The organism is Aeromonas sp. s12, from assembly GCF_040907925.1.
GTDB lineage: Bacteria > Pseudomonadota > Gammaproteobacteria > Enterobacterales > Aeromonadaceae > Aeromonas > Aeromonas veronii.
Genome location: NZ_JBFOCT010000036.1, coordinates 109903 through 161939, shown reverse-complemented (window position 1 = coordinate 161939; position 52037 = coordinate 109903). Strand labels below are relative to the sequence as shown.

44 protein-coding genes and 1 rRNA gene (1 of these 45 running past the window's edge) are annotated in these 52037 nt (G+C 58.8%); 23 read left to right on the top strand and 22 right to left on the bottom strand.

Going from position 1 to position 52037, the window contains the following annotated elements:
- Positions 1–195: 195 nt before the first annotated feature.
- A 5S ribosomal RNA gene (gene rrf / locus AB5Y67_RS19085) occupies positions 196–310 on the top strand.
- Between the two features lie 193 nt (positions 311–503).
- Positions 504–1340 carry a tRNA cyclic N6-threonylcarbamoyladenosine(37) synthase TcdA gene (gene tcdA, locus AB5Y67_RS19080; protein WP_043821393.1) on the top strand — a complete coding sequence of 279 codons (837 nt, stop codon included), beginning with the start codon at positions 504–506 and terminating at the stop codon, positions 1338–1340.
- A gap of 21 nt (positions 1341–1361) precedes the next feature.
- On the opposite strand, the gene AB5Y67_RS19075 is transcribed toward tcdA, so the two are convergent.
- Together AB5Y67_RS19075 and AB5Y67_RS19070 are read right to left on the bottom strand one after the other, a co-directional pair.
- Positions 1362–1796, bottom strand: coding sequence for a SufE family protein (locus AB5Y67_RS19075; RefSeq protein WP_168769965.1), 435 nt, complete (start codon positions 1794–1796; stop codon positions 1362–1364).
- Between the two features lie 13 nt (positions 1797–1809).
- Positions 1810–3030, bottom strand: coding sequence for a SufS family cysteine desulfurase (locus AB5Y67_RS19070; protein WP_199427812.1), 1221 nt, complete (start codon positions 3028–3030; stop codon positions 1810–1812).
- Positions 3031–3210: 180 nt separating this feature from the next.
- Here AB5Y67_RS19070 and rep point away from each other — a divergent pair, with 180 nt between their 5' ends.
- Positions 3211–5229, top strand: a complete 2019-nt coding sequence (gene rep, locus AB5Y67_RS19065) for a DNA helicase Rep (protein ID WP_199427811.1) — start codon at positions 3211–3213, stop codon at positions 5227–5229.
- 129 nt (positions 5230–5358) lie between these two features.
- Here the strand turns inward: rep and AB5Y67_RS19060 are convergent, their stop codons facing one another.
- The 5 genes from AB5Y67_RS19060 to AB5Y67_RS19040 form a co-directional block, all read right to left on the bottom strand.
- Positions 5359–7635 (bottom strand): bifunctional diguanylate cyclase/phosphodiesterase, encoded by a 2277-nt coding sequence (locus tag AB5Y67_RS19060; RefSeq protein ID WP_139399871.1) that lies wholly within the window; start codon positions 7633–7635, stop codon positions 5359–5361.
- 84 nt (positions 7636–7719) lie between these two features.
- Entirely contained in the window at positions 7720–8175 is a 456-nt protein-coding gene (locus tag AB5Y67_RS19055) for a cytochrome c5 family protein (RefSeq protein ID WP_041234042.1), read from the bottom strand.
- Positions 8176–8372: 197 nt separating this feature from the next.
- Entirely contained in the window at positions 8373–9401 is a 1029-nt protein-coding gene (gene tdh / locus AB5Y67_RS19050; RefSeq protein ID WP_005340852.1) for an L-threonine 3-dehydrogenase, read from the bottom strand.
- 55 nt (positions 9402–9456) lie between these two features.
- Positions 9457–10647, bottom strand: a complete 1191-nt coding sequence (locus AB5Y67_RS19045) for a glycine C-acetyltransferase (protein WP_005342487.1) — start codon at positions 10645–10647, stop codon at positions 9457–9459.
- Positions 10648–10762: 115 nt separating this feature from the next.
- Entirely contained in the window at positions 10763–11407 is a 645-nt protein-coding gene (locus tag AB5Y67_RS19040; RefSeq protein WP_005340848.1) for a TetR/AcrR family transcriptional regulator, read from the bottom strand.
- A gap of 158 nt (positions 11408–11565) precedes the next feature.
- Between AB5Y67_RS19040 and rfaD the strand changes: the two genes are divergently transcribed.
- From rfaD to AB5Y67_RS19015, 5 genes are all read left to right on the top strand, one after another.
- Complete coding sequence (rfaD, locus tag AB5Y67_RS19035) at positions 11566–12522, top strand: ADP-glyceromanno-heptose 6-epimerase (RefSeq protein WP_005340846.1); 957 nt, start codon at positions 11566–11568, stop codon at positions 12520–12522.
- A 118-nt stretch (positions 12523–12640) separates the two neighbouring features.
- On the top strand, positions 12641–14401 hold the full coding sequence (locus AB5Y67_RS19030; RefSeq protein WP_150389994.1) for a polysaccharide deacetylase family protein: 1761 nt from the start codon (positions 12641–12643) through the stop codon (positions 14399–14401).
- A 3-nt stretch (positions 14402–14404) separates the two neighbouring features.
- Positions 14405–15649 carry an O-antigen ligase gene (locus AB5Y67_RS19025; RefSeq protein ID WP_005355655.1) on the top strand — a complete coding sequence of 415 codons (1245 nt, stop codon included), beginning with the start codon at positions 14405–14407 and terminating at the stop codon, positions 15647–15649.
- Positions 15624–16589, top strand: coding sequence for a glycosyltransferase family 2 protein (locus AB5Y67_RS19020; protein WP_150389993.1), 966 nt, complete (start codon positions 15624–15626; stop codon positions 16587–16589). Before AB5Y67_RS19025 ends, AB5Y67_RS19020 begins: the two co-directional genes overlap by 26 nt.
- Before the next feature lie 246 nt (positions 16590–16835).
- Positions 16836–18035: a 3-deoxy-D-manno-octulosonic acid transferase gene (locus AB5Y67_RS19015; protein WP_123174092.1), complete on the top strand. Its 1200-nt coding sequence runs from the start codon at positions 16836–16838 to the stop codon at positions 18033–18035.
- A gap of 41 nt (positions 18036–18076) precedes the next feature.
- Here AB5Y67_RS19015 and AB5Y67_RS19010 read toward each other — a convergent pair whose 3' ends face one another.
- On the bottom strand, positions 18077–18616 hold the full coding sequence (locus AB5Y67_RS19010; RefSeq protein ID WP_151285771.1) for a hypothetical protein: 540 nt from the start codon (positions 18614–18616) through the stop codon (positions 18077–18079).
- A 298-nt stretch (positions 18617–18914) separates the two neighbouring features.
- Between AB5Y67_RS19010 and AB5Y67_RS19005 the strand changes: the two genes are divergently transcribed.
- The 7 genes from AB5Y67_RS19005 to AB5Y67_RS18975 all read left to right on the top strand — a co-directional run bounded on the left by AB5Y67_RS19005 (position 18915) and on the right by AB5Y67_RS18975 (position 24525).
- Positions 18915–19631: a transporter substrate-binding domain-containing protein gene (locus tag AB5Y67_RS19005; protein ID WP_325794183.1), complete on the top strand. Its 717-nt coding sequence runs from the start codon at positions 18915–18917 to the stop codon at positions 19629–19631.
- A 60-nt stretch (positions 19632–19691) separates the two neighbouring features.
- Positions 19692–20513 carry an AraC family transcriptional regulator gene (locus AB5Y67_RS19000; RefSeq protein ID WP_325794184.1) on the top strand — a complete coding sequence of 274 codons (822 nt, stop codon included), beginning with the start codon at positions 19692–19694 and terminating at the stop codon, positions 20511–20513.
- Between the two features lie 40 nt (positions 20514–20553).
- Positions 20554–21189: a LysE family transporter gene (locus tag AB5Y67_RS18995; RefSeq protein WP_325794185.1), complete on the top strand. Its 636-nt coding sequence runs from the start codon at positions 20554–20556 to the stop codon at positions 21187–21189.
- A gap of 57 nt (positions 21190–21246) precedes the next feature.
- A complete protein-coding gene (locus tag AB5Y67_RS18990; protein ID WP_325794186.1) occupies positions 21247–22377 on the top strand; it encodes a PotD/PotF family extracellular solute-binding protein in 1131 nt (376 codons plus the stop codon).
- Between the two features lie 390 nt (positions 22378–22767).
- Positions 22768–23424 (top strand): DUF3313 domain-containing protein, encoded by a 657-nt coding sequence (locus tag AB5Y67_RS18985; RefSeq protein ID WP_100644777.1) that lies wholly within the window; start codon positions 22768–22770, stop codon positions 23422–23424.
- Between the two features lie 100 nt (positions 23425–23524).
- Positions 23525–23887 (top strand): cystatin domain-containing protein, encoded by a 363-nt coding sequence (locus AB5Y67_RS18980; protein ID WP_058059347.1) that lies wholly within the window; start codon positions 23525–23527, stop codon positions 23885–23887.
- A 125-nt stretch (positions 23888–24012) separates the two neighbouring features.
- A complete protein-coding gene (locus AB5Y67_RS18975) occupies positions 24013–24525 on the top strand; it encodes a cupin domain-containing protein (RefSeq protein WP_199427800.1) in 513 nt (170 codons plus the stop codon).
- A gap of 101 nt (positions 24526–24626) precedes the next feature.
- On the opposite strand, the gene AB5Y67_RS18970 is transcribed toward AB5Y67_RS18975, so the two are convergent.
- The gene (locus AB5Y67_RS18970; RefSeq protein WP_158114113.1) at positions 24627–25127 is read right to left on the bottom strand and encodes a DUF1993 domain-containing protein; all 501 of its coding nucleotides are present in this window, start codon (positions 25125–25127) and stop codon (positions 24627–24629) included.
- A gap of 311 nt (positions 25128–25438) precedes the next feature.
- Here AB5Y67_RS18970 and ydfZ point away from each other — a divergent pair, with 311 nt between their 5' ends.
- From ydfZ to AB5Y67_RS18955, 3 genes are all read left to right on the top strand, one after another.
- Positions 25439–25636, top strand: coding sequence for a putative selenium delivery protein YdfZ (gene ydfZ, locus AB5Y67_RS18965; RefSeq protein WP_005342516.1), 198 nt, complete (start codon positions 25439–25441; stop codon positions 25634–25636).
- A gap of 277 nt (positions 25637–25913) precedes the next feature.
- Positions 25914–26441 carry a transposase gene (locus tag AB5Y67_RS18960; protein WP_199427799.1) on the top strand — a complete coding sequence of 176 codons (528 nt, stop codon included), beginning with the start codon at positions 25914–25916 and terminating at the stop codon, positions 26439–26441.
- A 244-nt stretch (positions 26442–26685) separates the two neighbouring features.
- Positions 26686–27975 (top strand): hypothetical protein, encoded by a 1290-nt coding sequence (locus AB5Y67_RS18955; RefSeq protein WP_199427798.1) that lies wholly within the window; start codon positions 26686–26688, stop codon positions 27973–27975.
- A 110-nt stretch (positions 27976–28085) separates the two neighbouring features.
- On the opposite strand, the gene uvrD is transcribed toward AB5Y67_RS18955, so the two are convergent.
- Entirely contained in the window at positions 28086–30257 is a 2172-nt protein-coding gene (uvrD, locus tag AB5Y67_RS18950) for a DNA helicase II (protein WP_199427797.1), read from the bottom strand.
- 506 nt (positions 30258–30763) lie between these two features.
- On the opposite strand from uvrD, the gene AB5Y67_RS18945 reads away from it, so the two are divergent.
- From AB5Y67_RS18945 to AB5Y67_RS18930, 4 genes are all read left to right on the top strand, one after another.
- A complete protein-coding gene (locus tag AB5Y67_RS18945; protein WP_005340803.1) occupies positions 30764–31762 on the top strand; it encodes a BMP family protein in 999 nt (332 codons plus the stop codon).
- A gap of 85 nt (positions 31763–31847) precedes the next feature.
- Positions 31848–33413, top strand: a complete 1566-nt coding sequence (locus AB5Y67_RS18940) for an ABC transporter ATP-binding protein (protein ID WP_043821432.1) — start codon at positions 31848–31850, stop codon at positions 33411–33413.
- Complete coding sequence (locus tag AB5Y67_RS18935) at positions 33413–34528, top strand: ABC transporter permease (RefSeq protein ID WP_199427796.1); 1116 nt, start codon at positions 33413–33415, stop codon at positions 34526–34528. The genes AB5Y67_RS18940 and AB5Y67_RS18935 overlap by 1 nt, the downstream gene beginning before the upstream one ends.
- A 2-nt stretch (positions 34529–34530) precedes the next feature.
- Positions 34531–35496 carry an ABC transporter permease gene (locus tag AB5Y67_RS18930; protein ID WP_021230728.1) on the top strand — a complete coding sequence of 322 codons (966 nt, stop codon included), beginning with the start codon at positions 34531–34533 and terminating at the stop codon, positions 35494–35496.
- 244 nt (positions 35497–35740) lie between these two features.
- Here AB5Y67_RS18930 and AB5Y67_RS18925 read toward each other — a convergent pair whose 3' ends face one another.
- On the bottom strand, positions 35741–37732 hold the full coding sequence (locus AB5Y67_RS18925) for a bifunctional 2',3'-cyclic-nucleotide 2'-phosphodiesterase/3'-nucleotidase (protein WP_199427795.1): 1992 nt from the start codon (positions 37730–37732) through the stop codon (positions 35741–35743).
- A 358-nt stretch (positions 37733–38090) separates the two neighbouring features.
- Between AB5Y67_RS18925 and AB5Y67_RS18920 the strand changes: the two genes are divergently transcribed.
- Positions 38091–39032, top strand: a complete 942-nt coding sequence (locus AB5Y67_RS18920) for a hypothetical protein (protein WP_199427794.1) — start codon at positions 38091–38093, stop codon at positions 39030–39032.
- Between the two features lie 81 nt (positions 39033–39113).
- On the opposite strand, the gene mgtE is transcribed toward AB5Y67_RS18920, so the two are convergent.
- The 11 genes from mgtE to AB5Y67_RS18865 all read right to left on the bottom strand — a co-directional run.
- Positions 39114–40538: a magnesium transporter gene (gene mgtE / locus AB5Y67_RS18915; protein WP_199427793.1), complete on the bottom strand. Its 1425-nt coding sequence runs from the start codon at positions 40536–40538 to the stop codon at positions 39114–39116.
- Between the two features lie 146 nt (positions 40539–40684).
- Positions 40685–42085, bottom strand: coding sequence for a siroheme synthase CysG (gene cysG, locus AB5Y67_RS18910; RefSeq protein WP_199427792.1), 1401 nt, complete (start codon positions 42083–42085; stop codon positions 40685–40687).
- Between the two features lie 12 nt (positions 42086–42097).
- On the bottom strand, positions 42098–42910 hold the full coding sequence (gene nirC / locus AB5Y67_RS18905; protein WP_199427791.1) for a nitrite transporter NirC: 813 nt from the start codon (positions 42908–42910) through the stop codon (positions 42098–42100).
- 56 nt (positions 42911–42966) lie between these two features.
- Positions 42967–43284 (bottom strand): nitrite reductase small subunit NirD, encoded by a 318-nt coding sequence (nirD, locus tag AB5Y67_RS18900; protein WP_041202829.1) that lies wholly within the window; start codon positions 43282–43284, stop codon positions 42967–42969.
- Entirely contained in the window at positions 43284–45830 is a 2547-nt protein-coding gene (gene nirB / locus AB5Y67_RS18895) for a nitrite reductase large subunit NirB (RefSeq protein ID WP_325794103.1), read from the bottom strand. Before nirB ends, nirD begins: the two co-directional genes overlap by 1 nt.
- Positions 45831–46124: 294 nt before the next feature.
- On the bottom strand, positions 46125–47213 hold the full coding sequence (locus AB5Y67_RS18890) for an ABC transporter permease (protein ID WP_199427789.1): 1089 nt from the start codon (positions 47211–47213) through the stop codon (positions 46125–46127).
- 3 nt (positions 47214–47216) lie between these two features.
- Positions 47217–48326, bottom strand: a complete 1110-nt coding sequence (locus AB5Y67_RS18885) for an ABC transporter permease (RefSeq protein WP_103250847.1) — start codon at positions 48324–48326, stop codon at positions 47217–47219.
- On the bottom strand, positions 48323–50077 hold the full coding sequence (locus AB5Y67_RS18880; protein WP_103250846.1) for an ATP-binding cassette domain-containing protein: 1755 nt from the start codon (positions 50075–50077) through the stop codon (positions 48323–48325). The genes AB5Y67_RS18885 and AB5Y67_RS18880 overlap by 4 nt, the downstream gene beginning before the upstream one ends.
- Positions 50074–51042 (bottom strand): secretion protein HlyD, encoded by a 969-nt coding sequence (gene hlyD / locus AB5Y67_RS18875; RefSeq protein ID WP_199427788.1) that lies wholly within the window; start codon positions 51040–51042, stop codon positions 50074–50076. The genes AB5Y67_RS18880 and hlyD overlap by 4 nt, the downstream gene beginning before the upstream one ends.
- A complete protein-coding gene (locus AB5Y67_RS18870; RefSeq protein WP_005342550.1) occupies positions 51039–51680 on the bottom strand; it encodes a TetR/AcrR family transcriptional regulator in 642 nt (213 codons plus the stop codon). Before AB5Y67_RS18870 ends, hlyD begins: the two co-directional genes overlap by 4 nt.
- Before the next feature lie 145 nt (positions 51681–51825).
- A protein-coding gene (locus AB5Y67_RS18865; protein ID WP_058059575.1) for a hypothetical protein crosses the window boundary here: on the bottom strand, positions 51826–52037 show its 3' portion. It continues 133 nt past the right edge of the window; the window shows 212 of its 345 coding nt (coding positions 134–345); the start codon falls outside the window, past its right edge; it ends in the stop codon at positions 51826–51828.

Here is a 52037-nt window from a genome sequence, read left to right as displayed (position 1 = left end):
GTTGATAGGTGGGGTGTGTAAGCGCAGTGATGTGTTGAGCTAACCCATACTAATTACCCGTGAGGCTTAACCATACAACACCCAAGAAGTGTTTCTGGCCTTGTAGCGAATGAACGAACTACTCAAATTCAGTGGTAATGACAAAGCAAACTAGCCAAGTCGTTATTCACGTCAGCTTTCTAGATTAAGAATTTGCCTGGCGGCCATAGCGCCGTGGAACCACCTGATCCCATGCCGAACTCAGAAGTGAAACGCGGTAGCGCCGATGGTAGTGTGGCATTCGCCATGCGAGAGTAGGACACTGCCAGGCACCCAATTTAAGAACCCCGCTCATCGAGCGGGGTTTTTTATTGCCTGCAATTCAGAAAATCGTCAGATAACTGACCTTTTATTCCCTCTTCCCTGCCGTTTTCTCCATTTTTCCTCCTCGATTTTCTTCGGTTCTGTCATCGCCGCTGGCGGTGGTTGTCGTTATAATGGCCGCCCTCAAGCAAGGTGGGTGTATGAAAGCAGAATATCTACAGCGATTCGGGGGCATTGCCCGTCTTTATGGTCAGAACGCCCTGCGTTCCTTTAGCCAGGCCAAGGTCTGTGTGGTGGGGATCGGCGGCGTTGGCTCCTGGGCTGCCGAGGCGCTGGCCCGCGCCGGCATCAACCAGATCACCCTGATCGACATGGATGATATCTGCATCACCAACACCAATCGCCAGATCCACGCCATGCAGGGTACGGTTGGTCGCCTCAAAACCGAGGTGATGGCCGAGCGTATTCGCGCCATCAATCCGGATTGCGAAGTGATCGAGGTGGACGATTTCGTCACCGCCGATAACTTGGCCGAGCACATCAAGCGGGAGTTTGACTATGTGGTGGACGCCATCGATTCGGTCAAGGCCAAGGTTGCGCTGATCGCCTTCTGCAAGCGCAACAAGATCCCGGTGATTGTGGCCGGTGGTGCTGGCGGGCAGATGGATCCGACCCAGATCACTGTGGCCGATCTGGCCAAGACTATTCAAGACCCGTTGGCGGCCAAGGTGCGCTCCGACCTGCGCCGATTGCACAACTTCAGCAAGAATCCGGCGCGCAAATTCGGGGTGGAGTGTGTCTTCTCAACCGAGCAGTTGAGTTATCCGGATGGCAATGGCGGTACCTGTCAGGCCAAGGCGGCCAGCGATGGCACCATGAAGATGGATTGCGCCTCCGGCTTTGGCGCTGTGACGCCGGTGACGGCAACCTTCGGGCTGGTTGCCGCATCCCGGGTATTAAAGAAGATTGCCGAACGGGGCGCCCGAGCCGAGAAAGAGGCAGGGAATGAAAACGCGGGCTCGATTGGCGAAGCCTAATCGACCACTGAACAAGGCGGGTTAGACCGCTTGCTCCCGGATCGCCAGCGCGATCGCTCTGAGCCCGTTACCTCGTGACGGGCTCAAGTGTTTCTCAAGTCCCAGTTCGGTGAAATACCCTTCCATATCAAAAGCCTGGATCGCCGTAGACGATTGGTGGTTGAGTGCCGCCAGCACGATGACGATAAGGCCACGCACGATGCGGGCATCGGAATCACAGGCAAAGTGCCAGCAGCCATCCTCGCTTTGTTCTCCCTTCAGCCAAGCCTGGCTTTCACACCCCTTGAGGCGGAACTCCTCCTGCTGCCATTCGCCGGGTAGCACCGGCAACTGCTTGCCGAGCTGGATGATGAGCCGGTACTGGTTCTCCCAGCCGTGGGCGGCGGCAAACAGTTGGCGGATTTTGTCGGCGTTGGGCTCAAGGCCAATCTGGGTATAGCTTGCGAGGTCACTCATTCGGTTATCTGCCTTAGAAGAAGTCACTGAGTTTGTGCAGGGCGGCCAGCAGGGCGTCGACATCATCCCGATTGTTGTAGCAAGCCAGCGAGGCACGCATGGTGCCGCCGATCCCGAGCGATTCCATCAGCGGCATGGCGCAGTGATGGCCGACTCGCAGGGCGATCCCCTGCATGTCGAGCAGGGTAGCAGCATCTTGCGGGTGGATGTCGTCGAGCAAGAAAGAGACAGCACCGGCGCGTTGGCTGGGTTCGCCGACCAGACGCAGCCCCGGCACCTGTTGCAGGCCAGCGACCAGATAGTCGGTCAGTGTCTGCTCATGGCTGGCGAGCCATTGCCGATCTTGCGCCATCACAAAGTCGATGGCGGCGGCGAGGCCGATTGCGCCAGCGATATGGGGGGTGCCCGCCTCGAATTTGAAGGGCAGGGTATTGAAGGTGGTGCCGCTGAAACTGACCCGGTCGATCATTTCACCACCTGCTTGCCAGGGCGGCATCAGCTCCAACAGCTCGGTGCGGCCCCATAACACGCCGATGCCGGTCGGGCCATAGAGTTTATGACCGGAGAAGGCGTAGAAGTCGCAGCCGATGGCTTGCACATCCACCTCGAGATGAGCCACCGCCTGGGCGCCATCGATCAGCGTCACGGCACCCACTGCTTTGGCAGCTGCTACTATCCGGTCGACCGGATTGACGGTACCGAGGGCATTGGAGACGTGGGCTACGCTCACCAGCCGGGTACGTGGCCCCAGCATGGCGTGATAGGCGGCCAGATCGAGATCGCCCCGTTCATCGAGGGGGATGACCCGGATCACCGCTCCTGTGCGTTGGGCGACCAGCTGCCACGGGACGATGTTGGCGTGGTGCTCCAGCGTGCTGAGGATGATCTCGTCCCCCGCTTGGAGCTCGCTCACCCCCCAGCTCTGGGCCACCAGATTGATCGCCTCTGTGGTGCCGCGGGTCCAGATCACCTCGTGGCTGCGGGGTGCATTGATAAAGCGGGCGACCGTCTCGCGGGCATCTTCGAAGGCGAGGGTGGCGCGGCCACTCAGGGCGTGGGCGGCACGGTGCACGTTGGCGTTGTCGGCCCGATAGTAGTGAGCGATGGCATCCAGTACCGCGCGCGGTTTCTGGGTGGTGGCGGCGTTGTCCAGATAGACCAGAGGGTGGCCGTTTACCTCCTGCGCCAAGGCCGGAAACTGGCTGCGCAGTTGGTTGTGCTGTTGCTGATTCATGCTCCCCTCACTATCTGGAAAAAGTCATCATTTCGAAGGTCGGCCATGATCCTGAAAATAGCGCCCGAACACAAGGTGCGATAAGTCGGAATGGCGGTTGCTTGCCGTGCAGCAGGTACGGCTCATCGGGTGATTTCTGGTACAATGCCGCCCCTCATCATAAGCCAAGAGATCCGGCCCATGAAGCTCAACCCCAATCAGAACGAAGCGGTCAAGTATGTCTCCGGCCCTTGCCTGGTGCTGGCGGGTGCCGGATCGGGCAAGACCCGCGTCATCACCAACAAGATTGCCTATCTGGTGCAGCAGTGCGGCTACAGTGCGCGCAATATCGCCGCCGTCACCTTTACCAACAAGGCGGCGCGGGAGATGAAGGAGCGGGTCGGCCAGACTTTGGGTCGCAAGGAGGCGCGGGGGTTGATGGTCTCCACCTTCCATACCCTGGGTCTCGATATCATTCGTCGTGAGCACAAGAGTCTGAATCTCAAGGCGAACTTTTCCCTGTTCGATGACACCGACCAGCTGGCGCTGCTGAAAGAATTGACTGAAGACGAGCTCGACAACGACAAGGACAAGCTCTCGGCCCTTATCAGCCAAATCTCCAACTGGAAGAACGACCTTATCCTGCCCGCCCGTGCCATGCGCATCGCCCGCGGGCCGGAAGAGGTGCTGATGGCCCAGCTCTACGAACGTTATCACCGCCAGATGGTGGCCTATAACGCGCTGGATTTTGACGACCTCATCGTGATGCCGACCCTGCTGCTCAAGAGCAATCAGGAGGTGCGTGAGCGCTGGCAGAACAAGATCCGCTATCTGCTGGTCGATGAGTATCAGGACACCAACACCAGCCAATATGAGCTGGTGAAGCAGATCGTCGGCGAGCGGGCCCGTTTTACCGTGGTAGGGGATGATGACCAGTCCATCTACTCCTGGCGCGGTGCCAAGCCGCAGAATCTGGTGCTGCTGAGCGAGGATTTCCCCAGCCTCAAGCTGATCAAGCTGGAGCAGAACTACCGCTCCAAGCGGCGGATCCTCAAGTGCGCCAACATCCTGATCGCCAACAACCCGCACGTCTATGACAAGGCGCTCTTCTCCGAGTTGGATGAAGGGGTGAAGCTCAAGGTGCTGTTCGCCAAGAACGAGGAGCACGAGGCGGAGCGGATCGCCGCCGAGATGATGGGCCACAAGTTTATGAACCGCACCCGGTTCAAGGATTACGCCATCCTCTATCGGGGCAACCATCAGTCGCGCATCTTCGAGAAGGCGCTGATGACCAACCGGATTCCTTATCGTATCTCCGGCGGTACCTCGTTTTTCTCCCGCACCGAGATCAAGGACATCATGGCTTACCTCAAGCTGCTGGTGAATCCGGATGAGGACACCGCCTTCCTGAGGGTGGTCAACCTGCCGCGCCGCGAGATTGGCCCCACCACCCTCGAAAAACTGGGTCAGTATGCCAACCAGCGCGGCAAGAGCCTGTTTGCCGCCAGCTTCGAGCTGGGGCTGGAGCAGCACCTCTCTGGCCGTGGCCTCACTGCATTACAGGCCTTCACCAACTGGTTGGTACGCCTTGGCGATCAGGCGTTGCGCGGCAATCCGGTAGAAGCGGTGCGGGACATGATCAAGGAGATCCACTACGAAGAGTGGCTCTACGAGACCTCCCCCAGCCCGAAAGCGGCCGAAATGCGGATGCAGAACGTCTCCACCCTCTATCGCTGGATCACCGAGATGCTGGAGGGGGATGAGCTGGAGGAGTCGATGACGCTGGCTCAGGTGGTCACTCGCCTCACCCTGCGCGACATGATGGAGCGCAACGAAGGGGAGGATGATGCGGATCAGGTGCAGTTGATGACCCTGCATGCCTCCAAGGGGTTGGAGTTCCCCTATGTCTACATGGTGGGGATGGAGGAGGGCTTGCTGCCCCACCAGACCAGCATAGATGAAGACAACGTGGAGGAGGAGCGGCGTCTCGCCTACGTGGGGATCACCCGGGCTCAGACCGAACTGACCTTCACCCTCTGCAAGGAGCGGCGTCAGTTTGGCGAGTCGGTACGGCCAGAGCCGAGCCGCTTCCTGCTGGAGCTGCCGCAGGATGATCTGGATTGGGAGAATAAAAAAGTAGTCAGCCCTGAAGAGCGTCAGCAAAGAGGTTTGGATGCTCTTGCTCAGATAAGAGCACAACATAATTTGAAAAAGGGGTAGGGCGATTCTTCTCTACTTCTTGAGTTATCCCCAAGGGGAAAACCAGAAGAAGGTGACCGCCAAGGAGCGCCAGCAGAAGGGGCAGGTCGGTGTTGCCAACCTGCGGGCGTTGTTCAAGAAGGATTAACCCTAAGGATTGGCCGGGGTCAGTAGCGGTACTATGTCTGCTCCCGGCATGGGCGGTGAGATATAGCGCCCTTGCCCCATCCGGCAGCCGATATCAATCAGCTTCTGCAATTGCTGCTGGTTCTCGATCCCCTCGACTACCAGGGTGTAATCGAGATCCTGACAGATATCCCGCATGGCGCGGATCAGCGCCAAATCTTTGGGCGATTGCAGCATCCTCTGGGTAAAGCTGTCATCCACCTTGATGTAATCCACCGGGAAGTGGAACAAGGCGTTGAGGGAGGAGAAGCCGGTGCCGAAATCATCGAGGCTGATCTGGATACCCTTAGCCCTCAGGTCATGCAGGGATGCCAGCGCATCGGAATCTTGCCGCGACAGCTCCCGCTCGTTGAATTCAAAAATCAGATAGCCGGGGGCGACCCCTTCCTCTTCGATAATTCCCATCAGCCGCATGATGTGGTCATGGTTGACCAGATGCTTGCCCGACAGATTGATGGCGACCTTGAACTTGCTCTGCCCGGAGATTGGCAGCCAGTTCTTCAGTTGCTGACAGGTGTGGCGCAGGATCTGGTAATCCAGCTCCAGAATCAGGCCGCACTGCTCTGCCAGCGGAATAAAGTCGAACGCATCCTTCAGAATCCCCTCCTCGGTCAGCCAGCGCGCCATCACCTCCAGTCCGGTCAGGCGGCTATCCTGCAGCCGGATCACAGGCTGGAAGTAGGGGACGATACGCCCCTCCCGCAGGGCTCTGGCCAGCATCTCTTCCGGCGAATTCCAGTTCTGGTTGATGCAATCATCCGAGTAGCTGACGATGCGACTGCGACCATTGCGTTTGGCCTGATACATGGCCAGATCGGCCTGATGGAGCAGCTGGCTGATATCTGAGGTTTGCTCGGATACGCTCGATACCCCAAGGCTGACGGTAATGCTCAGCTCGTTGCCGAGTAGCCGGAACGGGTAGGAGAGACGGCTGATAATGCGGTTGAGCACCGGGCTGATGTCATCGTCGCTCTTGCTGCTGTCCAGATAGATGACGAACTCATCGCCCCCCAGTCTGGCCACCAGATCGTTTTGCCGGATGCAGGTCTGCAGGCGGCGGCTGACTTCCTTGAGCAGCTGATCGCCAGCACTGTGGCCCAGGGTGTCATTGATCTGCTTGAAATGATCCACATCGATAAAAATTACCGCGAATCCCGGCGACTTGTAGCGGTTGTAGTGGGTCATGGCGTGGTTGAGGTGGTTCATCAACAGCGCGCGGTTGGGCAGCTGGGTCAGTGGGTCGTGAAGCGCATCGAATTGCAGCCGCCGTTCCAGCTCCTGATGCTGCTTGAGCTGCTTTTGCAGCCTGAGGTTGGTCTGACGCAGCTGTTGCAGCCGCTGGTTGATGGAGTCTTCGGTATTGATGTCGTTGAGCTGCTGGCGGATCCGTCTCAGCTCCAGCAGCAGGGTGAGCTGACCACGCAGGAAGTCGAGAAACAGCTTGTCGTCGGTCTCCAGCGGTTGAGCCGTGCTGATGATGAAGTGGGCGAAGTACTGTTGTTGCAGCCGCAGCGGCATGCTGTGCCAGTAGCGTGACTCCCTGCTCACCTCGATATTGCTGGTGCTGTGGCACAAGCCGCTGATGAACTCGTCTCCCTGATGGGGATGGGCAGGGTAGATCTTTTCCAGCTTCTGACTGGTTAGCCTGACCAGCAGCATGTCCTCGATGGTGAGCATCTGGCGCAGTACCGCTTCCAGTTGGGAGAAGAGCGCCTGGGCCGGCAGGGTATTGGCGAGCCGCATGATGCGGCTGATGCTCTCGATTTTCTTTTTCCAGTTCGGGTCTTTGCGGATCAGCGGTGAAGGGAGCTCGGTGAGATGGGATCCCGCCTGGGTTTCGGTCAGCCGTTTGGCCAGACACTCCAGCAGCAGACGCAGGGTCGGCAGGTCGGCTGGTGTGCCACGCGCCAGCAACCACTGTATCTGGCCATGCTCGATGGGGAAGACGCACCACCCTTCGGCTTCATCCAGCTGGGTGAGTTGATCGGTGATGCGGGACTGCTCACGGCCCAGCTGTTGCTTGAAGATGTCGCTGACCTTGTAGGCGTAAAGCCAGTTCAGACCGGTATCGGAGAGGCCCAGCATGCCGAAATGTTGCAGCGGGCAGAGTTGGTCAATCTGCTGGATCAGGGCATCGTAATCGTCAGACGTGGCGGTTTGTGGCGCCGGGAAGTCCATAATGGCAGAGACCAACGCCAACAGAGGAGTTGAGTAGTGGGGTTCGATGGATTGGGACGACATGTGCAACTCCCGATATGTCTACCTTACAAGAGTAGTCGGAAGCCGATAGATTGAAAGGGCCGCAATTGCGGCCCTTTCAAATACTTACAGCTTGTCGATCATGTAGTGGATGGCGTTTTCAATCTCTTCATCACTACAGTTCGCACAAGTGCCGCGCGGAGGCATCATGCCGGACTTGCCAGTAAAGCCTTCAATGGCATGTTTCTTGAGAGTATCAATGCCCTGGGCGATGCGAGGATCCCAGGCTGCCTTGTCACCCCGTTTGGGGGCACCAGCGGCGCCGGTGTCGTGACAGGCAAAGCAGGCGCCCTTGTATACCGTTTCGCCATCGCGGGGACCGGAAGAGGCGGCCGCCGTCGGTGCAGCACTCGCGCCGGCAATACCTTCCAGATCCTTGGCGGTATAGACCTGACCGATTGGTTTGATCCGCTCGGCAATGGCCTCCGGTGACATCTCATCGGCAGCAAGCACTGCCCCAGACAAGCTGGCGGCCGTCATCCCGACAGCCAGCAAATAGCTCAGTTTTTTCAACACGCTCATATACTCCCAGCAGTCTTTTATTATCCATGTAAACGACGGGATTATAACCGAATAGTTACAGCCATTTAAACGCTTGTGTGTGAAGTGTTAAACAGTCTGCGTACAAAGTTTTGGCCGATATCACGGCAATTTGGGTGGTGGAGATAAAAAGAAACCCGGCATTCGCCGGGTTTCGGGTACCCAAGGGGTGAAACGGCCTATTTATCCCAGCTCAGGATCACCTTGCCGGAGTGGCCGGAGCGCATCGCATCGAACCCCTGCTGGAATTCGTCGATGTGGAATCTGTGGGTGATGATGGGGGAGAGATCCAGCCCGGACTGGATCAGGCTGGCCATTTTGTACCAGGTCTCGAACATCTCGCGGCCATAGATCCCTTTGATAAACAGCCCCTTGAAGATCACCTTGTTCCAGTCGATGGCCATGGTGGAGGGGGGGATGCCAAGCATGGCGATCTTGCCGCCGTGGTTCATCTTGTCGAGCATCTCCTGGAAGGCGCTCGGGACGCCGGACATCTCCAGCCCCACATCGAAGCCTTCGGTCATGCCCAGCTCGCTCATCACGTCGGCCAGCTTCTCCTTGGCTACGTTGACCGCGCGGGTGGCGCCCATCTTGCGGGCCAGCTCCAGCCGGTATTCGTTGACGTCGGTGATCACCACGTGGCGCGCACCCACATGGCGGCAGACGGCGGCTGCCATGATGCCGATGGGGCCTGCCCCGGTGATGAGCACATCTTCACCCACCAGATCGAATGAGAGGGCGGTGTGCACCGCATTGCCGAACGGGTCGAAGATGGCGGCCAGCTCGTCCGGGATGTTGTCCGGCAGCTTGAAGGCGTTGAATGCGGGGATCACCAGATACTCGGCAAAGGCACCCGGGCGGTTGACGCCAACACCAATGGTGTTGCGGCAGAGGTGAGTGCGGCCAGCGCGGCAGTTACGGCAGTGACCGCAGGTGATATGCCCTTCACCGGAGACCCGATCGCCGATGGCGAAGCCGCGCACCTCCTGACCGATGGCGACCACTTCCCCAACATATTCATGGCCGACCACCATGGGTACCGGAATGGTCTTCTGGGACCACTCATCCCAGTTGTAGATATGGATATCGGTGCCGCAGATGGCGGTTTTGCGGATCTTGATCAGCAGGTCGTTGTGGCCGAGCTCGGGGGCTGGCACATCCGTCATCCAGATGCCGACCTCTTTGTGCAGTTTGGAGAGTGCTTTCATGGCTGTTCCTTCAATATGAATGCAGAAAAAAGGGGCTGCAGCCCCTTGATTCAAATCAGATAACGCCGAGTTCACGGCCGATGCGGATAAAGGCGTCGATCGCCTTGTCCAGCTGCTCGCGGGTGTGGGCGGCAGACATCTGGGTGCGAATACGCGCCTGGCCCTTGGGCACGACTGGGAAGGAGAAGCCCACTACATAGATGCCGGCTGCCAGCATGCGGCTCGCCATTTCGGAGGCCAGTTTGGCATCCCCCAGCATCACCGGAATGATGGCGTGGTCGGCGCCAGCCAGAGTGAAGCCGGCGGCGCTCATCCGCTCGCGGAAGTAACGGCTGTTCTCTTTCAGACGTGCGCGCAGGTCGTGACCTTCCGCCAGCATGTCGATCACCTTGATGGTGGCGGCAACGATGGAGGGGGCCAGCGAGTTGGAGAAGAGGTAAGGGCGGGAGCGCTGACGCAGCCAGTCGATCACCTCTTTCTTGCCGGAGGTATAGCCGCCGGATGCGCCGCCGAGCGCCTTGCCCAAGGTGCCGGTGATGATGTCGACCCGATCCATCACGCCACAATATTCGTGGGTGCCGCGACCATTCTCGCCGATAAAGCCGACGGCGTGGGAGTCATCCACCATCACCAGCGCATCGTATTTGTCGGCCAGATCGCAGATGGATTTGAGGTCGGCGATGACCCCATCCATGGAGAAGACGCCGTCGGTGGCGATCAGCTTGAAGCGGGCGCCATCGGCGTCAGCCTGCTTGAGCTGGGCTTCCAGCTCGGCCATGTCGTTGTTGGCGTAGCGATAGCGCTTGGCCTTGCACAGCCGCACGCCGTCGATGATGGAGGCGTGGTTGAGGGCATCGGAGATGATGGCATCTTCGGCACCGAAAAGGGTCTCGAACAGGCCGCCATTGGCGTCGAAGCAGGAGGAGTAGAGGATGGTGTCTTCAGTGCCGAGGAAGGCAGACATCTTTTGCTCCAGCGCTTTGTGCTGATCCTGGGTGCCGCAGATGAAGCGCACAGAAGCCATGCCGAAGCCGTGGCTGTCGAGCCCCTGATGGGCGGCGGCAATCAGATCCGGGTGGTTGGCCAGCCCCAGATAGTTGTTGGCACAGAAGTTCAGTACCTGCTCACCGCCGACGGCGATGCTGGCCTGCTGGGCGGAGGTGATGATGCGCTCCTGCTTATACAACCCTTCAGCTTGCACCTGATTCAGTTGCTCGGTCAGGTGACGATAGAATCCGTTAGACATCCTCGATCCTTAGTGGCTATTTCAGCTGCATATCAACAGAGGGCGACATTTTACTGCAATCTGTTGCGGTAAATTCAAATGATTGTGCTGATATTCAACAAATGTGAAACAGATCTCACCCAGCTGGTTGGGCCAGCTGGCGGTAGTGCTGCTCCAGCTGCTGGATCTGTCCGGCTACCTGGGGTTGCACATAGGGGCGCAGCAGGAACAGCACCTTCAACACACCCTGATAGAGCAGCGGTTTGGTGATGCGGGTGTTGGGAGCCTGGGCAATCTGGAACGGGATCCAGCAGGTCACCACCATCTTGATGGTCTGGCCCAGATCCGGCAGGTCTTCATCGCTGACATCGATAATGCCCCCTTCGCGCAGGCTCCGGAGCAGCGCGACCACGGAGGAGCGCATCTGCTCTTGGGCCTTGAGGTACTTCTGTTGCAGCGGCTCGTCACGGCTCAGGATGTCCGGCAGGTTGGCGTAGAAGAAGCGGAACTGCCACATCAGATAGAAGATGGCATCGAGATAGCCCATCAGATCCTGCAGGGTGATTTCACGGTTGCGGGTCGGCACGAAGCTCTCGCTCAGGTGGCGGGCATACTGGTCGAAGATGGAGTGGATGATGTCTTCTTTATTGCGGAAGTGGTAGTAGAGGTTGCCCGGGCTGATGCCCATGTGCGCCGCAATATGGTTAGTGGTGATGTTGCGTTCACCCTGATCGTTGAACAGCTCGGTCGCGCTGTGAATGATCCTGTCTCTGGTTTTCATCACTCATTCCTCCAACAGGTTCCGCCCGGGGCAGTTTTGAACAAGGTCGAATCCCCGGACGGCCCGTGATAAACTTTTCGGCAATTTCAAATTGGCTCACTATACACAGCTTTAACAAGCAGTCACATGTAGCCATCAACGTACGAGAGGCAAACTCCATGATCGTAGTAACTGGCGGTGCTGGCTTTATCGGCAGCAATCTGGTCAAGCAGCTGAACGCTCAAGGACGGACCGATATCGTGGTCATTGATGACCTGACCGACGGCACCAAATTCGTCAACCTGGTCGATCTGACCATCGCTGACTACATGGACAAAGACGAGTTTCAGGCGCGCATCGTCTCCGGCGACGAGTTTGAAGAGTGGGACAACGGCATCGAGGTGATCTTCCACGAAGGTGCCTGCTCTGCCACCACCGAGTGGAATGGCAAGTTCATCATGGAGGTCAACTACGAGTACTCCAAGGATCTGTTCCACTACTGCATCGAGCGTGAAATCCCGTTTATTTACGCCTCTTCTGCCGCGACCTACGGTGGCCGCAATGACAACTTCATCGAAGATCCCAAGTTCGAACAGCCGCTCAACGTCTACGGCTACTCCAAGCAGCTGTTTGACCAGTACGTGCGCCGCTGGATGCCGGAGATCAACTCTCAGGTCGTTGGCCTCAAGTACTTCAACGTCTACGGCCCGCGCGAGCAGCATAAAGGCTCCATGGCCTCCGTTGCCTTCCACCTCAATACCCAGGTGAAGAAGGGCGAGAATCCCAAGCTGTTCGAAGGTTGCGATGGCTTCCCGAACGGTGGCCAGATGCGTGACTTCATCTATATTGACGACGTCTGCAAGGTAAACCTGTGGTTCTGGCAGAACCCGCAGCACTCCGGCATCTTCAACTGCGGTACCGGCCGTGCCGAGCCGTTCCAGAACGTGGCCGAAGCGGTGATCAAGCATCATCAGAAGGGAGCCATTGAGTACATTCCCTTCCCGGATCACCTCAAGGGCCGCTACCAGAGCTTCACCCAGGCTGATATGACCAAGCTGCGCAGTGTGGGTTATGACGCCGAGTTCAAAACCGTTGCCGAAGGGGTAGCGGATTACATGGCCTGGCTCAACCGCTAACGGGTGAGCACAACGCGGCAGTTTGAGCGCAAAACCGGAAGTGGGCACTCGCCTGCTTCCGGTTTCTGGTCTCTGTGGCTGCTTGCTGTTCCTCTCTTCTCTACCGGGTAACCGCGCGATGAATATATTGATGGCACTCTCCCAGCTCGAGGTAACGGGAGCTGAGGTCTATGCCACCACGGTCGGTAACGAACTGACCCGGCGTGGTCACCACGTCTTTTATGTGTCAGATACCCTGACCAAGCCGACCCTTGGCCCCGTCTTCAAGCTGAGATTCAACAAGCGCAGCATTCTGCGCCGCTTCTGGCACGTCTTTTACCTCATCTATCTCATCAAGAAGCATCATATTCAGTTGGTGCATGCTCACTCCCGCGCCTCCGGCTGGAGCAGTTATGTGGCCTGCAAGTTGACTGGCACCCCGATGATCACCACGGTGCATGGTCGCCAGCCGGTGCACGCTTCGCGCAAGGCCTTCCATGCACTCGGCTATCGGGCGGTTGCCGTTTGTGAAGATATTGCCCATCAGATAGTCGACAATCTGGGGGTGGATCCCGCGATCGTGCAGGTGCTGCGCAACGGTATCGAAACCGACAAATTCCAGCCTGTGCCTGCGCCGGATAATCCAAAGCCGGTGATCGCCATCATTGGCCGTTTGAGCGGCCCCAAAGGGGAGCTCTGTTACCGTCTGCTCGACGAGGTACTCGATCTGGATGCCTGCAAGGTGCGGATTGTCAGCGGTACCAAGGTACCGGAGCGCTTTGCCCGTTTCGAAGGCCGTGCCGAGTTTGTTGGTTATGTCGATGATGTGCCCGCTCTGCTGGCGAGTTGCGATCTGGTGATCGGCGCCGGTCGGGTGGCGATGGAAGCACTGCTCTGTGGTCGGCCCGCCTTTGCCATTGGTGAAGCCAAGGCAGTTGGTCTGGTGACCGAACAGAATCTGGATGATGCTCTGGCGAGTAATTTTGGCGATATCGGCCCCAAGGATCTGGCTATCGATTTTGCTGCCCTTAAGGGAGAAATCGAGACCGCTTTGACCAGCAAGACGGTGCCGGAAGTCATTCGGCAGCGCATTCAGGATGAGTATGGCTTGCAGGGGGTAGTATCCGGCCTCGAAACCATCTATCAGGATGCCGTAGTCGAAACCCTGCGCCGCGAGATGCCCGTCATCATGTACCACCGTTTTATCGAGCAGGATAGCGAGAAGGGGGTGCATGGCACCTGGATGCCGATCACCATGTTCGAGAAGCATCTGCGCCTGATGAAGTGGCTAGGCTATGAAACCCTGACTTTCCGCGATTTGGCGGACAAAGGCTTTATCCACCGTCTGCAATACGGCAAGAAGTATCTGATGATCACCGCCGATGACGGCTATCAGGACAACCTGACCCGCATGCTGCCACTGCTGGAAAAATATGGTTACAAAGCTGTGGTGTACGTAGTCACCGGCGAAGGTTATAACCGTTGGGATGTGGAGCATCCGACCAATCCGGATACCAAGGTCTCATTGATGAGTGGTGAGCAGGTCAAGGCGTTGGCCGCCAGCGGTCATGTGGAAATTGGTGGGCATACCCTGACCCATCCCCGCTTGAGCAAGCTCACACCCGAACAACAAGCCCATGAAATTCAGGAGAATAAACGCCAACTGGAGGCCCTGCTTGGCCATCCGTTGCTCTCGTTTGCCTACCCTTACGGAGATATGAACGAGAGTGCCAAGGAGCAGGCTATCACCGCCGGGTATCGTTTTGCCGTTGCTACCAATAGCGGCCCCAAAGCAATGCACCAGGACCCTTTCCAGATCCGCCGGATTGCCATCTTCCCCCGTACCGATGTGTTCGGATTGTGGCGCAAGATTCGCGGGAATTATGTATTCAGGAAGTAATGAATGGCCATCTGCTCACCACTGATCATGCCTTTTCGCAGCCATCTGACTCATAACTTAGTACAAACATCAGCATTTTTTTTTGGTGCTCTTTGCTTGGCTATTCCTAGTGGTTATTCATATGGTCCAGTTTTATTATCAATAATGAGCCTGTTTGTTTTTTGGCGAGCTGATTATTGGTTAGCCATGTCACGAGAGGCGAAGATCCTTTTCTGGATATTTATTTTTTATTTTATGGTTCAGGCCATATCGATTTCCTTGGATAATGGTGCACTCAAAGAGCTAGACCGACCCAGTAGAGCCTTAATGGCGGCCATAATTTTACCGTTATTATCCAAACATCGTGTGCACCTCGTTTCCATCATGTCCGGATTCGCTTTGGGTGCTGTCATATCCGGTTTCATTGCAATATATGACAAGATATATATTGGCATGGAGCGTGCATTTGGTGATGGAATGCCTATTCAATCAGGAAATATAAGTATGACACTCGGTCTGTTTTGTCTGTGTGCATATTTTTGGCATAGAGAAAATAATGAGTACGTTTTTTCTAAAATTATGCTTGCGGCATGTCTGATGGGGATGTTGGGGAGTTTTCTATCTGGCACTAGAGGAGGATGGGTGCTGCTTCCGGTCATTATCACCACAATAGTTATGCATTATCAAAGATCAGGTCGTCGTTATTTTTTATGGGTGTTTACATGCATTGTTATTGGTGGTTTTGGTATTATTTCAACTCCTCAGACCGGAGTGTTAGACAGAATTAAAACAGCAAAAAGTGATATAGTTCAGTTCATTGATGGTGAGAATCCGGATACATCTTTAGGTATTAGATTTCAATTGTGGTCAAGTGCTTGGGATGCTTTTCAAAAAAAGCCAATATTTGGCTGGGGTAATAATGGTATTCGGCAGATACACAAGCAACAGTTAGAGCAGGGTAAAATTTCTGAGTTTATATATAACTTCAACTATCATGCTCACAATCAGTTTTTGGATGAGATGGCGAAACGTGGCATAATTGGATTGTTTGCACTTTGTTTAGTATATTTTTATCCGATATCAGTTTTTTATAAGTATAAAAAAAGTTTATCGATGAAGTATATTTTAATGGCTGTGGCATCGCTAACACTCATAGATTACAGTCTTTCCCAAGCATTTATTAGCCATAATTCTGGGATTGTATTTTTCTTTGTGTGTTTTTCATTATTAATTACTTCACTAAATGAAACAAATAAAGAAGAAGTGTAACAAGCTGGAAAGTCTTTTACTTGGGGGAGATATGATTTCAATAGTTTTATTGAACTACAACTCATCAATATACACTATTAAATGTATTGAGAGCCTATTGCAAAGTGATTATCAAGATTTTGAAATTATTGTTGTTGATAATAGTTCATTATCTGCAGACGTTGAACTGTTAGCAGCAGGCTTAAATAAAATAAATTGCAATCATATTCGGCTCATAAAGAATAAAATAAATCATGGTTTCGCTATGGGGAATGTTATTGGCGCAAATAATGCTGTTGGTGACTATATTTTATTTTTAAATAATGATACAACAGTAGAAAAAAACGCTCTGAAAGAGTTGGTTTCCTACATGGAAAAAAATAATCAAGTGTCTCTTTCGATTCCTTCTATTTATGAAGTTGATGGTAGACGAACGGCATCATTTGCTTATCTACCAGGAATAATAAATTCTATTTTTGGTGATAAAGTATATTGTGCTTTTAAAGGGCGTAGATTTCCTGATCGTAAGAAAGAGTACTGTGAGCCTATTTATGTCGAGATGGGCTCTGGGGCTGCAATGTGTTTTAGAAAAAGTGATTACTTTAAAGTCGGCGGCTTCGATAGCAACTATTTCTTATATTGTGAAGAAGAGGATATTTGTTTGAGGTTGCAGCGTGAGAATATGAAGGTGAGTTATGTACCATCTTCTAAAATAGTGCATCTTGGTGGTGGAAGTACGACAAGAAATATTAATATAGAAAAAGAATTTTACATATCGTTATTTTATTTTTTAAGCAAGAATTATTCTTGGCTTAGCGCATCAGTCATTAAGTTCAAGTTTATTTTAAAAGAACTGATACGTTGTGTCAGGTTCAGGGGCCGCTGGAGAGTACTTTTTTTTATGATCTGCTCGGCAAAGCTGGGGAATTCTATGAGGCATCACCAGAGGAACGTATGTTAATGTGGTAACTAGGTTGGTAAATGGCATGGCAAGATAGCTGTGTTAGTATTATAGACATGGAAAACTTGGTGGGTTATATATCCATTTTAAGTGGTTTTAATAAGCGTGTTGGAGATGTCCGTGTTAAGAAATAATTATAATTCAAAATCAAGTCACGGAGTTTTATGGGGGGGGGGGTTATTATTAGGTCTATTTTGTAGCGCATTGTTCTTATGCCACCAACTCCTCACCGGCGATCAGACCCAGATGCTCTACAAGGGTTACCTTGGGGCCTATGAGGGGGTCTGGCTCAGCTATGGCAATGCGGCGAGTGCGGTGGGCAATGTGCCGGGCAGCTTGTCGGCCTGGCTGATTGGCGGGCCGCTGTTGCTGTGGGATTCTCCCTATGCTCCCATGGTGTTGCTGCTGGCGATGCGGTTGGTCGGATTCCTGCTGTTTGATGCAGTGATCCGTCAGGTGTTTGATGACAGGGTACGTCTGCTGTTTCTGGTGCTCTGCTGGCTCAACCCCTGGTTCCAGTACGAGAGTCTGCTCTACAACCCCTCCTATCTGTTCCTTTTCTCGGCCATGCACTGCTGGTCTGCCTGGCATATGCGCGAGCGGGCCTCCTTCTGGCACATGATCGTTCACCTGCTGGCCATCGGCATGGCGATGCAGCTGCACTACTCCTGGCCGCTGCTGGCGGTAATGTCCACCTATCTGTTCTGGCGCCGCATTCTCAAGGTGAGCTGGAGCGGGGTGGTGGTGGCTACCCTGCTGATTGGTGCCTCCCTGATCCCTTACGCCATGGAAGTGATGAGCAACAGCCACATCACCCAGAACGTCGATCCCGAGGCGCGCCAGCGCTATATCGGCTGGGGGCTGGTGCATGTCTATCCGGTGCTGAAATCAGTGCTCTACTGGCTGCGCTACGGCTCCTGGCTGTTTGCCAGCAAGCTGGTCAATGACACCCAGTTCATCTGGCTGGCGGGGCACGAATATCTGCAGATGGCGGCAGTCTGGCTTTGGCGGGTGGTGATCTACGGAGTAGGCTCGGCGACTGTGCTGCTGGCGGCAAAGGCCAACTGGCAGCTGTGGCGCGAACTCAAGCCGCGTCTGTTGCGTAGCGACCGTGCTCCAGTGGATGGTGAAAGCTGGCTCGGCCTCTATGCGCTGGCGGCGGTGCTGGCGGTGCTGGTGAGTGCGGCGCTCTCGCCCATCATCTTCAACTATTGGCACCTGATGCTGATCTTCCCCTACGCCCTGTTCCCGATCCTGCTGTTGCTGGTGCGCTGGAGCCGCCGTTATCCGCAGTGGGTTGGCAAGGGGCTGCTGGCGGCAACCCTGTTCTGCACCGCTGTGAACCTGATCGCGGCGTGCGACAGCACCAAGTTCTCTTATCAGGCGGACTACAAAACCCAGGTGCTGGAGTATCTGCAAGAGGTGAAGTTGCAACCCAAGCAGTGAGTCATTCACGGCCAGCCCCGATCTCGGGGGGCTGGCTGTCACTATTCGAAACGGTCCATATGGGCGAAGTTTTTGGCTTCGGCAACCCAACCCTCACGTCCCTGCTTGTCCCGAATTTTTACCCACCACTGGTTCTGCGGTGACCGGCCGTATCTGATCTCTTTGCGCGCATAGTCATAATCGAGAATGTAGGTTTTGCCCTTGTACCAGAACAGGCTATTGCCTTCGCCCAGTCCGCCGAGGATATAAAGCGTTTCCCCTGCCTTCATATTCAACAGCGGCCCTTTGCCCTCTTTGCTGTAGCCCAGCTTGACCGATCTGAGTATTTCGACGATCCCCGGTTGTTCGGTAATGACGACCCCGGTCAGTCCTTCCACCTGCTGGCCGCGGGGTAGCCGGAACAGCGTTTTGGCAGTCATGGATGGCTCGGCTCTGACGATCACCTCTTGCTTGGTGGTCCACGCCTGATAGGTACAACCCTCAAACGGGCAGCGACCCCAGTCGTAATAGGGCAGGCGCGGCTTTTCATCAGAACTTACAGTCGCAGCAAACAACGACAACAACAGCAAAAACAGTCTCATGAATCTACCTGTCCGGCTGGGCGCTCACCCGCCGGTTTGATGAATGGGGCCGCACTATATCTCAAGAGACCAAAATCCATCAAAGCAGCGGAATTATTGATTTTCACCGCAATAAAACGGGGCTCATTGGTCATGGGAGTCGGTGGCGCAAGAGGCCGAAGCTCGGCGGGAGCGGATAGCCCGCCCCTTTGCCTTGTGCCATGCTGATGGCTATCAGGGCATCGGGTCGGCACTTATGGGCATCTCTCGTTCGGGCACGCGTTTGGTATTACTGCTATCGGCACTTCTTCTCCCTCTTATGACCATCAGCCAGGCTGTGGCGATCAACGCGCCACTGCGGGGATGCGTCTTTCAGCTGGCGCCGCTGGTCACCATTGATCAGCAGGGCAAGGTCTCCGGGCCGGTGATCGACTACTTTCGCCGTCATATCGAACCCGCGATCGGGCGTACCATCGAGTGGCAGGGGCTCAATGTGGCGCGGCTGCTCAGCAATCTTGAGAGCGGTGAGTGCGATCTGACCCCGTTGCTGAGCTACAGTCCCGAGCGTGCCCGTCACTTTCGCTATATCGACCCCCACCTGTTGCTGCTACGGCCGGTGCTGGTGGTACTGGTGCCATCGCGACTTCACGCGGTCGAGCGGCAGGAAGATCTCTACGGCACCACCATCGGCTGGTCGAGTCAGGCGATCGTGCCGCCGCTGTTGCAGCATCCGCAGATCCATATCGACACCCTCTCCCAGCTCAGCTGGGAGCATGGCAACATGCAGAAGTTGCTGCGCAGGCGGATTGATGCCGCGCTCTTCTCCAACGATATCTCCGCCAACCATTTTCGCGCCAAGCTCCCTGCGGCGACCCGCCTCATCTACCTGCCGGTCACCCCGCTGCAGGTGCATATCGTGCTGAACAAGTCGTTGGGGGATGGCAATCCCGAGCTGGTGCAACATATGCGTCAGATGGTGGAGCGGGTGCCGCTCGCCTCGCTGGTAGAGCCAACCCCGCGGCTGTGGGGGCGTTGAGAGGGGGTTGCGTGCAATAATCTACAAGCCCAAGGCCCGCTTCTGGTGTATCTATAACCCATGAATACCACCGATTCCCATATCCGCTACTGGCAATCCCCGCACCTGCCGGGGATCGAGCTGTCACACTCCCACCACAGGGCGTTCAGCTATGGCCGCCATGTCCATCTCGACTACCATATCGGGCTGGTGCAGCGGGGTGGCCAGAAGTTTATCCACAAGGGAAACAGCCACCATCTGGTGCGCGGGGTGCTCTCTACCGTCAACCCGGATGAGGTGCACGACGGCCTCAGCCTGCTGCCGGAAGGGTATGAGGTACGGGTCTTCGCCATCGATCCCCAGCAGCTGGCGCTCTGGCTGCCGGAGCAGCCGGAACCCTTCTTCGACAAGGGATTGCAGAGCCGCCCCGACCTCTATCAGGGCTTTGCCCAGCTACACGGCTATCTCGACAACCCCAAGGCCGATGGCCTGCTGATCGAGAGCCAGCTGCTCGCCCTGCTGGGGGAGCTGCTGCATCTGGCCCCCGAGGTACACCAGCTGGCGGATCCTCAGTTGCGATTCCTGCGCGACTACCTGATGGCCGCCCTCGACGAGCCTCACTCGCTGGAAGAGCTGGCGGGGCTGCTTGGGCTCGACCGTTTCGCCTTCCTGCGCCAGTTCAAGAAGCGCAGCGGCATGACCCCCTACGCCTGGCTGAAACGGCTGCGGCTGGAGCAGGGCAAACGGCTGCTGGCGAGCGGCATGGCGGTGAGCGAGGTGGCGCTGGCGGTCGGCTTCTTCGATCAGAGTCACTTCCACCACGGTTTTCGCCAGGCATTCGGTCTGACGCCCGCCGAATTTCGTGCCCAGATGCAATCTTTTACAAGCCGCGCCCCCCGCTGATCCGCCATGCTGGCTCTCCGTCGTTAAAGCGAGAGTTGTTATGCTGACCAGTCTGTTCGTTACCCTTGGCCTGATGCACCTGATTGCACTGGCCAGCCCCGGCCCCGATTTCGCCCTGATCCTGCGTACCAGCCTGCACCGGCCGACCGCCCTTGGCGCGGCGCTGGGCATCTCGCTGGCGATCATGGTGCACGCTACCCTGAGCCTGACCGGGATCAGCATGCTGATCGCCAGTCACCCGCTGCTGTTTATGGTGATCAAGTGCTGCGGCGCCCTCTATCTGGGCTGGTTGGGGTGGGGCGCCCTGATGGCGGCTCGGCAGCAGAGCAGTACAGTGATGGCCAGCGCCGCCAACGAGCTGCGCGGTTGGGGCAGGGGCTTGCGCACTGGCCTTGCCACCAATCTGCTTAACCCCAAGGCGCTAGTGTTCTTTATCGGTCTGCTGGCTGCCATGGTGACGCCAGAGGTGGATGGAATGACCCGTAGCCTGCTGGTGGGCGAGCTGTTCATCATCTCCCTCTGCTGGTTCGGGCTGCTGGCGTGGAGCCTCTCCACCGATCGCGCCCAGCGCCTGCTGTTGCGGGTGCAGCGGCCGCTCAATCTGGTGACCGGCGTGCTGTTTGCGGTGGTCAGCCTCTCCATTCTGGCGAGCATGGGCGCCGAGCTGATGGTCTGACGAGTCGGCGCATGGGCCTATACTCCAACAAGGTTTACCTGTCAGGAGTACCCGGCCATGCGTCTACTGCCTCTTTGCTGGTTGCTGGGGATGACCCCGGCGCTGGCGGCCCCGGTTCAGCTCAAATTGCTGGAGTGGGGCTATCTGCCTGCGGGTTATGAACAACAGTTTGCCGACTACGCCAAAGCCCATGGGGTGGAGGCGACGGTCAGCCGGATCGAGCCGCTGCTGACCGATTTCGATAGCGTCTACCGCGCCCTGCGCACCCGCAGCGCCGATGTGGTGCTGCCGACCAGCTACTTCTACAAGGCCCATCACCAGCCGCTGTTCAAACTGCTGCTCCCCATCGATTTCAGCCGCCTGCAGCACTACCCCGAGGTGAAGCCCGCCCTCAAGAACACCGAGTATGACAAGCAGGGAGAGCGCAACTACTCGGTGCCCTTCTCCTACGCCATGTTCAGCCTCGCCTATGACAGCAAGCAGGTGTCGCAAGCGCCAACCAGTTGGCAGGTGCTTGCCAACAGCTCGCTGTCGGGTCAGTTTGCCGAGTTTTGCGACCAGTTCGAGCCGCTGCTCTTTTCGGTGCTGCTCTCGCTGGGCAAGTCGCCCGCCCTGTTTGCCAGCGGCGAGATGCTGGCCGACAAGACCTTGCAGCAAGAGGTGGAGCAGCAGCTCTCGCAGCGGCTGCGAGCCAGTCGCGGTTTCTGGTTCAATCAGGCCAACCGCTGCGAGGATCTGCGCCAGCAGACCTTTGCCACCACCTGGGGGCTGGAGCTGGTGGAGTGCAACAAGCAGAACGATCAGCAGTGGCGGATCGCCATGGTGCAGGAGGGGGCCATCTATGCCCTCGATGCGATCTCTATCGCCCGCCATGTCGGGGATGATCCTGCACGGCTCAAGGCGGCTTACCTGCTGGTGGATTTTCTGCTGAGCGCGCCGCTGCAACGCCAGATGCTGGTGGGCACGCCCACCATCTCGGCCAGCAATATTGCCTCCCGGCCGCCCCTCAGCCCGCAGGAGCAGACGGTGCTGCCGGATCGCCCGCTGCCGGAGTTTGACGAGCGACTGTTGGTGCCCGCGTTGCCCGCCCATATCAAGAATCGCTACAAACGGATGGTGCAGCAGGCGATCGTCGCCAGCGGCAAAGAGGGGCTGGTCAAGCAGTGCCCCTGGGATCTCGATAACTGATGAATGAGCCTGCCGCTTCTCCGGCGGCAGGCAAGTTTGCGCAAGATGGCTGATGATCGGTCATCGCGCGTTCCAGGGCATTCCCCCGTTCAACCCACGCCGCTCGTTGGCCCCCATCGTTTGAAAAAACTGAGCGCTTTCCGCCGCCCCATTTAGCCGGATTAAACAACCTAACCCTCGCCAGATTGCCGTTCATACCCTGGCTGACCCTGTACAAAAGTGCCTCAATTGTGACAACTTGGATGTGAGCTGAACAATCGTGATCTGTTGCTTGTGGGAAGGTGATGAATAGGTTATTTCTCTGTGACATTGGCGGCATCCGGCACGGGTTCTCCAGCCATGTGGTGCGAAATCCACAGCAAAAACAAACAGTAAAATGCAGGAGCAAATATGAAAAAGGTCGTGATGGTTGCCGTGGCTGCGGCCCTGCTGGGTGGCTGCGCCGTCAAGAATCAGGTATCCCACAGCTTGCAGGCGATCCCGTTGACAGCCTTCCAGCAGAGCGAGAGCAACCCCAATCAGCGCGTCTACAAGGAGCCGGGCGTTGACCTGCGCCAATACAATGAGGTGCTGCTCGATCCGCTGCAGTTTATCCGGCAGGAGAATGGTCAGTGGTATCTGCTGACCGCCAATGAACAGAACCAGATTGGCCGCTATTACCACGACAAGTTCCAGAGCGAGCTGATCAAGCAGGGCGTCAAGATCGCCACCGCCCCAGGCCCGAAAGTGATGCGGATCCAGGCCGCCGTCACCAACTTCGACCTGACCCGCCCCGACCCCAAGCTGCGTGACCTGCTGCCGGCCAAGATCGCCATCAACGTCACCCGCGAAGTGATCGGCAAGGAGCCCTACCTGCTCAAGGTGGGCAGCATGGCCCAGCTGCTCGACTCCCGGAGCGGCAAGCTGCTGGTGCGGGTGATGGATGCCCGCGAGAGCACGGATACCACCCACAAGGATGAGCCCATCACCGCCGAGGAGATGGAGAAGATGATCGACCAGTGGGCGGCCAGCCGCGCCAAACAGCTGGCGGACAATCTGGGGCGCTGATCGAGTGGCGCGTCCAAGCGGGACGCTGCGGGAGCCTTTTGGGCTGCAATAATGACAAGATGTTGATAAGGTGGTCATTTTGCAGGCAGGAGAAAATGATATGAAACGCGTGTTGTTACCCATCCTTGTTGCTGGCCTGTTGAGTGCCTGCAGTATCTCGTCACCCACGCCTGAGTGTGCGCCGATGGCGGGTGGCTGGCAGAGTCAGCCGTTGCCCAATGCTGAAGGAGAGGCTGCGTTGGCCAGCGTGCTGGCTCGCATGAACACGGCCGCCAAACTGCAGAGCATCCGCGAGGTGCGCAGCCAGGTGGTCTCCGGGGTCAACTACGACATCGAGTTCCAGCTCGACAATGGAGAGGTGTGGAACACCCGTGTCTATCGGGATCTTGCCGGCAACTACCAGATGACCCGCACGGCTGCACAGGGCGAGCTTCCTCCCTTGCCTTGCGTCAAGGCCAAGTAATTCCTGCTTGTTGAGCCCCTCGTCAGAGGGGCTCATCTGACCAGAAAATTTCTGCTTTTCTCCCCGCATTCTGACAGTCAGGATGACCCTTCCCGTGACTGCATCCTCATAGAAAAGGAACCGCTATGAATCGCCACCCCTGCATCAAACACTGGAGCGAGCTGCAAGAGCAGACGCCGCGATACTACTCCGGCAGTCAGGAGCCCCTTTCTCGCGGCTGCGCCCTCGGCAAGCACTTCGGCTTTAGCCGCATCGGCATTCACCATGAGATTGTTGAACCCGGCCACCGCACCAGCTGGCCCCACGCCGAAAAGACCGAGGACGAGTTCGTTCACGTGCTGGAAGGGACGCCGGATGTCTGGCTCGATGGGGTGCTTTATCGGCTGCAACCGGGTGACTCGGTCGGCTTCAAGGCCGGTGACGGGCTGTCCCACGCCTTTATCAACAACACCGAAGAGACTGTCCGCCTGCTCTGCATTGGCGATACCGATCGGGAGGACAACCGCATCCACTATGCCGTGCACCCCGAGCGCAATATCACCCTCGGCAAGCTGCACTGGGACGACGTGCCCGCGCGCGAGCTGGGGGATCACGACGGCCTGCCCGACAAGCTGCGCGAGCGCAACGGCCCCTTCTAGGGCGCAGCCTTTCTTCGCACCAGCCCCGTACCACCCGATATAAAAAAGCCTGCCGCTTGGCAGGCTTTTGCTATCTGTTTGCCGCCTGTGGCGAGCGGCGCTTATTGCAGGTTGAGCCCGCCCAGATAGTCGCGCTTGCCGAGATCGACCCCGGCGCGGCGCAGCAGGGCGTAGGCCATGGTGAGGTGGAAGTAGAAGTTGGGAATGCCGTACTCATGGACGCAGGTATGGCCATCCATCCCCTTGCCGCCCGCCCAGTGGGGCACGTAACGGCCGCTGGCGTACTGGCTGTAGTCCGCGTCCAGCTTGCCTTGCAGATAGGTGATGGTCTTGCCGATATGGGCGCGCAGATCGGCGATGGTTTTGGGATCATCGCCCATGGCCGGCAGTTCGCTGTGGCTGGCGGTGGCCACCACGGCGCGGGCCGAATCGCAGCAGATCAGCACCTGCTTGGACAGCGGCAGCATATCGACGATCAGCCGATCGCCGAAGAAGTTCTCCACGTTGAACTGCTTCGCCGCGGCGTGGGCCTCGGCCTTGGCCAGACAGTGATCCAGATTGGTCAGCATCTTGATGAACTGGGCGGTGATATCGCGATTCATGAGCACTCTCCATCTTGTTGAAACAGCGGCCCGCGTGCGCGGCCACAGTGAATGAGACTGGCTAATCGGCCACCAATATACCCCAACCGCTGCCGGGTTCGAGCCCGCCGCGACGAAAAGGGTAGGGCTGCGCTACTTCGCGCGACAGCCGTTGGCCAAGGGGCCATGCTCGCTTTCTGAACCTGCGAGTCCCTTATCGCCCCTTTTTTGATCTGTGACATAAATCACCTTTTTTCAGGGGCGTAGGCTGAATGCCGTTGTCCTGGACAGACGCCTGCGCATCCGCCAGGACCCAAGAAAAGGAGAATGAGATGAAGATCTATGACCGTAACCGCAATGTGCTGAACCTGGGTCAGCGCGTCATGATTGCCGCCACTGGCGCAGTCGATTTTCTGAAAGAGGCCCACACCGACAATATGACCCCCTATCAGGCGGAGCATGAGAAGTGCGTGCTGCTGGCAAACTCCGGTGAGCGCTACGCCCCCATCGAGTTGATTAGACTAGGCTGATCCCTTTCCCTGTCACCCTACTCTTTACAATTCACCCGGCCGCCGCGCCCCATCTGGCGGCCGGGTTTCTAAGTTTCCCTTTCTGTTTTACCCACCTTTCTATTGCAATGCTTCAAGCCGCTTTGAGTTGCCATGTAGGTTCGATTAGCGAAGCGTAATCGGACGATCGCGTAATCGAACAATCTCGTAATGGAACATCCGCACCATCACGACCCGCAAGCAGATCGAAGTGAGGCAAGGCTATGCTTGGCTTTTCGGTCTCGATGAGGGGAAAAGGATGGCCAATTGGCGGCGGGCATGGTGGCCAGGAGGAACCTGGTTCTTTACCGTCAACCTGCTGGAGCGGTGCAACAACCGGTTGCTGGTGGAGCAGATCGACCTGCTGCGCCATAGCGTTGCCAAGGTGCAACAGGCTCACCCCTTCGCCATTCACGCATGGGTGGTGTTGCCCGACCATCTCCACTGCATTCTCTCATTGCCGGAAGGGGACACCGATTTCCCCCTGCGTTGGCGGCTGATCAAAAGCCACTTTTCCCGCGCCTTGCCGGTAAACGAGCGGCGCAGCCAGACCCGGTTACGCCACGGCGAGCGGGGCATCTGGCAGCGCCATTATTGGGAACATCTGATCCGGGATGAGCAGGATTACCGCCACCATATGGATTACGTCCATATCAACCCGCTCAAGCATGGTCATGTCACCCGGGTGGCCGATTGGCCGTATTCCACCTTCCATCGTTACGTGGCGAGCGGCGTCTATCCGCCGGATTGGTGTGGGTCGGTGGATGGGGTGGGGGGATTGGAGTAAACCCCTAAAGGGTTGTTCCGTTGTAAGCGACCGATTACGCGAACGTCTTACGCGATCGTCCGATTACGCTTCGCTAATCGAACCTACGGCCCTTTAATTAAAGAAAACGGCGTAGCTTCACCAGCTACGTCATCTACTAAAAGATCGATGTCACAGATTTTATGTAAATATATCATAAGATTAGGCGTATTTTTGTTACATTAACAATCAGAAATTAAAACTTATTTTGCCGATGGGAGTGAGAGTGGGAATATTAGAGGATATATGGAGTTCCATTAAAGGTAATGCCAGAATAAGGGTTAAAGACCCTATAATTGGCACCTTTATTTTCTCTTGGTGTATATGTAACTGGGATAAGTTGGCAACCCTTTTTTTAGGAACAGCCTCAATTGATGAAAGAATAAAATACATGGTTGATACCATGCACATCACAAATCTACTTTATGATGTGGATCTGATAATCCTTCCATTAATGCTGACGGTATTATATCTGTTTGTATTTCCACATTTATCACTATGGGTAAAACAAAAACAGAATGCCGTTATTCTATCACAGCACAAACAAGCTATAGAATTGGATATTAACCAGGCAAAGGCTCAGAAACAACTTAACAAAGTCAGGCTTAGAGCAAATCCTGAAAAAGAGTTTCTTACTCAAGAAATTGAAATGGATCTTCAAGAGGAGATGCGGAAAAGTGAACGACGTAACAAGATAATGGAATATATAGATTTAAAGACAAAAAACAAACGTGCAGAGTTGGAAATAAAAAGTTCTCAGGCAGAGAAGTTACGTGTCGAGCTTGAAGTGAAAAAACGACAAGAGGACACAGAAAAAATGAAATTTGAAAGGCAAGCCGCAATTCATAGGGCAACGTTAGCTTCAAATCGCTTTCCTATCTTGTATCAATGGATGAATTTGCTTTCAAATAGCATCCAACAAGATGGCGTGACCATGAGCCTTAGTGGATTAACTAACACTATCGCTGCCATGTTTGGGTATGACACCATAGATATGCTGATCAATGATAAAAATTTCAACAACTCAAAGTTAGATGAAATAAAATTCATCTATCACGATTCAGTATATTTGGCTGATAAGCTTAGCAATATAGCAAGTGCTGAAAATGACAATGAAGAAATAATATCTGGAGAGTTACTTTTTGATCATGTTCAGATGATATTGGAGGGTTTCAACATAGATTTGTTATCTGCTGATGAATTAGCGGAAAAGATATGTGATATGGTCAATGAAACAAGTTATGACATTCTTAATAGTGAGGAGTTATCAGGCCCAATGGCTGAGACTGACACTATATTTGATGACCTAGAGATAGCCGTCGATAGTTTTAAATTTAATGACGGATTTGAAGTCTTAATGAGTGGTTATGCTAGCGGTCATCATCGAAAAGAAGATGATGTTATCGGTCGAGAATTGTCAGTTAATATAATCGCTAGTTGTACACCACAGATAGGTAGATTCGGTTTGTCAGATTACAAATTAACTATTAGTGGTTCGCCTAGAGATTATGAGTGAGTTAGCTACTTTGGATTTTTCTTATAAATAAAAATTCTTGCATAAGAAAGCTATGATATATAAACCAACCCGGCCTAAGCCGGGTTGGTTATTTCAAAAGGCGGGAAAAATCAAAGCGCTTCCAATCTGGCATACGCCGTCACCAGCCACTTGGCGCCGACGTCGTCGAACTGGATCTGCACCCGACTCTGCTGGCCGACCCCTTCGAAGTTGAGTACCACCCCTTCGCCGAATTTCGGATGGAGCACCCGCTGGCCGAGCTTGATGCCGCTGGCATCGAAGCTCTGTTGCACCTCGTTCTGGCTAAAGCGGCCGTACTGGGTGGGGCGGCTGACCTGAGTGCGCAGGCGGATCTCTTCCAGACACTCGGCGGGCATCTCGCGGATAAAGCGGCTCGGCTTGTGGAACATCTCGCGGCCGTAGATGCGGCGGCTCTCGGCATAACAGATGTAGAGCTTCTCCATGGCGCGGGTCATGCCGACGTAACAGAGGCGGCGCTCCTCCTCCAGCCGGCCCGACTCCTCGGTGGATTGCTGGCTGGGGAACATCCCTTCCTCGACGCCGACCAGCAGCACCAGCGGGAACTCCAAGCCCTTGGCGCTGTGCAATGTCATCAGCTGCACCGCGTCGGCATATTCGTCTGCCTGATTCTCGCCGGACTCCAGCGCCGCGTGGGCGAGGAAGGCGGAGAGATCGCTCATATCCTCCAACTCGTCCGGGCGCTGGTACTGGCGGCAGGCGGTGACCAGTTCGTCCAGGTTCTCTACCCGCGCCTGGGATTTCTCGCCTTTTTCCGCCAGATACATCGCCTTGAGGCCGGAGTTCTGGATGGCGATATCGGCCTGCTGGTGCAGCGGCAGCAGGGAGACCTGTTCTTCCAGCGCGTCGATCAGTTCGACAAAGCCGCGCACCGCGTTTCCGGCGCGACCGGTCAGCACCTTGTCATTGAGCAGCGCCTTGGCCGATTGCCACAGGTTCTGGCCCTGATCGCGGGCGTTGCTCCGCAATATCTCCAGGGTGCGATCGCCGATGCCGCGGGTCGGGGTGTTGACCACCCGCTCGAAGCTGGCGTCGTCGCCACGGTTGTTGATCAGCCGCAGGTAGGCCATGGCGTCTTTAATCTCTTGCCGCTCGAAGAAGCGCAGGCCGCCGTAGATGCGGTAGGGCATGGCGTCCTGCATCAGCGCCTCTTCCAGCACCCGTGACTGGGCGTTGGAGCGATAGAGGATGGCGCAGTCGGCCAACAGGCCGCCCTTTTCCTTCCAATCCTTGAGGCGGCCGACCACGAAGCGCGCTTCGTCCACCTCGTTGAAGGCGGCGTAGAGGGAAATCGGGTCGCCCTCGGCCCCTTCGGTCCACAGCTCCTTGCCAAGGCGTTCGGCGTTGTTGGCGATGACGCTGTTGGCGGCCTTGAGGATATTGGCGGTGGAGCGGTAGTTCTGCTCGAGGCGGATGGTCTCGGCCCCCTGATAGTCGGTCAGGAAGCGCTGGATGTTCTCGATCTTGGCGCCGCGCCAGCCGTAGATGGACTGATCATCGTCGCCGACGATCATCACCTTGCCGCTGTTGCCCGCCAGCATCCGCAGCCAGGCGTACTGGATGCCGTTGGTATCCTGAAACTCGTCCACCAGGATGTTCTGGAAGCGGTCGCGGTAGTGCTCGAGGATGTGCGGTTTGTTGAGCCACAGCTCGTGGGCGCGCAGCAGCAGCTCGGCGAAGTCCACCAGACCGGAGCGATCGCAGGTCTCCTGATAGGTCTTGTAGATCTGCTGATAGGTGCGGGTGACGGGGTCACCGTAGAGGTCGATGTCGCCGGGGCGCAGCCCTTCGTCCTTCTTGCCGTTGATGTAACCCATCACGGCGCGCGGGGCCCAGTGCTTCTCGTCGAGGTTGAGCGCCTTGAGCACCCGGCGGATCAGCCGGTACTGGTCGTCGGAGTCGAGGATCTGGAAATCCTGCGGCAAGCCCGCATCCAGATGGTGGGCCCGCAGCAGGCGGTGGGCGATGCCGTGGAAGGTGCCGATCCACATGCCGCGCACGCCGTCGCCGATCACTTTTTCGACCCGGCCGCGCATCTCGGCCGCCGCCTTGTTGGTAAAGGTGACCGCGATGATGGAGAAGGGTGAACAGCGTTCCACCTGCATCAGCCAGGCGATACGGTGCACCAGTACCCGGGTCTTGCCCGAACCGGCACCGGCCAGCACCAGCAGGTTGCTGCGGGGCGCCGCAACGGCATCTCTTTGCTTGTCGTTGAGCCCGTCGAGCAGGGTTGAAACGTCCATCACCACTCCTGTTTATTTATACAGGCGGGGATTATACGGCCATCCCCCTGCCAGACCAAATCCAAACTCGGGGGGAGGGGTGAGATGGGGTCCTGCAAGGGCGCCGGTGCGGCCATTTTTGGCTGGCGCAGAGAGAACGGGGCGGGGAGGTCTCCAGCTGTAGCCAATCCTTGCTCGCGCGGTTTGTGGGGATTTTGCGAGCCGGATCACGGGCTTGCCGGGGGGCTGGATGAATAACAGGGGAAAACGGTTTACAGTAACTTGCTGAACAATAAGAGAAATGTCGTTTGGGTCTTTTGGTTGTTAGCATAAAAAACTGAAAAGTAGCTAAAAAACAACTGCTTATAAGGTTGTTTGCTTAGAATTCAAACCGTTAACGCAAACGTTTTTCCCTTATCATTTGCTTGACCCGCATCGGGGCTGACTTAGAGTAAGCCTGCGTGCTAGATAGCCTGTTCTGACAGGCAAGCAAGTTCCCTCACTTAATAACAATCAAGGATACGATCGTGACTAAAGTGCTCAAGCTGGCCACCGTGGCCTCCCTCACTCTCGCTGCTCTCTCTGCTCAGGCTGCTTCCGAGCCAGCCGTCATTTATGACACCGCGGGCAAGTATGACAAATCATTCAACGAAGCCGTGTTCCGTAACGGCGTCGAGCTCTACAACAAGGACAAGGGCGTCAAGGTCAAAGAGTTTGAACCCCAGAACGAAGCCCAGCGCGAGCAGGGTCTGCGTCGTCTGGCCAGCCGTGGCAACGGCCCGATCGTGGCGGTCGGTTTCAACATGGGTTCTGCCGTTGAGAAAGTAGCGACCGAATTCCCGAAAACCCAGTTCACCATCATCGACATGGTGGTCGACAAGCCGAACGTCCAGTCCGTCATCTTCAAGGAGCATGAAGGTTCCTTCCTGGTGGGCGCACTGGCTGCCATCGCTTCCAAGAGCGGCAAGGTCGGCTTCGTGGGCGGCATGGATATCCCGCTGATCCGCAAATTCCAGTGCGGTTACGAGCAGGGTGCCAAGTTCGTCAATCCGAAGATCGAAGTGTTCCAGAACATGGCGGGCTCTACCCCGGCCGCGTTTGCTGACCCGGCCAAAGGTGCCGAGCTGGCCAAGTCCCAGTTCGCCAAGGGCGCTGACGTGGTTTACGCCGCAGCTGGCGGTACCGGTATTGGTGTCTATCAGGCAGCCAAGGACAGCGGCAAGTTCGCCATCGGGGTGGACTCCAACCAGAACCACCTGCAACCGGGCACCATGCTGACCTCCATGGTCAAGTCTGTGGGTCTGGCCGCTTACCAGACCTGGGATGACGCTGCCAAAGGCGAGTGGAAGCCGGGTATCAAGAACCTGGGTCTGGCCGAAGGTGGTGTGGATTGGGCACTCGACAAGGACAACGAGAAGCTGATCACCCCGGAAATGAAAGCCAAGGTGGATGCCATCAAGGCTGAAATCATCGCTGGCAAGGTCAAGGTTCATGACTACATGAGCGATAACACCTGCAAATACTAATTAGATAGTTGCTACGACTCTCAACGCACCACCGGCCCGCACGGGCCGGTTTTTAGTCTTATTTCATGAAACGCAGGGCTGCATCATGGACCAGACAGATCGCTATGCCATCGAATTAAGAGGTATCGATAAGCGGTTCGGCGAAGTGTACGCCAACAAGCTGATCGACCTTAAGGTTCGCAAAGGCAGTATCCACGGCATTGTCGGCGAAAATGGCGCCGGTAAGTCCACCCTGATGAGCATCATTTATGGTTTCTACCATGCCGACAAAGGCGAGATGCTGATAGACGGGAATCCTTTCAAACCCCATGGCTCACAAGATGCGATTGCCGCAGGGGTGGGCATGGTTCACCAGCACTTCATGCTGGTCAATAACTTCACCGTATTGGAAAACGTCATCCTCGGCGCTGAGAACGGCTGGCACCTTCAGCAGAGCGTGGCGTCAGCCGAAAAGCTGCTGGGCGAACTGGCGCGAGACTATGGCCTCGACGTGCCGCTGCACGAGAAGGTCGAAGATCTGCCGGTTGGCTTGCAACAGCGGGTCGAAATTCTCAAGGCGCTCTATCGCGGCGCCCGCATCCTGATCCTCGACGAGCCGACCGGGGTGCTGACCCCGCAAGAGGCGGATCACCTGTTCGAGGTGCTGAAAAAACTGCGGGATCAGGGGGCGACCATCATCCTTATCACCCACAAGCTGCGGGAGATCCTGGCTATTACCGATCAGGTCTCCATCATGCGCCGTGGCGAGATGGTGGCACACGTCGCCACCAAGGATACCGACAAGGAGCAGCTGGCCGAACTGATGGTGGGCCGCAAGGTGCGCCTCAAGGTCGACAAGGGGCCAACCCAGCCCGGTGAAGCCAAGCTGAAGATCGAAGGGCTCAGCTACGTCGACGCCAGCAAGGTGGAGCGGGTCAAATCGGTCAGCTTCGAGGTGCGGGCCGGTGAAGTGGTCGGCATCGCCGGGGTCTCCGGCAACGGTCAGTCCGAACTGCTCAGCCTGCTTGGCGGCATTCTCAAGCCGAGCAAGGGTGGCTTTACCATCAGCAGCCGCAGCGGCGTGCACAAGGTGAGCGCGGAGCACCCGGCCGATCCGGAGCTGGTGCGCAACTACGGCCTCGGTCATGTGCCGGAAGATCGCCACAAGATGGGGCTGATCAACCGCTTCGAGGCGAAAGAGGCCTTTATTCTCGGTTATCACCGTCGCCCGCAATACAACAAGGGGTGGCTGCAGAACAAGGAGGCGATCCAGCAGGATTGTCAGGCCAAGATGGAGAAGTGGGATGTGCGCCCGCCTCATCCTGATCACAAGACCGCTAACTTCTCCGGTGGCAACCAGCAGAAGCTGGTGATTGCCCGTGAAGTGGAGCAGGACCCGGATGTGCTGTTGATCGGCCAGCCGACCCGCGGGGTCGACATCGGCGCCATCGAGTATATCCATCAGCAGATCATCGCCATGCGCGACAAGGGTAAGGCTGTGCTGCTGGTCTCGGTGGAGCTGGACGAGATCATGAGCCTCGCTGACCGGATTCTGGTCATTGCCGACGGTCGCATCGTCGGCGAGCTGGATGGTGCCAAGGCGGACGAGCGCACCATTGGTCTGATGATGGCGAACATAGTGCCGGACGAAGTTGCCAAGGAGGCCCACTGATGAGCCAAGTACGTATTCCTGCCTGGGTCTCCGTGGGCGTCTTGTCTGCGGTCAACATTCTGCTGGCCTTCCTGGTGTCGGCCATTCTGTTCTACTACCTCGACATCAACCCGGTCGATGCCGCCAAGATCATGTGGTACGGCGCGTTCGGTACCGGTGAAGGGGTCGGCTTCACCCTCTACTACGCAACCGGCTTTATCTTTACCGGTCTGTCGGTGGCGGTCGCCTTCCACGCCGGTCTGTTCAACATCGGTGGTGAAGGTCAGGCCTATATCGGCGGTCTCGGTGTCGGTCTGGTCTGTCTGATGCTCGGCGATGTGCTGCCGTTTGCCCTGCTGTTGCCGCTCTCCATCATTGCCGGTGGTCTGTTCGGTGCGGCCTGGGCCTTTATTCCGGCCTGGCTGCAAGCCAAGCGCGGCAGCCATATTGTTATCACCACCATCATGTTCAACTTCATCGCCGCCTCGCTGATGGCTTATCTGCTGGTGGAGGTGTTCAAACCGCCCGGTTCGATGGCGACCGAGAGCAAGGTGTTTGCCGAAGCAAGCTGGCTGCCCAAGATGAGTGGGCTGGCGAACCTGTTCGGGATGGAGGTCCCCAACAGCCCCCTTAACATCAGCTTCTTCTGGGCGCTGATCTGTGCGGCGCTGGTGTGGGTCTTTATCTGGCACACCCGCTGGGGTTACGAGATCCGCTCGGTCGGCGCCAGCCAAAGCGCCTCCGCCTATGCCGGTATCTCCTATCCCAAGGTGGTGATCCTGGCCATGGTCATCTCCGGCATGCTGTCGGGCTTCTTCGCCCTCAACGTGCTGCAGGGTGAACTGCACCAGATCAAGCTCAACTTCGTGGAAGGGTTCGGCTTCACCGGTATCGCGGTGGCGCTGATGGGGCGCAACCATCCGGTCGGCGTCATCATCGCCAGCCTGCTGTTCGGTTTCCTCTATCAGGGGGGCGCCGAGCTCAGCTTCGAGTTCGGTGTCGACCGCAACATCGTGGTGGTGTTGCAGGGTCTGGTGATCCTGTTCTGTGGCGCCCTTGAGCACATGATGCGTCCGCGCATCGAGCAGCTCTATCTGGCGTTTGCCAACCGCTCTGCGCAAGTCAAGGGGGCCTGATCATGTTTGAAATTCTGATCCTGATGCTGGATGCCACCATCCGTACCGCGCCGCCCCTCATTCTGGCCGCCATGGCCGGCATGTTCTGCGAGCGCTCCGGGGTGGTCAACATCGCGCTGGAAGGCAAACTGCTGGCGGCGGCGTTCGCCAGTGGTGCGGCGGCAGCGGTCTCCGGTTCTGCCTGGATAGGTCTGGGTGCCGGGGTGGGTGTCTCCATCCTGTTCGCCCTGATGCACGGCTTTGCCACCATCACCCACCGCGGTGATCAGGTGGTGAGCGGCATGGCCATCAACATTCTGGCGGCCGGTTTGACCGTTACCCTGGGCCGTTACTGGTTCGATCAGGGGGGCCAGACTCCGGCGCTCTCCGGTGATGCCCGTTTCGCCCCCATCGATCTGCCCTATGCCAAGGAGCTGTGGGATGTGCCGGTGATCGGCCAGCTCTACAGCGAGCTGCTGAGTGGCCACTCCCTGCTGGAGTACGTGGCATTTGCCTGTGTGCCGCTGGCCTGGTGGGTGATGTTCCGTACCCGCTTCGGTCTGCGGCTGCGGGCGGTGGGTGAGGCGCCCGCAGCGGTCGATACCGCCGGTATCTCTGTGGTGCGGATGCGCTACACCGCGCTCCTCATCGGCGGCCTGCTGGCCGGTATCGGTGGCACCTATCTGGCGGTGGCCCAGACGGCCCAGTTCATCCCCAACATGAGTGCGGGCAAGGGCTTTATGGCGCTGGCGGCGCTGGTGTTCGGCAAGTGGCGTCCCTGGAATGCCATGGCAGCCTGCCTGCTGTTCGGCTTCCTAGATGCGGTTGCCATCCGCCTGCAAGGGGTCAGCATCGGCGGCTTCGCCATTCCGGTGCAGGCCATCGAGGCACTGCCCTACATCCTGACCGTGTTCCTGCTGGCCGGCTTTATCGGCCGCGCGGTGGCACCCAAGGCGCTTGGTACACCTTATGTGAAGGAGCGGGAGTAGCGCCCTCTATCGCGATACTCCCACCCACGCAAATAACTGCAGGCCCACTTCGGTGGGCCTGTTTTTTTATGGGCGGGATGGGGCAGACCAGCCGGGATCTGGATGGCGTGAAGGGATAAACGGGCTGCGTGAGTTGCTGCGGGTAGCGGCTGGCTTACAGGTGCATATCCCGCTGCCAGTACCATTAAAAACCCCCTCGTATCAGGAGGGGGTTGCAGAGGTTATTGCGGATTAACCCTGAGGCTCAGGGTGCCAGCACCAGCTTGTAGACACCAAAGCCGGGGTGTTTGGCATCGGTGGGTGGCAGGGTCTCCACATAGTTCAGCTTGCCACCGGTCAGGGCTTGCGCCTCGCTGCGTGGCGAGCTGTAGATGCGCAGATCCAGATTGGCGGGCAGGGGGGCCAACTGCCAGTTGTTGTCTGCCGGTGGCTCGAAACCGGCCGGATTCTTCTCTGCCAGATCCTTGAGGTATTCGGAGAGCACTTCGCGGGTTTCGAACTGATCTTCATGGACGATCACCTTGGCGTTGATGCCCGGGAAGTTGCCACCACCGCTGGCGCGGTAGTTGTTGGTCACCACGTAGAACATCTGGGCCGGGTCGATTGCCTTGCCCTGATAGGTGAGGTTGGTGATGCGATAGCTGTCGCTCACCTTGTTGCCATCCACATCGTAACGGGCAGGTTTGGTCACATCGACCTGATAGTTTACCCCGTCGATCACGTCGAAGTTGTAGGTGCGGTACTTCTCGTTCACCAGCCACTGGGTCGCGGTGCTGGCGGCATCGATCTTGTTGAACTGGACGGCGCTCTTCTCCAGCCACTCCTGTACGGCCGCGCCATTGATGGCGACCACCTGCAGGGTGTTGGGGTAGACATAGAGGTCGGCCACGTTGCGCAGGGAGATATCGCCAGCCGGTACATAGGTGAAGTCGGTCGGACCGTTGCGACCGCCACGGAATGGCGCGGCGGCGGAGAGGATGGGCCATTTCTCCTTGAGCTGACCATCCTGTTGCAGTTTCTTGGCGTGCCACAGCTGGGCGTCGCTGACGATCTGGATGGAGGGGTCATCCTGCACCAGCGCGAAGAAGCTGTGGATCGGCTTGGTGATCTTGCTGAGGGGCTCGTCCAGCCACTGGTTGGCCTGCTCGTGCTCGGCAATGACCTGATCGACCACCGCCTGATCTTCGGTGCTGCTGGCGCTACTGTCGATCTTGCGCAGCTGGGACTGGCTGGAGGCCACTTCCCAGCGACCCTCTTTCCAGGTCATGTGCAGGTCGATGATGCCGAGGTGGTTGCCCCAGACGCCCGGCATCACGGTCGGTACGCCCGCCAGGGTGCCTTTCTCGTTGTCCACGTCGGTCATGTTGGGGTAGTCACCCGGGAAGGTACGGTGGGCGTGGCCCAGCAGCAGGGCATCAACCCCTTTCACCTTGGCCAGCGGCAGGGCGGCGTTCTCCATCATGGGTTCGCGCGGGTCACCTATGATGCCGGTGTGGGCCACGACCACGACGATGTCTGCGCCCTTGGCGCGGATTTCGGGTACATAGTGCTCGGCGGTCTCGACCATATCGGCCACCACCACCTTGCCTTCCAGATTGCGCTTGTCCCACTGGGTGATCTGGGGCGGGGTCAGGCCCAGCACACCGACCTTGATGGTCTGGGTATTGCCGTTGGCATCCTTCACCTGACGATCCAGCACCACATAGGGTTTGAACTTCTGCTTGCTCCAGTCGATGGTGCCCTTGCCATCACGGCTGAAGGCATCGGCCTGGAAGACGTTGGCGTTGATGTAGGGGTAGTTGGCCCCTTTCAGGGTCTCTGAGAGGAAGTCGAGACCGAAGTTGAACTCGTGGTTGCCCAGGTTGCCGACATCATAGCTCATGGTGTTGAGCGCCTTGATGGCGGGGTGGGTCTGCCTGCTCAGCCACTGCTGTTTGACCTGCTGGTCGTGGATATAGTCGGCCAGCGGGGTGCCCTGGATCAGGTCGCCGTTGTCGATCAGCAAGTTGTTGGCGTTCTCTTCGCGGGCCTTGCGGATCAGCACAGCGGTGCGGGCGAAGCCCAGCGAGGCATCCGGCTTGTTCTGGTAGTAGTCGTAACTCAGCAGGTTGGAGTGGATATCAGAGGTTTCGATCAGCCGCAGGGTGAGATCACCGGGGGCCTGAGAGTTGTTGTCGTCACAGCCGGACAGCAAAAAGATAACTGCCACCGCGCTCAGTTTGAGGGTGGTTTTCATTGTTGGATTCTCTTGTTATGGGTATGCCAGCGTGGTGCATTCTATCGACAGCAAAAGAATCCTATTGTGAGCAGGCTGGCAATTCGGGCTAATTACCCTCCTGTTAATAGAGTTATGACTCTGATTTGCATCTGTTTTTTGTCTTTATTCAGGGCCGCTACTTTCGCTGCTTTCCGCCGTGAGTCACCCTGTCGTCACCGCAGTGCGGTCGGGGCAAGCGGCGCGGCCTGCCGTTCCTGCGAGGCTGTAATGGTTGGTTACAGATCTCCATTCGACTGATAGATGACCTTTCCCTTAAATTCAGCGGCGATTGATTGCATCTAAAAAATTACAAAGCGACAGCAAGGAATAAAAACTCATGAAAATGCACAACAAAGCGCTGCTGGCCATCGCCTGCGCTGCGGCCCTGTCTGCCTGTGACAGCGAAAAAGCTGCCAACAGCATCGCCAAGCGGGTGCCACTGGCTCTGCCGGAGGCGGGTCTTTACCAAGCGAATCTGATGAGCCGCGACGGCGACAAGGCGACGCCGCGCATGATCAAGGGTCTGGATGGTCTGGCGCTGGTCTACCCGAAGGGTGAAACCGTGCAGCACTGGGGTGTCTGGGTGGATCATCAGGTGGGCAAGGTCGAGACCAACAGCCAGTGGCTGGGTCAGGCTGACCAGAAAGCCGACAAAGACGGGATCTACCCGGTGCAGTTGATCCGCAACAGCGAGCGACTCGGCACCAGCACGGCGCTCAGCTCGGTGACCAACGACCACAACCTCATCACCTTCCAGGATCAGCCGGTCATCGATCTGCAGGGCAAGGAGATCAAGCGCTGGGTTTTTGATTTCACTCGGACCGGCACCAAGTTCTCCGACAATTCCCCCATCTATTCCGGTTTCAGCGGTCATGTGGCGGTGACGGCCCTGACCACCAAAGCGGTGACCACGGCCAGCTGGAGTGCCACGGACAGCGATGGCTTCAGCAGCGACATGGTGGGCAAGGTGGATACCACCAACAACGGCGGCAAGCTGACGGTGGCGATCGAGTTTCCGGCGGCAGGTTGTACGCTGGTGGGCGAGGGGGGTGCCACTGCCGGGTTGAGCAAGCTGACCATGACCGGATTTGGCAAGTGCAACTTCAAGCAATCCGCTGCAGCCACGCCGATCGAAAACCTCTGGAATGCTGCTCTGGCTCGGGCGATGGATAACAGCGTTGCCTATGTCACCACCTTTACCACGGATGCCAAAAAAGAGGCGCTGGTCATCGGTTTCCCCGACACCAATGGCTTGCTGATCACCGCTGACAAGCGATAAGCAGCCCAACGGCAGGGGCGGGCAAACGCGCCTGAAACAACAAGGGAGCCAGTGGCTCCCTTGTTGTTTTCAACGCACGGTTTACAGCAGGAACAGGGTCGCCAGCCCGAGGAAGATAAAGAAGCCACCGGTGTCGGTGATGGCGGTGATCATCACGCTGGCCCCCACCGCCGGGTCGCGGCCTAGTCGGTTCATGGTCATGGGGATAATGACCCCCATCAGCGCCGCTACCAGCAGGTTGAGCATCATGGCCAGGGTCATCACGGTGCCGAGCGCCGCATCCTGATAGAGCAGATAGGTGGCGATGCCCATGGTGCCGCCCCACACCAGCCCGTTGATGAAGGCGACCCCGAGTTCCCGCAGCAGCAGGAAGGAGAGGTTGCCAGCCTGAATGTGCTGCAGCGCCAGCGCCCGCACTATCATGGTGATGGTCTGGTTACCGGTGTTGCCGCCGATCCCGGCGACGATGGGCATCAGGGCCGCCAGCGCCACCAGTTGGGAGATGGTGTGCTCGAACAGGCCGATCACCCGCGAGGCGACAAAGGCGGTGCAGAGGTTGATGGCGAGCCAGGCCCAGCGGGTCTTGACCGCCTTGGAGACCGGGGCGAACACGTCTTCATCCTCGCTGATACCCCCCATCCGGCGCAGGTCGGTGTCGCTCTCCTCATAGACCAGATCCACCACCTCTTCGACGGTGAGGCGGCCCATCAGCTTGCCCTTGCCATCCACCACGGCGGCGGAGAGCAGGTCATCCCGCTCGAAGGTGCGGGCCGCCGCTTCGTCGTTATCCTCCGGATCGAAGGTGACCGGATCCCGCTCCATCACGTCGCTCACCAGGGTGGCGGGTTTGTGCAGCAGCACTGTGGTGAGGGCCAGCTCCCCCAGCAGGTGGTTGCGCCGATCGATGACGAACAGCTTGTCGGTGTTGGCGGGGATCTTGCCGCGCAGACGCAGATAGCGCTGCACCGTGGCCAGACTCACCTCGGGGCGGATGGTGATGATCTCGAAGTCCATCATGGCGCCGACGGTGTGCTTGCCGTAGCGGATCACCTCCCGCACCCGATCCCGGTCGGCGGGGGCCATATAGGTGAGCAGCCGCCCCATCAGGTTGCGTGGCAGGTACTGGCCCAGATAGATCTGGTCGTCGATATCCAGGGTGCGCAGGGCGTGCAGCAGCTCCTTGTCGCTCATCCCGCTGATTAGGCTGTCCCACACCGTCTCCGACGCTTCGACCAGGATCTGGCCGCGCTTCTCCTCCTCCACCAGCGCCCACAGGGCATGACGCTCATCGGGCGGCAGCGACTCCAGCGCATCGGCGACGTCGGCGGCGGGCAACCCGTTGACCAGCGAGGTGAGTTCGCTGGTCTGATCGCGTTGCTCGGCATCCTGCACCACCTGCGGATCGAGCAGGCTGTCGGTGAGGGCGTCATCGCGTAGCAGCAGGGTGAGAATGCGGGATCTGTCATCCGCGCGCTGCCGGGCGCTGTTCTTGATGGGAAGAGACATGGGATGAATTCCTGAGATGGTAGCCAAGGGCTCAATGCCCATAGGATACCAGACTTAAAACAACAGGTTATGACCGTGATGGGAGAAGAGGGAGGTAAAAGTGAGGCCACCTGCTGGTGGCCTCATGGTGAGTTGCCGAGGATCCCTTAGGCGAGGGCTTGCTGAACCTGCGGTGCCTCGCCAAACCAGGCGAGCCGGTCGGCAAGGGTCACCACGGATCCCACCATGATGAGCGCCGGGCTTTCGACCCCCACCGCCAGCGCGGGTAGCTCATCGAGAGTGCCGCGAATGACCCGCTGGCAGGGCTGGGTGCCGCGCTCGATCAGCGCTACCGGCGTATTGCTTGCCTTGCCGTGGGCCAGCAACTGCTCGCGAATGGTGGCGCAGGATGAGAGCCCCATATAGAACACCAGCGTCTGCCGATCTTTGGACAGCAGCGGCCAGTCGAGATCCCGGGCGCCCCCCTTGCCGTGAGCAGTGACGAAGCGCACGCTCTGGGCATGATCGCGGTGGGTCAGCGGAATACCGGCGTAGGCGGCGCAGCCGCTGGCCGCAGTGATCCCCGGCACCACCTGAAAGCCAATCCCAGTACCAACGAGCGTCTCCAGCTCTTCGCCGCCACGGCCGAAGATAAAGGGGTCGCCCCCCTTGAGCCGAACCACCCGTTGCCCCTTCTGCGCCTCCTCCAGCAAGAGCTGGTTGATCCCCTCCTGCGGCACACAGTGGTTGCCCGCCTGCTTGCCGACGAAGATGCGCTTGGCATCCCGGCGCACCAGCGCCATCACCTCATCCGAGACCAGCCTGTCATAGACCACCACGTCGGCTTGCTGCATCTGGCGCAGGGCGTGCAGGGTGAGCAGACCCGGATCGCCGGGGCCGGCTCCCACCAGCACCACTTCGCCTCCGGTCAGGCTTTCGTCGGCAAACAGGTTGTCGGCCAGCTGATGGGCAGAGGCGCTATCGCCCCGCGCCAGCGCCTGCCCGAGTCGGTCTGCCCCGAGTAGCCGCTCCCAGAAGCGGCGCCGCTCCCCCATGCTGGCAAAGCGGGCCTTGACCCGCTCCCGCAGGCTGCCGGCAAAGGTCGCCACTGCCCCCAGATGTTGCGGCAGCAGGGCTTCCAGTTTTTCCCGCAGCAGCCGGGCCAGCACCGGCGCCTTGCCGCCGGAGGAGATGGCCACCATCAGCGGCGAGCGATCGATGATCGACGGCATGATGAAGCTGGATCGTTTCGGGTCATCCACCACGTTGGCAAAGATCCGCGCCCGGTTGGCGCTTTGGTAAACCAGCGCATTCACCTCGCGCCGATCGGTGGCGGCCACCACCAGCCACTTGCCCGCTAGTTGTTCCGGCATAAATTCACCGGCCAGCCACTCGATGCTGCCGTTGGCCGCCAGTTCCGCCAGCTCGGGGTCGAGCTTGGGCGCTACGACTGTGAGGTGGGCACCGGCATCCAGCAGCAGACGCGCCTTGCGCTCTGCCACCTCGCCGCCGCCGACCAGCAGCACGGGTTTGTTGTCGAGTCGGCAAAAGATGGGCAAGTAGTCCATGGGGCCTCCGGATCAGGCGGTTCGGGTCTGGTTGGCGGTGCTGGTGGTCTCGCTCACTGCGACCGGGCGCTCAGCCTTGGGGGTGGCATACCAGTAGCCGAGGCCCATAAAGAGGACGCCGGAGACGGTGTTGCCCAGGGTCACCCACAGCAGGTTGTGGCCGATGCCGCCCAGGGTGTAGGCCTCGGAGTGGGCGCCAAACCAGGAGAGGGCGAACAGGGTCATGTTGGCGATGGAGTGCTCGTAGCCGGAAGCGATAAAGGCCAGCAGACACCACCAGATGGCGATGAAGCGGGCCGCCCCTTCGGTGCGCAGCGCCATCCAGATGGCGAGGCAGACCAGCCAGTTGCAGAGGATCCCCTTCATAAACAGGGTCAGCGCCGGGGCCTGGGTCTTGGCCAGCGCCACCTTGTGGGCCAGGCTGCCTGCGTCCGGCAGCAGGCTGCCGCCGTAGGAGTAGATGAGCGCCACCACGATGGAGCCAATCAGGTTGCCAGCCCAGGTCTGCGGCAGGATGCGCAGCAGGTCGGCCATGGTGATCTTGCCGCTCTTCACCCCAAAGGTGAGGAACATGGTGTGGCCGGTAAACAGCTCGGAGCCAGCAATGATCACCAGCGTCAGGGCGATGCCGAAGGTGGCTCCCATCACCAGCGGCCGGATGGCGGGATCCACCAGATTGCCGAGGGTGAAGATGAGGATGATGCCGAGGCCCACATAGGCCCCCGCCATGGCGGAGCTGAGCCAGAAGCCGAGCTTGTCGCTGCGCTCGAAGCGGTTGATGCGGGCCGCGTTGGCGGCGCACTTGTTAATGGTTTCCGTGTACATCTTGTGAGTCCTTGAGAGGGCTGCCCACAGGCAGCCCGAAAGAGAGTGAAATCGGCTTAGACGGCGACCCAGACCTGCTGGTCGCGCACTTCAACGGGGTAGCTTTGAACCGACATGGCGGGATTGTCGAAACAGTGGCCATCGCTCAGGCGAAAGCGCTGCTTCTTGAGCGGGCTGGCGACCCAGAGCTCGCCGTCGTGTTCGCAGATCAGGCCCCGTGACAGCACGTTGGCAGCGAAGAAGGGATCCCGGTTGTCGATGGCGAACACCTCGGCGGCCGCGCTCGGGCGGAACAGGGCGATCTGGCGACCCTCAATGAGTGCGCAGACGCCGGTTCCCGGCAGGATGTCGTTGAGTTGGCAGGCAAGTTTCATCATTTGGTTTCCACCTCGATCTGGTAGACGGGGATGCGCTCGGCCGGGGTCGCCGGTCGGTGCTGGTCGCGCTCGCTGACGAACTGAACGTCCGGATCGCGCTTGTCGCTGTTGATGAAGTGGCTGAATCGCTTGAGTGCCTCCTCTTCATTGAGGGTGCGCGACCATTCGCACTCGTAGCTGTCGATGAGGGTCTGGATATCGCGCTCGAGCGTGTCGGCCAGCCCCAGCTTGTCGTCGACGATCACCTCGCGCAGGTAGTCGACCCCCCCTTCCAGATTGCCGAGCCAGACCGAGGTGCGCTGCAGTTTGTCGGCGCTGGTGACGTAGAACATCATAAAGCGGTCGATCAGCTTGATGAGGGTCTCGCGGTCGAGATCGGAGGCCAGCAGATCGGCGTGGCGCGGCTTCATGCCGCCGTTGCCGCCCACATAGAGGTTCCAACCCGCATCGGTGGCGATGATGCCGACATCCTTGCCCTGGGCTTCCGCACATTCGCGGGTACAGCCGGAGACGCCAAACTTCATCTTGTGCGGGGTGCGAATGCCCTTGTAGCGGTTTTCGAGGAAGACCCCGAGGCCGACGCTGTCCTGCACGCCGAAGCGGCACCAGGTGCTGCCGACGCAGGTCTTGGCCATGCGCAGCGCCTTGGCGTAGGCCTGACCGGTCTCGAATCCGGCCGCCAGCAGCTTGCGCCAGATGGCCGGCAGATCATCCTTCTGGGCCCCGAACAGGCCGATGCGCTGGGCGCCGGTGATCTTGGTGTAGAGCTTGTAGTCGCGGGCCACTTCGGCCACCGCCAGCAGCCCTTCCGGGGTCACTTCGCCGCCGGCCATGCGCGGGATGACGGAGTAGCTGCCGTCCTTCTGCATGTTGCCGAGGAAGATGTCGTTGGTGTCCTGCAGCGGGATGTTGCGCGGGCTCAGCACATGCTCGTTCCAGCAGGAGGCGAGGATGGAGCCGACGGTTGGTTTGCACACCTCGCAGCCATAGCCCTGGCCATGTTTGGCCAGCAGCTCGTCGAAGCTCTTGATCCCCTCCACCTTGGCCAGATGGAACAGCTCCTGACGGGAGTGGGGGAAGTGGGCGCAGAGGTGGTTGTTGACCTCGATGCCCTGCTTCACCAGTTCGGCGTTGAGCACCTGACTGATGAGCGGCACGCAGCCGCCGCAGCCGGTACCGGCCTTGGTGTGCTGCTTGATGGCTGCCAGGGTGGTGTGACCCTCGGCGACGGCCTGGGCGATGTCGCCCTTGGAGACGTCGAAGCAGGAGCAGATCTGGGCGCTTTCCGGCAGGGCATCCACCCCCAGGGTCGGTTTGGCACCGGCGTAGGCGGGCAGGATCAGGGTATCCGGGTGGCTCGGCAGCGGCAGGGCGTTGAGCATCATCTGCAGCAGGTTGCCGTAATCTTCCACGTCACCCACCAGCACGGCGCCGAGCAATCGGCTGTTGTCTTCGCTCACCACGATCTTCTTGTAGACGCCAGCCTGATCGTCCTGAAACACATAGCTGTGGCTGCCCGGGGTGCGGCCGTGGGCATCACCGATGGAGCCGACGGAGACACCGAGCAGTTTGAGCTTGGCGCTCATGTCCGCCCCCTCGAAGCGGCTGTCGCCGCCGAGCAGATGGTCGACGGTGATCTGGGCCATCTTGTAGCCCGGTGCCACCAGTCCGAAGAAGCGGCCCTGCCAGGCGGCGCACTCGCCGATGGCGTAGATGTCGGGGTCGGAGGTGAGGCAGTGATCGTCGATGACGATGCCGCCGCGCTCGGCGATGGCCAGATCACCGTAGCGGCCCAACGTATCTTGCGGACGAATGCCGGTGGAGAAGACCACCACGTCTACTTCAAGCTGGCTGCCATCGGCGAAGGCGAGGCGGTGTTTCGCCTGTTCACCGCCATGCATCAGGATCTCGCTGGTGCTCTTGCTGGTGTGTACCTGCACGCCCATGGATTCAATCTTGCGGCGCAGCAGCTGGCCGCCCTGACCGTCGAGCTGCTCGGCCATCAGCACCGGAGCAAATTCCACCACATGGGTCTCTAGACCCAGTGCCTTGAGGGCACCGGCGGCTTCCAGGCCAAGCAGGCCGCCCCCGATCACCACCCCGCTCTTGCCGCTCCTGGCGGCGCTGCGGATGGCTTTCAGATCCTCGATGGTGCGATAGACGAAGCACTCGTGGTGCTGGCTGCCCGCAATGGGCGGCACCCAGGGGTAGGAGCCGGTGGCCAGCACCAGCTTGTCGTACCCGACCACAGTGCCCTTGTTGGAGTGCACTTCGCGGTTGGCCCTGTCGATTTTTTTCACCGCTTCGCCGAGCAGCAGGCGGATGCCGTGCTTGTCGTAGAAGCCGGGTTTGACGAGGGAGAGATCTTCGCTGGTGTGATGGGAGAAGTAGGAGGAGAGATGGACGCGATCGTAGGCGGGACGGGGTTCTGCACCGAAGACGGTGATCTCGTAGCGGCCCGGGTCGGCCCGCTCGATCAACTCTTCGATGAAGCGGTGCCCCACCATGCCGTTGCCCACAACGACCAGTCTGACTTTGCTCATGATTGCCTCTAGTTTGGAGTAATAAAACATCATTCTGGGGCTAGGCTACCCAGTCAGTCGGGGCGGGCAATTGATGCAAATCAAGTGTCTATTTATATATCTCGTCAGGGGTAATTCGATAAAATTCAAAGATATACAAAAATAGGTATACCAGTTGATGATTTCCGCACTGGTTTTGGGTGAGGGATGGTGGAGAGCAAGAGCGCTTTAGCAACAGCCGGGAGTGAAAACTGCTGTCGGAAAAAGCCGATCTCGCACTGGGCGAGACCGGCATCAGCGGAGCAAGGCGGCGCGTCAGGCGATATGGTGGCGGAACATGGCGAGCGCTAGCGACAGGGTGACGCCGGCGATGGCGAGCAGTGGCCAGAGCAGGGGCCAGGCGGCCGACCAGTCGAACCCCTTGAGGAAGACCCCCTTGAGTAACACGATGAAGTGGGTGAGGGGGTCGATGGCCGCCAGCCACTGGAACACCTGCGGGATGTTCTCCACCGGCGAGATGTAGCCCGAGAGGATCACCGCCGGGACGGTGAAGGAGAAGACCCCGAGAAATGCCTGTTGCTGGGTTGAGCAGAACGAGGAGATGAAGAGCCCGATCCCGGCCAGTGCCAGCCCGTAGCAGACCATGCCCGCCATCAGCAGGCTGAGGCTGCCGGCAAAGGGGAGGTGAAAGACGAAGCGGGCGGCCAGCGCGACTATGCACCCTTGCCCCACCGCCACCATGATGCCGGGCACCGCCTTGCCCGCCATGATCCAGCCTGCGGTGAGGGGGGAGACCAGCAGCTGATCGAAGGTGCCCTCTTCCCGCTCCCGCGCGACCGAGAGGGCGGTGACGATAAGACAACCGGTGGTGGTGATGATGGCCACCAACGCTGGCAGGATATGCCAGTGGAACTCGACGTTGGGGTTGTAGAGGTTGCGCACCGCCAGCTCGGGTTGCCCCTTGCCCTCACTTTGCCAGCGGGCAATCACCTGACTGATGTAGCCAGCCGCCACCTGACCGCCGTTGGAGCGACGGCCATCGATGATCAGCTGCACCTTGGCCGGTTCGCCGCGCGCCAGCCGACGCGAGAAATCCCCCGGAATAATCAGCCCGAGCAGTGCCTGCTGCCCGGTGATGGCCTCGGTCATGCCCGCCTCGCCTTGCACCGGGATGATGGTGGTGAAGGCGGGCATATGGGTGAGGCGCTCCAGCAGCTCGCGGCTCTGGGCACCGCCATCCTGGTTGTAGATGGCCAGCGTGTTGCCGGTCACCTCCAGAGTGGCGGCGAACGGGAAGAGGGCGGTTTGCAGCAGCACCGGCATGATGAGCAGAAAGCGCCCCTGAGTATTGCCCATCAGGGCCTGCAGCTCTTTTCGGATCAGCCACCAGAGTCGGATCAGCATGGGTTACTCCAGAGTGCGCCGCGTCTTGCGGGCGGTCAGGGCCAGCCAGAAACCGGCCAGCAGCAGCAGACAGAAACCGTTGACCAGCAGGATCGAGAAGACGCTGCCCGCCTGATAGAGGGTCTGCAGGGAGCTCGCGAAGTAGCGGGCCGGAATGAGGTGGGTGATGGCTCGCAGCAGCGGTGGCATGCTGGCGATCTCGAACACGAAGCCCGACAGCATCACCGCGGGCAGAAACGCAGCGATCAGCGCCGCCTGTGCGGCATTGAACTGGCTGCGCATCACGGTGGAGAGGAACAGGCCGAGTCCGAGGGCGCTGCCGAGAAAGACGCTGGTGACCAGAAAGAGCAGCAGCAGGGAGCCGCGCCATGGCACGCCCATTACCGCCACCGAGAAGAGCAGGCAGAGCAGCATGGCGATGATGCCGAGGCCATAGTAGGGCAACAGCTTGGAGAGCAGCAGCTCCCCCTTGGTGACCGGGGTGGCGAGCAGCGCCTCCATGGTGCCGCGCTCCCACTCCCGCGCCACCACCAGCGAGGTGAGCAGGGCGCCGATGATGGTCATCACCACCGCAATGGAGCCCGGCACCAGAAAGTTGCGGCTCACCAGCGCCGGATTGAACCAGGCGCGGCTCTCTATCGATACCGGCATGGCGACCCCCTCGCCAGCGAGCCATCCCTGCCAGATCCCCTGCACATAGTTGGTGACGAAGTTGGCTGTGTTGGGCTCGGAGCCGTCGGTCAGCAGCAGTGCCTGCGGCGTGCCATTGCCCTGACCGGCTAGCGCGCGGGAGAATCCGTCATCGATCACCAGCAGGCCGCGGATCTCGCCACGGGCAAGACTGGCGAGCAGGGACGCCTTGCTCGGGCCGCTGTGGATCTCCAGCGCGGTAGAGCCGCGCAGGGCCTGCTCCAGCCGCACCGCCGGGGCACCGCTGTCGGTACGCCAGATGCCGAGGCGCAGATGGTCCACATCCAGATTGATGGCGTAACCCATCACTACCAGCAGTACCACCGGCATGATGAAGGCGATGAGGATGCTGCTCGGGTCACGGACGATTTGCAGCGTCTCCTTGCGGCAGAGGGCCAGCAGTCGCCGACGGTTGATGCTCATGCGTCCTCCTCGCTGGCCCGCTCGACCAGGGTGATAAAGGCCTCTTCCATGGTCGGCAAGGAGCCGGTTGGCAGAGAAGTCGCCGCCTCTTTGGCGGCCAGCTCCTTGAGATCGTCCGGGGTGCCGAGCGCCAGCAGCTTGCCGCGATAGATGAGGGCGATGCGGTCGCAATACTCCGCCTCATCCATAAAGTGGGTGGTGACCAGCACGGTGACGCCGTGGTCGGCCAGCGCGTTGATGTGCGACCAGAACTCGCGCCGGGTCACCGGATCGACCCCGGAGGTGGGCTCGTCGAGAAACAGCAGCGGCGGCTCGTGCAGCAGGGCGCAGGCGAGTGAAAGACGCTGGCGCAGGCCGAGCGGTAGGGATTCCGCCTTCTGATCGAGCCAGGGGGTGAGGGCAAAAGCGGTCACCATGGCGTCGATCCGCGTCTGCTGGTGGCGGCCGAACAGGCCGTAAATACCGGCGAAGAAGGAGAGGTTCTGCGCCACGGTGAGCTGCTTGTAGAGGGAGAATTTCTGCGCCATGTAGCCGAGGCGCTGGCGCGCAGCCGACGGACTGTGGGCCAGATCGATGCCGGTCACCAGTGCCTGCCCCTCGCTCGGGCGCAGCAGGCCGCACTCCATCTTGAAGGTGGTGGACTTGCCCGCCCCGTTGGGGCCGAGCAGGCCGAAGATCTCGCCGCGGCGCACCGCAAAGCTGACATCATCGGTGGCGGCAAAATCGCCGAAGCGCTTGGTGAGGTGGCGCGCCTCGATCACCGCCTCGGGGGAGACCCCCTGCGGCAGTTCGGCTTCCCGCATCCCGGCCGCCAGACTCGACTCCCCGCCGGGGCCGCCGCCGAGCAGGTCGATAAAGGCATCCTCCAGCCGGGGCTGAGCAGGTTGAAAGGCGCCGTTGGTCAATTGCAGCTCCGCCAGCGGCGGGGGCGTCATGCCCGGGTGCAGCAGCAGGCGAACCCGCTCCCCCGCCACCGCGCCATCCATCACCGCTGGGTGAGCCAGTGCCCGGCGCAGCAGGGCGCGCCGCTCGCGGCCATCCAGCTGCCCCGCCTCCAGCAGCCAGCAGCGGCTGGCCATGGCCCCCATCAGATTGGCCGGTGTGCCGCTGGTGCGCACCTCGCCATCCGCCATCAGCAGCACGTGGTCGCACAGCTCCGCCTCATCGAGATAGGCGGTACTCCAGAGAACCGTCATCCCTCCCTTGGCCAGCTCGCGCACCATCTGCCAGAGGGCGCGGCGGGAGATGGGATCGACCCCGACCCCCGGTTCGTCGAGCAGCAGCACATCCGGGGTGCCGAGCAGGGCGCAGGCCAGCCCGAGTTTCTGCTTCATCCCGCCAGAGAGCTTGCCCGCAGGCCGCGCGGTGAAGCGGGCAAGATCGGTGAAGGCGAGCAGCCGCGCGAAGGTGGGTGTGCGTTCGGGCTCCAGTACGCCGCGCAAGTCAGCGTAGAGGGTGAGGTTCTCCAGCACGCTGAGATCCTCGTAGAGGCCGAACTGCTGGGGCATATAGCCGAGGCGCTGACGCAGCAGGTCTCCCTCGCTCACCGGATCCAGCCCCAGCACCCGGATGGTGCCCGCTTCGGGGATCAGCAGACCGGCCAGCAGGCGCAGCAAAGTGCTCTTGCCCGCGCCGTCGGGGCCCACCAGCCCGGTGATGCCGCCAGTCGGAATGGTGGCCGAGATGGCGTTGAGGGCGACCCGCTCGCCAAAGCGTTTGGTGAGTCCCTCAAGGGAGATAGCGCTGTTCATGGCGCCAGCCTGACGGTGACCGGCATCCCTTGGCGCAGGGCCGGGTCGGGATCCTGCACCACGATACGCAGCCGGTAGACGAGGTGAGTGCGCAAGTCAGGCGTCTCCACCGATTTCGGGGTGAACTCGGCGGTCGGCGAGACAAATCCCACCACCCCGTGATAGGGCTGATCCGGCCGCGAGTCGGTGGTGAGGGTTACCTTAGCGCCGCTCGGGAAGTGGCCGAGCCAGGGCTCCTCCACATAGGCGCGCACCCAGACCGGCGCGGTCAGGGAGAGGTTGAAGGCGGTTGCTCCGCTCTGCACCATGCTGCCATTCTCGACGGCGCGGCTGATGATGATGCCGTCGCTGGGGGCGGTCAGGCTGGCATCCGCCAGCGCCAGTTCGGCACTGGCGAGCGCCGCTTTGGCCCCTTCCAGCTGGGCATCGGACTGGGCAATCTCTTCCGGGCGGTAGCCGGTTTCGAGCTGGGCGAGCTGCTCGCGAGCCGAGCGTACCTGCGCCTGGGTCTGATCCCGCTGGGAGCGGGCGGTATCGAGCTGACCGCGGGAGATGGCGCCGGTGGCGGCCAATGCGCTCTGGCGGCGCCACTGCTGGTCAGCTTCCAGCGCTGCGGCTTCGGCGGCGGCCAGTGCAGCCCGGGCGCGGTCGGTCTCTTCGCTGCGATAGCCTTTGTGGATCAAGGCGTTGGCGGCAGTGAGCGCAGCCAGATTGGCGCGGGCACTGTCGCGGCTGTGGGTGAGGGGCGCCGGATCGAGGCGGGCCAGCAGTTGGCCGGTTTTTACCCTATCCCCCTCATCGACCAGTACCTGATCGACGCGACCGCCGACCCGAAAGGCCAGATTGACGTCGCGAATATCGACATTGCCGTAGAGGATGGAGCCGTCGGTGGGGCGCCCCTGCCACCAGAGGTAGCCGCCGATAACGGTTAGCAGCAGGGCTACGATTGCAATGCGTTGTTTCATGCCGCTTCTCCTTCCTTCATGTCGGTGGGGCGCAGGCCGCGCAGGGCCCATACCAGCCGCTGTCTGGCGGCCTCGGGGTTGTCTATCTGGCTGAGAAAGGGGGCGGCCTGTTCGGGCAGCCAGCCGAGCTGGCGACCGCTGCCGGCGATCACCAGCGGCAGGCCGACCGACCCCATGATGAAGATCATCAGCTGGAGCGGGTGACCCGCGACCAACGAACCTTCCGCCTGTGCCATCCGTACCTGTTCGATCAGCAGCAGGGGATGGCGGCGCGGCAGGCTGAGCAGAAAACGCTGGGCCGCCCCTTCGCCCGCCAGCGCATCGCCAAACAGGTGGTTGATAAAGCCGCGCTGGCGCGCCACCAGACCGATCAGCGCCTCCATGGTCGCCTCGAACATGGCGATGGCAGAGGGGTAGGAGCCTTTGGCTGCCACCGCCTTAAGCTCGTCATATAGGGGGGCGTACCAGAGCTCGACCAGCTCGTCGATAAAGGCGTCGCGGTTGCCGAAGTGGTAGACGAAGGAGCCGAGGTTCACCTCTGCCGCCGCCGCCAGCTCGCGCACCGTCAGGCCGCGCAGCCCCTTCTCGGTGGCGATGGCGAGGCCGGTATCGAGCAGTTTCTGCCGGGTTGGATTCATCTTTCTGGTTCCTGTTGCACAGATTGCGATCTGATTTATACGTATGTATAAATCAATTGCACAGAAGTAGACAGATCTTTTTTTGAGCGAATTTCAGCGGAGATGAAAAGGACGCCTCCACATAGGGAGGCGTCCATGATGTCGCTTATTGGCTGGTGTCCCAGTCAGGAAACTCGAGATACCAAGTGTCGTGGGTATTGCCGACAATAGAACCACGTTTACCGATCTTTTTTCTTAATGTAGCGATGCAAGCAGATTCAAAATCCAAGCTGTATCTTCTTTGCCGAGATATTGAGTCAAGCCATTGCCAATCGCTGCTGCCTGGATTGATGCTCAGGCGAATTTTTTGTCCTGAGC

Excerpts from the sequence above, each read along its gene's own strand:
- nirD (WP_041202829.1), bottom strand. The coding sequence starts at position 43,284 with ATGAAACTTGCCTGCCAACTCAACGACATCCTGCCGGGAACCGGCGTC.
- AB5Y67_RS18935 (WP_199427796.1), top strand. The coding sequence starts at position 33,413 with ATGAGCCAAGTACGTATTCCTGCCTGGGTCTCCGTGGGCGTCTTGTCT.
- AB5Y67_RS19025 (WP_005355655.1), top strand. The coding sequence starts at position 14,405 with ATGGCCATCTGCTCACCACTGATCATGCCTTTTCGCAGCCATCTGACT.
- AB5Y67_RS19045 (WP_005342487.1), bottom strand. The coding sequence starts at position 10,647 with ATGTCTAACGGATTCTATCGTCACCTGACCGAGCAACTGAATCAGGTG.
- AB5Y67_RS18975 (WP_199427800.1), top strand. The coding sequence starts at position 24,013 with ATGAATCGCCACCCCTGCATCAAACACTGGAGCGAGCTGCAAGAGCAG.
- mgtE (WP_199427793.1), bottom strand. The coding sequence starts at position 40,538 with ATGTCTCTTCCCATCAAGAACAGCGCCCGGCAGCGCGCGGATGACAGA.
- AB5Y67_RS18985 (WP_100644777.1), top strand. The coding sequence starts at position 22,768 with ATGAAAAAGGTCGTGATGGTTGCCGTGGCTGCGGCCCTGCTGGGTGGC.
- AB5Y67_RS19010 (WP_151285771.1), bottom strand. The coding sequence starts at position 18,616 with ATGAGACTGTTTTTGCTGTTGTTGTCGTTGTTTGCTGCGACTGTAAGT.
- rfaD (WP_005340846.1), top strand. The coding sequence starts at position 11,566 with ATGATCGTAGTAACTGGCGGTGCTGGCTTTATCGGCAGCAATCTGGTC.
- nirC (WP_199427791.1), bottom strand. The coding sequence starts at position 42,910 with ATGTACACGGAAACCATTAACAAGTGCGCCGCCAACGCGGCCCGCATC.
- cysG (WP_199427792.1), bottom strand. The coding sequence starts at position 42,085 with ATGGACTACTTGCCCATCTTTTGCCGACTCGACAACAAACCCGTGCTG.
- AB5Y67_RS19040 (WP_005340848.1), bottom strand. The coding sequence starts at position 11,407 with ATGAAAACCAGAGACAGGATCATTCACAGCGCGACCGAGCTGTTCAAC.
- ydfZ (WP_005342516.1), top strand. The coding sequence starts at position 25,439 with ATGAAGATCTATGACCGTAACCGCAATGTGCTGAACCTGGGTCAGCGC.
- AB5Y67_RS19015 (WP_123174092.1), top strand. The coding sequence starts at position 16,836 with ATGCTCTACAAGGGTTACCTTGGGGCCTATGAGGGGGTCTGGCTCAGC.
- AB5Y67_RS19055 (WP_041234042.1), bottom strand. The coding sequence starts at position 8,175 with ATGAGCGTGTTGAAAAAACTGAGCTATTTGCTGGCTGTCGGGATGACG.
- AB5Y67_RS18885 (WP_103250847.1), bottom strand. The coding sequence starts at position 48,326 with ATGAGCATCAACCGTCGGCGACTGCTGGCCCTCTGCCGCAAGGAGACG.
- AB5Y67_RS18960 (WP_199427799.1), top strand. The coding sequence starts at position 25,914 with ATGGCCAATTGGCGGCGGGCATGGTGGCCAGGAGGAACCTGGTTCTTT.
- AB5Y67_RS19005 (WP_325794183.1), top strand. The coding sequence starts at position 18,915 with ATGACCATCAGCCAGGCTGTGGCGATCAACGCGCCACTGCGGGGATGC.
- hlyD (WP_199427788.1), bottom strand. The coding sequence starts at position 51,042 with ATGAAACAACGCATTGCAATCGTAGCCCTGCTGCTAACCGTTATCGGC.
- AB5Y67_RS19075 (WP_168769965.1), bottom strand. The coding sequence starts at position 1,796 with ATGAGTGACCTCGCAAGCTATACCCAGATTGGCCTTGAGCCCAACGCC.
- AB5Y67_RS18940 (WP_043821432.1), top strand. The coding sequence starts at position 31,848 with ATGGACCAGACAGATCGCTATGCCATCGAATTAAGAGGTATCGATAAG.
- AB5Y67_RS19070 (WP_199427812.1), bottom strand. The coding sequence starts at position 3,030 with ATGAATCAGCAACAGCACAACCAACTGCGCAGCCAGTTTCCGGCCTTG.
- AB5Y67_RS18890 (WP_199427789.1), bottom strand. The coding sequence starts at position 47,213 with ATGCTGATCCGACTCTGGTGGCTGATCCGAAAAGAGCTGCAGGCCCTG.
- AB5Y67_RS18920 (WP_199427794.1), top strand. The coding sequence starts at position 38,091 with ATGAAAATGCACAACAAAGCGCTGCTGGCCATCGCCTGCGCTGCGGCC.
- tcdA (WP_043821393.1), top strand. The coding sequence starts at position 504 with ATGAAAGCAGAATATCTACAGCGATTCGGGGGCATTGCCCGTCTTTAT.
- AB5Y67_RS18880 (WP_103250846.1), bottom strand. The coding sequence starts at position 50,077 with ATGAACAGCGCTATCTCCCTTGAGGGACTCACCAAACGCTTTGGCGAG.
- AB5Y67_RS18930 (WP_021230728.1), top strand. The coding sequence starts at position 34,531 with ATGTTTGAAATTCTGATCCTGATGCTGGATGCCACCATCCGTACCGCG.
- uvrD (WP_199427797.1), bottom strand. The coding sequence starts at position 30,257 with ATGGACGTTTCAACCCTGCTCGACGGGCTCAACGACAAGCAAAGAGAT.
- AB5Y67_RS18990 (WP_325794186.1), top strand. The coding sequence starts at position 21,247 with ATGCGTCTACTGCCTCTTTGCTGGTTGCTGGGGATGACCCCGGCGCTG.
- AB5Y67_RS19000 (WP_325794184.1), top strand. The coding sequence starts at position 19,692 with ATGAATACCACCGATTCCCATATCCGCTACTGGCAATCCCCGCACCTG.
- rep (WP_199427811.1), top strand. The coding sequence starts at position 3,211 with ATGAAGCTCAACCCCAATCAGAACGAAGCGGTCAAGTATGTCTCCGGC.
- AB5Y67_RS19030 (WP_150389994.1), top strand. The coding sequence starts at position 12,641 with ATGAATATATTGATGGCACTCTCCCAGCTCGAGGTAACGGGAGCTGAG.
- AB5Y67_RS18995 (WP_325794185.1), top strand. The coding sequence starts at position 20,554 with ATGCTGACCAGTCTGTTCGTTACCCTTGGCCTGATGCACCTGATTGCA.
- AB5Y67_RS18980 (WP_058059347.1), top strand. The coding sequence starts at position 23,525 with ATGAAACGCGTGTTGTTACCCATCCTTGTTGCTGGCCTGTTGAGTGCC.
- nirB (WP_325794103.1), bottom strand. The coding sequence starts at position 45,830 with ATGAGCAAAGTCAGACTGGTCGTTGTGGGCAACGGCATGGTGGGGCAC.
- AB5Y67_RS19020 (WP_150389993.1), top strand. The coding sequence starts at position 15,624 with ATGAAACAAATAAAGAAGAAGTGTAACAAGCTGGAAAGTCTTTTACTT.
- AB5Y67_RS18870 (WP_005342550.1), bottom strand. The coding sequence starts at position 51,680 with ATGAATCCAACCCGGCAGAAACTGCTCGATACCGGCCTCGCCATCGCC.
- AB5Y67_RS19060 (WP_139399871.1), bottom strand. The coding sequence starts at position 7,635 with ATGTCGTCCCAATCCATCGAACCCCACTACTCAACTCCTCTGTTGGCG.
- AB5Y67_RS18925 (WP_199427795.1), bottom strand. The coding sequence starts at position 37,732 with ATGAAAACCACCCTCAAACTGAGCGCGGTGGCAGTTATCTTTTTGCTG.
- AB5Y67_RS18970 (WP_158114113.1), bottom strand. The coding sequence starts at position 25,127 with ATGAATCGCGATATCACCGCCCAGTTCATCAAGATGCTGACCAATCTG.
- tdh (WP_005340852.1), bottom strand. The coding sequence starts at position 9,401 with ATGAAAGCACTCTCCAAACTGCACAAAGAGGTCGGCATCTGGATGACG.